Annotated in this window: 64 protein-coding genes and 1 pseudogene (1 of these 65 running past the window's edge); 29 read left to right on the forward strand and 36 right to left on the reverse strand. The window is 71.9% G+C overall.

The genetic code is table 11. From position 1 onward, the window contains the following. Positions 1 to 132: 132 nt before the first annotated feature. Positions 133 to 750 (forward strand): HAD family hydrolase, encoded by a 618-nt coding sequence (locus ACIQZN_RS17010; RefSeq protein WP_403993755.1) that lies wholly within the window; start codon positions 133 to 135, stop codon positions 748 to 750. A gap of 31 nt (positions 751 to 781) precedes the next feature. On the opposite strand, the gene ACIQZN_RS17015 is transcribed toward ACIQZN_RS17010, so the two are convergent. After that, positions 782 to 1,096: a hypothetical protein gene (locus ACIQZN_RS17015; protein ID WP_403993758.1), complete on the reverse strand. Its 315-nt coding sequence runs from the start codon at positions 1,094 to 1,096 to the stop codon at positions 782 to 784. A gap of 129 nt (positions 1,097 to 1,225) precedes the next feature. On the opposite strand from ACIQZN_RS17015, the gene ACIQZN_RS17020 reads away from it, so the two are divergent. Together ACIQZN_RS17020 and ACIQZN_RS17025 are read left to right on the forward strand one after the other, a co-directional pair. Then, positions 1,226 to 1,861: a Type 1 glutamine amidotransferase-like domain-containing protein gene (locus ACIQZN_RS17020; protein ID WP_403993761.1), complete on the forward strand. Its 636-nt coding sequence runs from the start codon at positions 1,226 to 1,228 to the stop codon at positions 1,859 to 1,861. A gap of 75 nt (positions 1,862 to 1,936) precedes the next feature. Then, the gene (locus ACIQZN_RS17025) at positions 1,937 to 2,308 is read left to right on the forward strand and encodes a hypothetical protein (protein WP_403993764.1); all 372 of its coding nucleotides are present in this window, start codon (positions 1,937 to 1,939) and stop codon (positions 2,306 to 2,308) included. A 59-nt stretch (positions 2,309 to 2,367) separates the two neighbouring features. On the opposite strand, the gene ACIQZN_RS17030 is transcribed toward ACIQZN_RS17025, so the two are convergent. Together ACIQZN_RS17030 and ACIQZN_RS17035 are read right to left on the reverse strand one after the other, a co-directional pair. Continuing rightward, positions 2,368 to 3,096: a DUF2625 family protein gene (locus ACIQZN_RS17030; RefSeq protein WP_403993767.1), complete on the reverse strand. Its 729-nt coding sequence runs from the start codon at positions 3,094 to 3,096 to the stop codon at positions 2,368 to 2,370. A gap of 42 nt (positions 3,097 to 3,138) precedes the next feature. Further along, complete coding sequence (locus tag ACIQZN_RS17035) at positions 3,139 to 4,110, reverse strand: SDR family NAD(P)-dependent oxidoreductase (RefSeq protein WP_403993770.1); 972 nt, start codon at positions 4,108 to 4,110, stop codon at positions 3,139 to 3,141. 55 nt (positions 4,111 to 4,165) lie between these two features. On the opposite strand from ACIQZN_RS17035, the gene ACIQZN_RS17040 reads away from it, so the two are divergent. Then, positions 4,166 to 4,579 (forward strand): MerR family transcriptional regulator, encoded by a 414-nt coding sequence (locus tag ACIQZN_RS17040; protein ID WP_403993773.1) that lies wholly within the window; start codon positions 4,166 to 4,168, stop codon positions 4,577 to 4,579. A 47-nt stretch (positions 4,580 to 4,626) separates the two neighbouring features. Then, the gene (locus tag ACIQZN_RS17045; protein ID WP_403993776.1) at positions 4,627 to 4,881 is read left to right on the forward strand and encodes a hypothetical protein; all 255 of its coding nucleotides are present in this window, start codon (positions 4,627 to 4,629) and stop codon (positions 4,879 to 4,881) included. Positions 4,882 to 4,885: 4 nt separating this feature from the next. On the opposite strand, the gene ACIQZN_RS17050 is transcribed toward ACIQZN_RS17045, so the two are convergent. Beyond that, positions 4,886 to 5,626 (reverse strand): phosphotransferase family protein, encoded by a 741-nt coding sequence (locus tag ACIQZN_RS17050; protein WP_403993779.1) that lies wholly within the window; start codon positions 5,624 to 5,626, stop codon positions 4,886 to 4,888. Positions 5,627 to 5,775: 149 nt separating this feature from the next. Between ACIQZN_RS17050 and ACIQZN_RS17055 the strand changes: the two genes are divergently transcribed. After that, positions 5,776 to 6,636, forward strand: coding sequence for a hypothetical protein (locus tag ACIQZN_RS17055; protein WP_403993782.1), 861 nt, complete (start codon positions 5,776 to 5,778; stop codon positions 6,634 to 6,636). Positions 6,637 to 6,645: 9 nt separating this feature from the next. On the opposite strand, the gene ACIQZN_RS17060 is transcribed toward ACIQZN_RS17055, so the two are convergent. After that, a complete protein-coding gene (locus ACIQZN_RS17060) occupies positions 6,646 to 7,161 on the reverse strand; it encodes a hypothetical protein (RefSeq protein ID WP_403993785.1) in 516 nt (171 codons plus the stop codon). 212 nt (positions 7,162 to 7,373) lie between these two features. Between ACIQZN_RS17060 and ACIQZN_RS17065 the strand changes: the two genes are divergently transcribed. Together ACIQZN_RS17065 and ACIQZN_RS17070 are read left to right on the forward strand one after the other, a co-directional pair. Then, positions 7,374 to 7,541: a hypothetical protein gene (locus tag ACIQZN_RS17065; RefSeq protein ID WP_403993788.1), complete on the forward strand. Its 168-nt coding sequence runs from the start codon at positions 7,374 to 7,376 to the stop codon at positions 7,539 to 7,541. Positions 7,542 to 7,605: 64 nt separating this feature from the next. Then, a complete protein-coding gene (locus ACIQZN_RS17070; RefSeq protein ID WP_403994468.1) occupies positions 7,606 to 8,787 on the forward strand; it encodes a lanthionine synthetase LanC family protein in 1,182 nt (393 codons plus the stop codon). Between the two features lie 79 nt (positions 8,788 to 8,866). Here ACIQZN_RS17070 and ACIQZN_RS17075 read toward each other — a convergent pair whose 3' ends face one another. From ACIQZN_RS17075 to ACIQZN_RS17090, 4 genes are all read right to left on the reverse strand, one after another. Further along, entirely contained in the window at positions 8,867 to 9,067 is a 201-nt protein-coding gene (locus tag ACIQZN_RS17075; RefSeq protein WP_403994470.1) for a DUF6000 family protein, read from the reverse strand. Further along, on the reverse strand, positions 9,046 to 9,192 hold the full coding sequence (locus ACIQZN_RS17080; RefSeq protein ID WP_403993791.1) for a DUF6000 family protein: 147 nt from the start codon (positions 9,190 to 9,192) through the stop codon (positions 9,046 to 9,048). The genes ACIQZN_RS17075 and ACIQZN_RS17080 overlap by 22 nt, the downstream gene beginning before the upstream one ends. A gap of 217 nt (positions 9,193 to 9,409) precedes the next feature. Then, a complete protein-coding gene (locus tag ACIQZN_RS17085) occupies positions 9,410 to 10,282 on the reverse strand; it encodes a DMT family transporter (protein ID WP_403993794.1) in 873 nt (290 codons plus the stop codon). Between the two features lie 284 nt (positions 10,283 to 10,566). Continuing rightward, positions 10,567 to 11,163, reverse strand: coding sequence for a CGNR zinc finger domain-containing protein (locus tag ACIQZN_RS17090; RefSeq protein ID WP_403993797.1), 597 nt, complete (start codon positions 11,161 to 11,163; stop codon positions 10,567 to 10,569). Between the two features lie 126 nt (positions 11,164 to 11,289). Between ACIQZN_RS17090 and ACIQZN_RS17095 the strand changes: the two genes are divergently transcribed. Together ACIQZN_RS17095 and ACIQZN_RS17100 are read left to right on the forward strand one after the other, a co-directional pair. Then, positions 11,290 to 12,030 (forward strand): metallophosphoesterase, encoded by a 741-nt coding sequence (locus tag ACIQZN_RS17095; RefSeq protein WP_403993800.1) that lies wholly within the window; start codon positions 11,290 to 11,292, stop codon positions 12,028 to 12,030. 5 nt (positions 12,031 to 12,035) lie between these two features. Further along, the gene (locus ACIQZN_RS17100) at positions 12,036 to 12,644 is read left to right on the forward strand and encodes a LysE family translocator (RefSeq protein ID WP_403993803.1); all 609 of its coding nucleotides are present in this window, start codon (positions 12,036 to 12,038) and stop codon (positions 12,642 to 12,644) included. Between the two features lie 24 nt (positions 12,645 to 12,668). On the opposite strand, the gene ACIQZN_RS17105 is transcribed toward ACIQZN_RS17100, so the two are convergent. The 11 genes from ACIQZN_RS17105 to ACIQZN_RS17155 all read right to left on the reverse strand — a co-directional run bounded on the left by ACIQZN_RS17105 (position 12,669) and on the right by ACIQZN_RS17155 (position 26,109). Beyond that, the gene (locus ACIQZN_RS17105) at positions 12,669 to 13,394 is read right to left on the reverse strand and encodes a dienelactone hydrolase family protein (protein ID WP_403993806.1); all 726 of its coding nucleotides are present in this window, start codon (positions 13,392 to 13,394) and stop codon (positions 12,669 to 12,671) included. 80 nt (positions 13,395 to 13,474) lie between these two features. Then, positions 13,475 to 14,299 carry an aminoglycoside phosphotransferase gene (locus ACIQZN_RS17110; protein WP_403994473.1) on the reverse strand — a complete coding sequence of 275 codons (825 nt, stop codon included), beginning with the start codon at positions 14,297 to 14,299 and terminating at the stop codon, positions 13,475 to 13,477. A gap of 191 nt (positions 14,300 to 14,490) precedes the next feature. Next, on the reverse strand, positions 14,491 to 15,072 hold the full coding sequence (locus ACIQZN_RS17115; RefSeq protein WP_403993809.1) for a Uma2 family endonuclease: 582 nt from the start codon (positions 15,070 to 15,072) through the stop codon (positions 14,491 to 14,493). Between the two features lie 63 nt (positions 15,073 to 15,135). Beyond that, positions 15,136 to 15,672 (reverse strand): signal peptidase II, encoded by a 537-nt coding sequence (lspA, locus tag ACIQZN_RS17120; RefSeq protein ID WP_403993812.1) that lies wholly within the window; start codon positions 15,670 to 15,672, stop codon positions 15,136 to 15,138. 77 nt (positions 15,673 to 15,749) lie between these two features. Then, positions 15,750 to 17,336 (reverse strand): AMP-binding protein, encoded by a 1,587-nt coding sequence (locus tag ACIQZN_RS17125; protein WP_403993815.1) that lies wholly within the window; start codon positions 17,334 to 17,336, stop codon positions 15,750 to 15,752. A 67-nt stretch (positions 17,337 to 17,403) separates the two neighbouring features. After that, a complete protein-coding gene (locus ACIQZN_RS17130) occupies positions 17,404 to 18,570 on the reverse strand; it encodes an acyl-CoA dehydrogenase family protein (protein WP_403993818.1) in 1,167 nt (388 codons plus the stop codon). Continuing rightward, positions 18,567 to 20,540, reverse strand: a complete 1,974-nt coding sequence (locus tag ACIQZN_RS17135; RefSeq protein WP_403993821.1) for an acetyl/propionyl/methylcrotonyl-CoA carboxylase subunit alpha — start codon at positions 20,538 to 20,540, stop codon at positions 18,567 to 18,569. Before ACIQZN_RS17135 ends, ACIQZN_RS17130 begins: the two co-directional genes overlap by 4 nt. Before the next feature lie 11 nt (positions 20,541 to 20,551). Further along, entirely contained in the window at positions 20,552 to 22,150 is a 1,599-nt protein-coding gene (locus ACIQZN_RS17140) for an acyl-CoA carboxylase subunit beta (RefSeq protein ID WP_403993824.1), read from the reverse strand. Continuing rightward, positions 22,147 to 23,853, reverse strand: coding sequence for an acyclic terpene utilization AtuA family protein (locus tag ACIQZN_RS17145; RefSeq protein WP_403993827.1), 1,707 nt, complete (start codon positions 23,851 to 23,853; stop codon positions 22,147 to 22,149). Before ACIQZN_RS17145 ends, ACIQZN_RS17140 begins: the two co-directional genes overlap by 4 nt. Further along, a complete protein-coding gene (locus tag ACIQZN_RS17150) occupies positions 23,850 to 24,644 on the reverse strand; it encodes a TIGR03084 family metal-binding protein (RefSeq protein ID WP_403993830.1) in 795 nt (264 codons plus the stop codon). The genes ACIQZN_RS17145 and ACIQZN_RS17150 overlap by 4 nt, the downstream gene beginning before the upstream one ends. Before the next feature lie 61 nt (positions 24,645 to 24,705). Further along, complete coding sequence (locus tag ACIQZN_RS17155) at positions 24,706 to 26,109, reverse strand: MFS transporter (protein ID WP_403994476.1); 1,404 nt, start codon at positions 26,107 to 26,109, stop codon at positions 24,706 to 24,708. A 153-nt stretch (positions 26,110 to 26,262) separates the two neighbouring features. On the opposite strand from ACIQZN_RS17155, the gene ACIQZN_RS17160 reads away from it, so the two are divergent. Beyond that, positions 26,263 to 26,664: a winged helix-turn-helix transcriptional regulator gene (locus tag ACIQZN_RS17160; RefSeq protein ID WP_403993833.1), complete on the forward strand. Its 402-nt coding sequence runs from the start codon at positions 26,263 to 26,265 to the stop codon at positions 26,662 to 26,664. Between the two features lie 26 nt (positions 26,665 to 26,690). On the opposite strand, the gene ACIQZN_RS17165 is transcribed toward ACIQZN_RS17160, so the two are convergent. Continuing rightward, entirely contained in the window at positions 26,691 to 27,653 is a 963-nt protein-coding gene (locus ACIQZN_RS17165) for an EamA family transporter (RefSeq protein WP_403993836.1), read from the reverse strand. A 250-nt stretch (positions 27,654 to 27,903) separates the two neighbouring features. Here ACIQZN_RS17165 and ACIQZN_RS17170 point away from each other — a divergent pair, with 250 nt between their 5' ends. The 7 genes from ACIQZN_RS17170 (at position 27,904) to serC (ending at position 34,482) form a co-directional block, all read left to right on the forward strand. Continuing rightward, the gene (locus ACIQZN_RS17170) at positions 27,904 to 29,361 is read left to right on the forward strand and encodes a sensor histidine kinase (protein WP_403993840.1); all 1,458 of its coding nucleotides are present in this window, start codon (positions 27,904 to 27,906) and stop codon (positions 29,359 to 29,361) included. Beyond that, positions 29,358 to 29,795: a roadblock/LC7 domain-containing protein gene (locus ACIQZN_RS17175; RefSeq protein ID WP_403993843.1), complete on the forward strand. Its 438-nt coding sequence runs from the start codon at positions 29,358 to 29,360 to the stop codon at positions 29,793 to 29,795. The genes ACIQZN_RS17170 and ACIQZN_RS17175 overlap by 4 nt, the downstream gene beginning before the upstream one ends. Then, positions 29,792 to 30,157: a DUF742 domain-containing protein gene (locus ACIQZN_RS17180; protein WP_403993846.1), complete on the forward strand. Its 366-nt coding sequence runs from the start codon at positions 29,792 to 29,794 to the stop codon at positions 30,155 to 30,157. The genes ACIQZN_RS17175 and ACIQZN_RS17180 overlap by 4 nt, the downstream gene beginning before the upstream one ends. After that, complete coding sequence (locus tag ACIQZN_RS17185; RefSeq protein ID WP_403993849.1) at positions 30,138 to 30,785, forward strand: GTP-binding protein; 648 nt, start codon at positions 30,138 to 30,140, stop codon at positions 30,783 to 30,785. The genes ACIQZN_RS17180 and ACIQZN_RS17185 overlap by 20 nt, the downstream gene beginning before the upstream one ends. Next, positions 30,782 to 32,017 carry a cytochrome P450 gene (locus ACIQZN_RS17190; RefSeq protein WP_403993852.1) on the forward strand — a complete coding sequence of 412 codons (1,236 nt, stop codon included), beginning with the start codon at positions 30,782 to 30,784 and terminating at the stop codon, positions 32,015 to 32,017. The genes ACIQZN_RS17185 and ACIQZN_RS17190 overlap by 4 nt, the downstream gene beginning before the upstream one ends. Continuing rightward, the gene (locus tag ACIQZN_RS17195) at positions 32,014 to 33,246 is read left to right on the forward strand and encodes a cytochrome P450 (protein ID WP_403993854.1); all 1,233 of its coding nucleotides are present in this window, start codon (positions 32,014 to 32,016) and stop codon (positions 33,244 to 33,246) included. Before ACIQZN_RS17190 ends, ACIQZN_RS17195 begins: the two co-directional genes overlap by 4 nt. A 117-nt stretch (positions 33,247 to 33,363) precedes the next feature. After that, the gene (gene serC / locus ACIQZN_RS17200) at positions 33,364 to 34,482 is read left to right on the forward strand and encodes a phosphoserine transaminase (protein ID WP_403993857.1); all 1,119 of its coding nucleotides are present in this window, start codon (positions 33,364 to 33,366) and stop codon (positions 34,480 to 34,482) included. Between the two features lie 90 nt (positions 34,483 to 34,572). Here the strand turns inward: serC and ACIQZN_RS17205 are convergent, their stop codons facing one another. Then, positions 34,573 to 35,067, reverse strand: coding sequence for a GNAT family N-acetyltransferase (locus tag ACIQZN_RS17205; protein ID WP_403993860.1), 495 nt, complete (start codon positions 35,065 to 35,067; stop codon positions 34,573 to 34,575). 82 nt (positions 35,068 to 35,149) lie between these two features. Between ACIQZN_RS17205 and ACIQZN_RS17210 the strand changes: the two genes are divergently transcribed. After that, complete coding sequence (locus tag ACIQZN_RS17210; protein ID WP_403993863.1) at positions 35,150 to 35,545, forward strand: PPOX class F420-dependent oxidoreductase; 396 nt, start codon at positions 35,150 to 35,152, stop codon at positions 35,543 to 35,545. A gap of 4 nt (positions 35,546 to 35,549) precedes the next feature. On the opposite strand, the gene ACIQZN_RS17215 is transcribed toward ACIQZN_RS17210, so the two are convergent. Next, the gene (locus ACIQZN_RS17215) at positions 35,550 to 36,539 is read right to left on the reverse strand and encodes a WD40 repeat domain-containing protein (protein WP_403993866.1); all 990 of its coding nucleotides are present in this window, start codon (positions 36,537 to 36,539) and stop codon (positions 35,550 to 35,552) included. A 58-nt stretch (positions 36,540 to 36,597) separates the two neighbouring features. On the opposite strand from ACIQZN_RS17215, the gene ACIQZN_RS17220 reads away from it, so the two are divergent. Both ACIQZN_RS17220 and ACIQZN_RS17225 read left to right on the forward strand, forming a co-directional pair. Beyond that, positions 36,598 to 37,305, forward strand: coding sequence for a GDSL-type esterase/lipase family protein (locus ACIQZN_RS17220; RefSeq protein WP_403993869.1), 708 nt, complete (start codon positions 36,598 to 36,600; stop codon positions 37,303 to 37,305). A gap of 213 nt (positions 37,306 to 37,518) precedes the next feature. Then, complete coding sequence (locus ACIQZN_RS17225; protein WP_403993872.1) at positions 37,519 to 37,950, forward strand: hypothetical protein; 432 nt, start codon at positions 37,519 to 37,521, stop codon at positions 37,948 to 37,950. Between the two features lie 36 nt (positions 37,951 to 37,986). On the opposite strand, the gene ACIQZN_RS17230 is transcribed toward ACIQZN_RS17225, so the two are convergent. After that, on the reverse strand, positions 37,987 to 40,050 hold the full coding sequence (locus tag ACIQZN_RS17230; RefSeq protein WP_403993875.1) for a WD40 repeat domain-containing serine/threonine protein kinase: 2,064 nt from the start codon (positions 40,048 to 40,050) through the stop codon (positions 37,987 to 37,989). A gap of 649 nt (positions 40,051 to 40,699) precedes the next feature. On the opposite strand from ACIQZN_RS17230, the pseudogene ACIQZN_RS17235 reads away from it, so the two are divergent. Continuing rightward, a pseudogene (locus tag ACIQZN_RS17235) lies at positions 40,700 to 41,125 on the forward strand (alpha/beta hydrolase); the annotation flags it as partial. A 36-nt stretch (positions 41,126 to 41,161) separates the two neighbouring features. Here the strand turns inward: ACIQZN_RS17235 and ACIQZN_RS17240 are convergent. After that, complete coding sequence (locus tag ACIQZN_RS17240; protein ID WP_403993878.1) at positions 41,162 to 41,416, reverse strand: Txe/YoeB family addiction module toxin; 255 nt, start codon at positions 41,414 to 41,416, stop codon at positions 41,162 to 41,164. Then, positions 41,413 to 41,694, reverse strand: a complete 282-nt coding sequence (locus ACIQZN_RS17245; protein WP_403993881.1) for a type II toxin-antitoxin system Phd/YefM family antitoxin — start codon at positions 41,692 to 41,694, stop codon at positions 41,413 to 41,415. Before ACIQZN_RS17245 ends, ACIQZN_RS17240 begins: the two co-directional genes overlap by 4 nt. Positions 41,695 to 41,806: 112 nt before the next feature. Here ACIQZN_RS17245 and ACIQZN_RS17250 point away from each other — a divergent pair, with 112 nt between their 5' ends. Beyond that, positions 41,807 to 42,376, forward strand: coding sequence for a hypothetical protein (locus tag ACIQZN_RS17250; protein WP_403993884.1), 570 nt, complete (start codon positions 41,807 to 41,809; stop codon positions 42,374 to 42,376). A gap of 24 nt (positions 42,377 to 42,400) precedes the next feature. On the opposite strand, the gene ACIQZN_RS17255 is transcribed toward ACIQZN_RS17250, so the two are convergent. From ACIQZN_RS17255 to ACIQZN_RS17270, 4 genes are all read right to left on the reverse strand, one after another. Further along, entirely contained in the window at positions 42,401 to 42,988 is a 588-nt protein-coding gene (locus ACIQZN_RS17255; protein WP_403994478.1) for a helix-turn-helix domain-containing protein, read from the reverse strand. Positions 42,989 to 43,032: 44 nt separating this feature from the next. Beyond that, complete coding sequence (locus tag ACIQZN_RS17260) at positions 43,033 to 43,683, reverse strand: TetR/AcrR family transcriptional regulator (protein WP_403993887.1); 651 nt, start codon at positions 43,681 to 43,683, stop codon at positions 43,033 to 43,035. A 96-nt stretch (positions 43,684 to 43,779) separates the two neighbouring features. After that, positions 43,780 to 44,631, reverse strand: coding sequence for a hypothetical protein (locus ACIQZN_RS17265; RefSeq protein ID WP_403993889.1), 852 nt, complete (start codon positions 44,629 to 44,631; stop codon positions 43,780 to 43,782). Positions 44,632 to 44,839: 208 nt separating this feature from the next. Next, positions 44,840 to 45,238, reverse strand: coding sequence for a hypothetical protein (locus ACIQZN_RS17270; RefSeq protein ID WP_403994481.1), 399 nt, complete (start codon positions 45,236 to 45,238; stop codon positions 44,840 to 44,842). Positions 45,239 to 45,382: 144 nt separating this feature from the next. Between ACIQZN_RS17270 and ACIQZN_RS17275 the strand changes: the two genes are divergently transcribed. Both ACIQZN_RS17275 and ACIQZN_RS17280 read left to right on the forward strand, forming a co-directional pair. Next, on the forward strand, positions 45,383 to 46,159 hold the full coding sequence (locus tag ACIQZN_RS17275) for a helix-turn-helix domain-containing protein (RefSeq protein WP_403994484.1): 777 nt from the start codon (positions 45,383 to 45,385) through the stop codon (positions 46,157 to 46,159). After that, on the forward strand, positions 46,156 to 46,395 hold the full coding sequence (locus tag ACIQZN_RS17280) for a DUF397 domain-containing protein (protein ID WP_403993892.1): 240 nt from the start codon (positions 46,156 to 46,158) through the stop codon (positions 46,393 to 46,395). The genes ACIQZN_RS17275 and ACIQZN_RS17280 overlap by 4 nt, the downstream gene beginning before the upstream one ends. A gap of 45 nt (positions 46,396 to 46,440) precedes the next feature. On the opposite strand, the gene ACIQZN_RS17285 is transcribed toward ACIQZN_RS17280, so the two are convergent. After that, entirely contained in the window at positions 46,441 to 47,166 is a 726-nt protein-coding gene (locus ACIQZN_RS17285) for a hypothetical protein (protein WP_403993895.1), read from the reverse strand. A gap of 89 nt (positions 47,167 to 47,255) precedes the next feature. Then, positions 47,256 to 48,050 (reverse strand): carboxymuconolactone decarboxylase family protein, encoded by a 795-nt coding sequence (locus ACIQZN_RS17290; RefSeq protein WP_403993898.1) that lies wholly within the window; start codon positions 48,048 to 48,050, stop codon positions 47,256 to 47,258. 94 nt (positions 48,051 to 48,144) lie between these two features. Here ACIQZN_RS17290 and catA point away from each other — a divergent pair, with 94 nt between their 5' ends. The 3 genes from catA (at position 48,145) to ACIQZN_RS17305 (ending at position 49,726) form a co-directional block, all read left to right on the forward strand. Further along, positions 48,145 to 48,795, forward strand: a complete 651-nt coding sequence (gene catA, locus ACIQZN_RS17295; protein WP_403993901.1) for a type A chloramphenicol O-acetyltransferase — start codon at positions 48,145 to 48,147, stop codon at positions 48,793 to 48,795. Between the two features lie 130 nt (positions 48,796 to 48,925). Next, positions 48,926 to 49,387 (forward strand): helix-turn-helix domain-containing protein, encoded by a 462-nt coding sequence (locus tag ACIQZN_RS17300; protein ID WP_403993904.1) that lies wholly within the window; start codon positions 48,926 to 48,928, stop codon positions 49,385 to 49,387. Positions 49,388 to 49,390: 3 nt separating this feature from the next. Beyond that, positions 49,391 to 49,726, forward strand: a complete 336-nt coding sequence (locus ACIQZN_RS17305; RefSeq protein WP_403993907.1) for a hypothetical protein — start codon at positions 49,391 to 49,393, stop codon at positions 49,724 to 49,726. A gap of 70 nt (positions 49,727 to 49,796) precedes the next feature. Here the strand turns inward: ACIQZN_RS17305 and ACIQZN_RS17310 are convergent, their stop codons facing one another. Next, entirely contained in the window at positions 49,797 to 50,639 is an 843-nt protein-coding gene (locus ACIQZN_RS17310) for an oxidoreductase (RefSeq protein WP_403993910.1), read from the reverse strand. A 78-nt stretch (positions 50,640 to 50,717) separates the two neighbouring features. Here ACIQZN_RS17310 and ACIQZN_RS17315 point away from each other — a divergent pair, with 78 nt between their 5' ends. Continuing rightward, positions 50,718 to 51,371, forward strand: coding sequence for a DNA-binding response regulator (locus ACIQZN_RS17315; protein ID WP_403993913.1), 654 nt, complete (start codon positions 50,718 to 50,720; stop codon positions 51,369 to 51,371). Between the two features lie 53 nt (positions 51,372 to 51,424). Here ACIQZN_RS17315 and ACIQZN_RS17320 read toward each other — a convergent pair whose 3' ends face one another. The 3 genes from ACIQZN_RS17320 to ACIQZN_RS17330 all read right to left on the reverse strand — a co-directional run. Then, the gene (locus ACIQZN_RS17320) at positions 51,425 to 51,775 is read right to left on the reverse strand and encodes a hypothetical protein (RefSeq protein ID WP_403993916.1); all 351 of its coding nucleotides are present in this window, start codon (positions 51,773 to 51,775) and stop codon (positions 51,425 to 51,427) included. Between the two features lie 127 nt (positions 51,776 to 51,902). Next, the gene (locus ACIQZN_RS17325) at positions 51,903 to 52,292 is read right to left on the reverse strand and encodes a VOC family protein (protein WP_403993918.1); all 390 of its coding nucleotides are present in this window, start codon (positions 52,290 to 52,292) and stop codon (positions 51,903 to 51,905) included. Continuing rightward, positions 52,289 to 52,583, reverse strand: partial view of a VOC family protein gene (locus tag ACIQZN_RS17330; protein WP_403993921.1) — the end only. It continues 401 nt past the right edge of the window; the window shows 295 of its 696 coding nt (coding positions 402–696); its start codon lies beyond the right edge, outside the window; its stop codon occupies positions 52,289 to 52,291. Before ACIQZN_RS17330 ends, ACIQZN_RS17325 begins: the two co-directional genes overlap by 4 nt.

A 52,583-nucleotide genomic window follows, 5' to 3' on the forward strand; every position in this document is an offset into this window, starting at 1 on the left:
TCTCCAGGCTCGAAAGAGGACTCAGCAGGAACGACGACCTCACTCACGCCTACCGTGAATGGCTCCAAGCCGCTTGACAGCAATAGGAGCATCAGTGGGCCCGGTGCGGGGCCGCGTGGCAGGATCGGGGGCGTGACCAACTCCCCCTTCGACGCGGTGCTCTGCGACTTCGACGGCGTCCTGCGCCTGTGGGATCCGGACGGCATGACCGCCCTCGATCACCGGTCGGGACTGCCCGAGGGCACCCTCGCGGCCGCCGCCTTCCGGCCCGCCCTGCTGGACGAGGCCGTCACCGGCCGGATCAGCGACGAGCAGTGGCGGGAGCGTGTGGCGGAAGCCGTGGCCGGGAGCTGCGGGTCGGCCGCCCGCGCCCGGGAACTCGTCGGCGGTTGGTCGGCGTTGACCGGGCGCGTCGACACCGGGCTCCTGGAACTGCTGGCGTCCCTCCGGGCCCGGACACCCGTGGTCCTCGTCTCCAACGCCACGACCCGGCTGGAGGCCGATCTCGCCGCGCTGGGCCTGACGGACGCCTTCGACGCGGTGATCAACACCGCCCGCATCGGAGTCGCCAAGCCGGACCGCCGGGTCTTCGAGGCCGCCGCCCGCGCCGTGGGCGCGGAACTCCGCCGCTGCCTGTTCGTCGACGACACCGCCGGCCATGTGGCGGCGGCGCGCACCGCCGGCCTGACCGGCCACCACTACCGCGGTGTCGGGGAATTGCGCGGCGCGCTGGCGTCGCTGGGCCTCTGACCGGGCCCGCGCGCCAGAGGGACGCCCACCGTCACGCCACCGGCACGCTCCAGTGCTCCGCGACCCAGCTCTCCAGGGTGACCGGTGCGGCCACCGCGCGGCGCAGGTCGTCCACCTCGGCGCGGAAGCCCACCTCGTTGAACCAGGCGAACATCGCGCCCATCTCCTCGCTGTGTGCCCGGAGTTCACCGACAGGCAGGGAGACGAAGCCCACCGGCCGCCCGGCGGCGCGGGCGAAGACCTCGGCGATCTGGGGCCCGGTGAGCTCGTCGCCGGCCATCTCCACGATGCGGCCGAGGTCGGCCGCAGGGACATGGGTGTCCCTCCCGCGTAAGAGGCCCGCCATCGGTGCGGCGGACCGGCCTATCCAGACGGTGGCCCCTCAAGCGCGGTTGAGGTCAAGCGCCCGTCGTACGATGCCCGCACCCCGGCCCCCGCGGCGCCACCGACCAGCCCTCGTCCCCCGGAGGCCGACGTGCGACTCCTGCTCAGCTCCTGGTACCTGAAGCCGGGCGCCGACCGCCCGGCGGTCCTGCCGCCGCCGACCGGCACCGCCCGCGCGGGAATCGTGCTGAACGCGCTGGACGCGTACGGGCCTTCACGGAACCGGAACCTGCCGCGCGAGATACGTACCTGGGAGTCCTTCGGGTACGCCTGCGAGGAACTCGACCTGCGCGACCACTTCTCCGCCCCGGACGGGCTCGCCGCCCGGCTGGCCGCGCTCGACCTGGTCTGGGTGCTCGGCGGCAACGCCTTCGTCCTCGCCCGCGCGATGACGCGGACCCGCTTCGCGGACGCCCTGCGGGCACAGCGTCATCGGCCCGACTTCGTGTACGGCGGCTTCTCCGCCGGGGCCTGCGTCACCGGCCCCGACCTGCGCGGCATCGACCTGATCGACGACCCGGACGTCCACCCCGACGGCTACCCGTCCGGCATCGAGCCGTCCTGCCTCGGCCTGGTGCCCTTCCGGATCGTCCCGCACTGGCGCTCCGACCACCCCGAGGCGCCCGGCGCGGACCGGGCCGCCGCCCACCTGACCGGGGCGGGCCTCCCGCACCGCTGCCTCAGCGACGGGGAGACCCTCGGCATCGACCCCCTGCCCCTGAGCTGACGAGCCCCCGGCTCATCCCCCGTACCGCGAGGCCAACGCCCGGACCGCTTCGTCTGGCTGCGCGCGTTCCCCGACATGGCACACCGCCGCCGCGCGCTGGCGGCGTTCTACGACGGCCCGGTCTGGCGGCGGCACCGCGACGCGGCCAACGCCACGATGGCGGACAGCGACGACGTCCTCCTCCTGCGCGGGCCCGGCCGCACCCCGCCCCCGGACGCCACGGAGATCCGGGCGACGATCTGCCACCCTCCGGACCCGGCGGCCTTCGACACGTACGCCGCCCGCCACTTGACGCCGACCCACGCGCTCCACCGCACCGAGCACGCCGTGAACGACTTCCCCCGCCTGCCCGTCCGCACCGGCGAGGACGTGCGCGTCTGGTTCGGCCCGTCCGCTCCCCCGCCATGGCCGTACGTGCGGCTGCGCCTGGAACCGGTGGGGGCCTGACGGCACCGGCTTACGGGCGTACGGGACCGGCCCGGGCCCCCGACCGCTCCCGGACCGCCTCACACCACCCCGAGGAACCCCGGATCGCCGCCGTCCAGTTGCCGACAGGCGTCGCGTGCCACGCCCAGGAGTTCCGCCATCGGCACCGCCCGCCGGCTCGTCGCCGCCAGGTCCTCGCGGGCCTCGGCCGACCACAGGGGCGGGTGGAAGGACAGGCCCCGGTGCCCGTCCAGCGCGGCGGTCTCCGCCTGCCAGCCGTCCCACCGCAGCCCCTGGTAGAAGTCCCGCAGGCCCCCGGCGAGGATCCAGGTCAGCCAGGCCGAGTGGCCGGCGCCCAGGGCCAGCCAGCCGAGGGCGTCGGGCGCGAAGTAGATCATCTCGCCGGGGCCGCCGGGCCGCCCGGCCGCGCCGGGGTCGCCCCCGTTGACGGCGAAGACGCCGCCCAGCACGTCGTGCGCGACCACCAGCCCGGCCCCCGGCCGCCACGCCGGACCGGCGTCCGCCGGCATCGCGTTGACGGCGGCGAGACCGGGCACCCCGTGCGCCGCGCCGGGCGCCGGGCTGCCGAAGACCCGCAGCCACCCGCCGTCCACGAGGAGCCCGCCGCAGTTCAGCGCCAGCCCGCCCAGGTTCGACCGGGCGGAGACCTGAAGCTGCCACAAGGTCGCCCGCCCCGCCCCGGGGTCGCCGGGCAGCACCTCGACGGGCGCTCCCGCGCGGGCCACCTCTTCGAGGAACAACGGCCAGGCGGGGTCTTCGACATCGGTCAGCTCATCGAGTGCGCGCATCCACGCATCGTGGCAAAGCGGTCCGGCGCCCCGCCCGCCGGGTCAGCGGCCGATCGGCGCCGCCCCCGTCGCCGCCACCGACACCTCCCACAGCCGGGCCGCCGCCTCCGGATCGACGGCGTACGCGCGCACGCCGCCGCTCTCGGGCGATTCGGGGTCGTAGACGCGGGCGACCTCGCAGTCCTCCAGGTAGAGGCCGCCCCGGTCGGCCAGGAGCGGTGAGGTGGCCGCCCACAGGCCGGTGGCGGCGCCCTGGGGCGGGGTCTTGAAGCCCTTCCCGATCACCTTGCCGTCCTCGTCCACCCATCCGCGCTCGACCTGCTCCTGGAGCGTCATGTCCCTCTGCAACCCGGTGATGATCGCCCCCGGGTGGAGCGCGAAGGCCCGCACGCCGTCGCCCCGGCCGAGCGCGTCCAGGTGCACGGCGAAGAGCACGTTGGCCGTCTTGGCCTGCCCGTACGCCTGCCACTTGTCGTATCCGGTACGGAAGTGCGGATCGTGCCGGCGGATGTCCGTGATGTCGTGTCCGGCGGAGCTGTAGACGACGACGCGCGCCCCGTCACCGGCGGCGAGGAGCGGGTACAGCTCGCAGGTGAGGGCGAAGTGCCCGAAGTGGTTCGCCGCGAACTGGCTCTCCCACCCGGGCCCGACGCGCCGCTCCGGGGTGGCCATGACCCCGGCGGTGGCGAAGAGCAGGTCGATCGTGGGCAGCGTCTCGCGGATGTGCGCCGCCGCCGCCCGTACGGTCCCGAGGTCGGCCAGGTCCATGGCGACGACCTCGACGTCACCGCCCACCCCGTCGAGCGCGGCGCGGGCGACCTCGGGCCGCCGCGCCGGAACGACGACGCGCGCCCCGGCGCCGACGAGCGCGCGGGTCGTTTCGAGCCCGAGCCCGGAGTAGCCCCCGGTCACGACGGCGTTCCGGCCGGAGAGGTCGAGCCCGGCGGTGACGTCCTGGGCGGTGCTGGCGGCGGAGAAGGGCGAGCCGATGGGCTGCTGTTCGGTGCTGGTCATGGAGACGACGCTACGATCTAGACCTCGCTCTAGATCAAGTCCTACGCTTCACGGCATGGCGACCATCACCGACACCCTGAGCATCGGCGAGGTGTCCGACCGTACCGGCCTCAGCGTCCACGCCCTCCGCTACTACGAACGCGAGGGCCTGCTCGTGGGCCCCGTGCACCGCACCTCCGGCGGCCGGCGCCGCTACAGCACGCTGGACGTCGACTGGCTGCTGATCTGCGTGAAGCTGCGCGAATCCGGAATGCCCCTGGCCGACCTGAAACGGTTCGCCGACCTCGTACGCCAGGGCCCCGGCAACGAGGCCGAGCGCTTCCACCTCCTGGACACCCACCGCCAACGCGTCGACGCCCAGATCGCGGCCCTGGAGGAGTGCCGCTCGGTCATCACCTGGAAGGTCGGCATCTACGCGGACCACTTGGCACGGGGCGAGGCGAACGGCCTATGGGACCCGACGAGTTGAGTCTGCCGAGGGGGCGACGGCTCGCCGGGCGGCCTACCCTGGGCGCTATGACGCCCTCGGACTGGACCAGGCTCACCGAAGCGCGCGGAGTGCGGCGTCTCGCGGTGGTCTGCGGGCACATCATCAGGCGGCCGCTCCTGCTCGTCGCTGTAGGAGGGGCGGGCTTCCTCGTCAGCCGGTTCGGCAACCCCCTGCTCTACGGCGTGCTGCCGGTGCTCGGAGCCGTCCTGATCAGCATCAGCATGGGCCGGTTCCGCCCGGCCGATCCGGCGGACCCGGACGACCCCGGCCCCCAGGCGTAAGCCGTCACCTCGCCGCCCTCAGCACATCCAGCTCGCACCCAGGTGCCGCCGGGTCGAAGCCGTGCTGGACCAGCCAGCGGTACGCGGTGAGGCTGCGCAGCGACCACCAGGCGCGCACGATGTCCAGGTCGACGTCGGTGCCGTACCCGGCGACGAGGTCGCCCAGGCGCTCCTCGTGCCCCAGCGTCAGCGTGGCGAGGTCGAAGAGCGCGTCCCCCCGCGCCGCCTCGGACCAGTCGATGATGCCGGTCACCTCGTCGTCCTCGCCAATGAACACATGGGTGATCTGCAGGTCGCCGTGCACGAACACCGGCTCCCACGGCCGCAGCGCCGCCTCCGCGATCCGGCGGTTGCGGGTGACCAGCTCGGCGGGCAGGACCTCGTGGGCCAGGAGCCAGTCACACTCCCGCTCCAGCTCGGCCGCCAGGCCGTCCGCGCTCCGCCCGGGCCACGGCGGCAACGGCGCCTCGTGCAGCGCCCGGATCGCCGCCCCCGCCGCGGCCCACGCCTCCGGGGACGCGGGCGAGGGCTCCCCGAGGCGGCCGAGCGCGGTGCCCCGGACGGCGGCGAGCGCCAGCACGGACGGCTTGTGCCACAACACCTCCGGCGTCGGGACCGGTGCCAACGCCAGCGCCTCGGCCTCCACGGCGATCCGCGCCCGGTCCGCGTCCACCTTCAGGAACATGTCCCCGACGCGCAGCGTCGTCCGCTCGGAATGGGCTACGACGACCTCGACCTCATCCATGCCGCCCAGTCTCCCGGGGTTTACCGGAGGACCCCAACTCCCTTTACGTACAACGTTGTACGCGTGCCCTTCCCGTAACGGCCGACCCGCCCCACAATGGCGTGGGCGCGCTCCCACGATCCCGTCTCCCCCACCCGAAAGGGCGCAGGATGAGCCTCGCGACCGTACGTACCCCCCACCCCGCCCGCTCGCGACTCCGGGCCCTGCTCGTGGCCGCCGCGCTGCTGCCCGCGCTGCTGGCCGGCGCCGGTCCGGCGTCTGCGGCGCCCCCTGTGACGACGGCGGCGGCGGCCGTCCAGAGCCCCGTGCCCCAGGCCGTGGTGAACCGCTTCCGGCTCGACACCGGGTGGTACGCGAAGTACGTGGAGGGCCCCCGGGACGTCAACACCGGCGCCTCCGTCGCGGTCCTGGGCTCCGCGCAGGTCGCCGACTCCACCCTGCTCAAGGCGGCCCGCCAGCTGGAGGCCCTGGTCCGCACCTGGCCGTACTACCCGGTCGGCGAGCTGGACCGCCGCAACCTCCGCGTGGTGATCACCGCCCGGAACGAGCGGATGAGTTCGGTCCCCGAGGTGCGCGCGGCGTTCGGGACCTCGCTCGACGACCGTTACTGGGCGGGGATGGGCGCCACCGACTACCTGCCGGTCTCGGTGGGCACCGAGGCCAACCTCGCGGACAACCAGGGCCGGGAGAACGTCTTCGTGCACGAATTCGGCCACTCGGTGGCCGACATGGGCATCCGGCACATCGACCCGGCCTTCACCGGCGAGCTGCAGAGCGCGTACGACCAGGCCCGCGCGTCCGGCCGCTGGGCCAACACCTACGCCATCAGCAACACGAGCGAGTACTGGGCCGAGGGCATCCAGAGCTACTTCGACGTCAATTACGAGGGCCGGCCCGGCGGCGACGGAGTGCACAACGAGATCAACACCCGCACTGAGCTGTCGCGTTACGACGCCCCGCTGTTCCGGCTGCTCGACCGCGTCTACCGGGGCGCGGCCCTGCCCTCGTAACGGGAGAACTCACCGCCTGTCCAGCTGCAACGGCGGGTTCGGGTCGGTGTCGTCGCTCATGAAGTCCTTCATGCCCTGCCACAGCGACCGGGCCCGGTGCACCGTGACGCCCCGGGCGTCGACCAAGACCTCGGCGCGCTCGCCGAAGCCGACCGGGAGCGGCGGGAGGCCGAGCGCGGTCAGGGTGCGGATCAGGAGCTCCGACGGGTCGCCCGGGTCGCGCAGCAGCCGCGCGACGTCGCGGGCGTCGCCCTGGCCCGCCGCCGCGACGAGCAGTTCCGCGTCCTGGCGCGCGGTCTCCTGGGAGGGCGTCGAACCGACCCCCGCCCACCGGTGGGCGGCCGTCCGGCCCTTGGCGACGACGGACAGGACGCACGCGTCGTCCCCCTCGCGCCGGGCGACCACCGTGGTCAGCCCGGCGGAGTCGAACGCGGTCTCCGCCACCGCCGCAAGACCGTCGAGCCGCAGCACCGTCGCCCGTCGCCCGTGCTTGCCCGGCGTCTCCTCCGAGGGGGCCGACTCCATCAGCGTCCACCGCCCGGCCGGCGCGAGCCGGACGGTCGCCCCGCACAGCAGCAGCTCCTGCGAGACGCGCTGCGGCGGGCCCGGGCACGAACGCGATCTCGTGCGGGGCCTCCGCCCGCGCCTTCGCGGAGGACGGCAGGGGCACGGCGGGGGCGGGGACGGTGCCGTTACGGGGGACGGAGGCGGCGAGCCCGGCCCCGGCAGCGGCCGGCGTGCGTGCCGCCGCCCAGCCGCCCCGCGTCGAGGCCCTGTTCCGCAGCCAGGACACCTTCGCGGAGGACCTGTTCGACGACCTGCTGGACGCACTGGGCTTCCCGGAAGCCCCCGCGTCGTCGTCCGCCGAAGACGGCCGAGGAGGCCCGGACGCTGTGGAAGCCTAGGGCGATGACTACTGGTGCACCGCGTGACGCGGAATCGCTTGCCGTCGGGGCCCTTGAGTGGCTGATGAAGGCTGCCCGGGACGTCGACCACGGTCTGGCCTGGCCGGTCACCCCCGCCGCCGACCAGGTCACGCCGACTCTGTACAGCGGGACTTCAGGGGTGCTGCCGACTCTCCTCGACGCATGGCGGTACTTCGCCGACGACCGCTACGCGGACGCCGCGTCGCGTGGTGCCCTCAGCGTCGCCGCAGCGGTCGACGGCTGGGAGAACAGCGGGCTGTACACGGGCGTGGCCGGGATGGCTGTCGCGCTGCGGGGTGTGCACCGGACGCTCGGCGACGCCGCGGCAGGGGCTGCCGCCGACCGTGCTCTGGACGTGCTGCGGTCCCGCTTCGACGGCGCGGGGTGGAACGATTACTACGAACTCATCGTCGGCAATGCCGGCATCGCGCTCGCCGCGCTGGAATGCGGCGATCTCGACCTGGCCCAACGGGCCGTCGCCCGCTACGCGCGCACTGCCGAAACCACCACCGCCGGTGTCCAGTGGGAGATCCGGGCCGGGTCCGTCCCGCGTCTGCACCACATATCGCACGGAACCCTTGGCATCGTCTACGCACTCGCCGCCGTGGGGCGCGCCGCGAAACGCCCCGACCTGCTCGACCTCGCACTGGCCGGGGCCGCTGACGTGGTCTCCCGCGACGAGGCAGGCCCGGACGGCTTTCTCGTCCCGCACTCCGACCCGCAGCAGGAACACGAGAAGATCGAGCGTCACAGCTACGGCTGGTGCCACGGCACGGCCGGGGACGCCCAGGTGTTCCGCCTGCTGAGCCACGTCCGGGCCGACGACTCCGGCTGGCCCGCCCTCATCGACCGCTGCTGGCGCACCCTGGTCGACTCGGGCGTTCCACGACGCATCCGTCCCGGCTTCTGGGACAACAACGGCCGCTGCTGCGGCACCGCCGGTGTCCTCGCCCTCGCCTGTGACCGCCAGGTCGAACGCGGCGACGGCAGCGACTTCGCCGATGCCCTCGTCGCCGACCTCGCGGCCCGCGCGAGGACCGACAACGACGGCTTCTGCTGGTCCAACTTCGAACACCGTGAGACGCCTGGTGACCTCGCGCCCACGACCGGCTGGGCCATGGGCAACGCGGGCATCATTCGTGAACTCCTTCGCCATGCCCGCATCACGACACACCGCGACCCGAGGTACGCGGTCCCCTTCCCGGATCACCCGTCCACCGGCTGAAGGTCCCCCTCACGGCCCGGTCCGGACAGGCCTCGGCGACCCGGTCCCACACCCCCTTCGCGGCGATCCGGCCACCGGCCTACCGGCGTCCGTCTTCAGCCTCGCCGCATTCCTCGACCCACGCGCAGAGCCGGCGCATGACGCTCAGGAACTGGGGGGTGGGGTCCGGGCGGCCCCGCATGTGGGGCGCGTCCTGGAGCCACCGCTGCCACAGCCCCTCCGGCTGCCGGAGGCGGTCGGCCCGTCCACCTCCGAGGTTCAGGTCGACGTACGCATGAATCGGCCGCGTTCAGGATCCTCCAGACGCAGCAGGCCGCCGCCGAGCTTCAGATAGCGCCGCTGGGGCGTGACGTAGCGGCGAACCAGGGCCGGCAACTCGGGGCCGCCGTGAGGATTGCGTATCACGCCGCCGATTCTGCCCCGCCCCCGCGCAGGGGAGACCGCGCGGGTCAGCCGCCGTGGAGGCCCCACGCGTCGAGGCCACCGTAGACGAGCGCTTCGAGGCCGACGGGGGTGTCGTCCGCCTTCGCGGAGGACCTCTTCACGTCGCTCCTGGACGAGCTCGGCTTCCCGGAGGCCCCCGTCTCCTGACCAAGGATCTGGCCGGCACGCCGGTCCCAGCTCAGGATGTGTCGCGCGCCAGGACGACGACGGCTGCCAGAAGCAGGATCGACCCGAGTGCCAGGGACAGGCTGATCCGTTCACCGAGCAGGGCGGCCAGGAAGGCGGCGGTGGCGGGCTCCAGGAGCACGAGCACGGATGCGGTGGTACTGCGGACCGTGGTCAGCCCGGAAAAGTACCAGCGGTAGGCGAGCAGGGTCGGGACGACGCCGAGGAAGATGAGCCAACTGGCGGAAACGGCGGCATGTTCAGCACGGGGCCAGGCCCCCTGGGCCAGCGCGAAGGGCGCCAGACACAGTGCGCCCGCAGTCCACGTGGCCGCGTCCGCGGTCGCTTGCCCGGTGCGGCGGGCGTGCAGGGTGACGGCGCTGTAACCGACGGCGGAGAGCAGAGCCACCGCGATGCCCACCGCCGGACGGGGCCCGGACACCGGGCGCGCGACCAGGAGAAGCAGACCGAGCAGTGCGATCGCGATCGCGGCAGTGCCGCGCCTGGTGAGCCGTTCGTCCAGAAAGACGAAGGCTCCGATACTGACCAGGACCGGGCTCGCGCCGAGGGTGATCATCGTGCCGAGGGCGAGCCCAGCGCCTTGGACGGCGCCGAAGTAGGCCGTCTGATAGGCCGCCAGTGCGACTCCGGTGAGTACGGTGGCGCGTCGGCACGACGTGGGCCGGAAGTCGACAGGTCGGCGCGGGTGTTGGGCGGTCAGCACGGCCGCCGCGATGGCGAAGCGCCAGAACGACACCGCGACGGGGCCGAGGCCGCTGGTGCGGAACAGTTCGTGTGCTGCGGCACCGCCTGCGCCCCAGGCGATGGCGGCGGCGGAAACGGAGAGCAGACCACGCCGTAGCGGCGTGAGGGCATGCGTGATCATCTGGTGTGTCTCCACGATGGATGGCCGGAGGAGGTCCGCTTGGCGGGCGGGCGGCATCCATCGCCCCAGCAGCTGTGCTGCCGGGGTCGGGACTGGTCTGCGCGCTGCCCGCTAGCGGGCGGGCGGCGGCGAGATCGTGAAGCGCATGGGGGAACCCTAGTGCGGCCGTTTCGGCGGCTGCGACTGCTTTTCAGGGTGGACGAGGCGGACGGACCACCGGCTCCGCAGCGTGGACCAACCCACCCGGAAGCCTGGCGGCGAGGCTCTGCGGTTGTCCGGCGCCGTCAGGACGGAGCGCCCCCGCCCTCCCCCCGCTGCCGCCGGTAGTGGCGAGCGGCCCTCGCGCGGTTGCCGCAGGACGGTTTGCACCACTCCTGGCGGCCGTGGCTCTTGACGAAGTAGCGCACGCAGCGGGGCGCGGTGCAGGAGCGGAGCTGCGTACGCTGCGGGCCGCTGAGGAAGTTGATCGCGTCGCGGGCCAGGGCGGCGAGCAGCCGGACGGACGGGTCGGTCTCCGCGGACAGCAGCCGGACGGCCGGAACTCCCTCTCCCGGCCAGTCGAGTTGAGGCGCCACCGGCTCCCGCGTGGCGGCCGCGTTGAGGCGGGCCGTCGCCTCCTCGGCGGGCATCAGGCGGTGGGCGTCCGCCGGGCTGGGGGGCGCGGGGCTGACCGCTCGGGCGAACAGGGCACGGACCGCCTGCCGGAGCTCGACGAGGTCGAGCCTGAGGCGCTCGTCCGCGACGGGTTCGGCGGCCGGCACCTCACTCCGCTCCTGGATCCAGCGCGTCGTCCCCTCCACCGTGGCGAGGTCGTCCGCGACGCCGCCATCCCCGTCGTGGCGGATCGTGCTCGCGAGTTCCAACGCCGGCCAGCGCTCCACAAGTCGTCCCTTCCCTCTCGGTCCCCGGTCACCGACCACTTGAACACACCTCTGCGCACACCCTAAAGTCCCTAACGGCAAAACAGAAAACTTCCGTTAGGCACCGCCATGGGAGGCGACTCCGGCATGACCCTGCTCGCACAGATCAGCGACCTGCACCTGGACGGCAGCGCGCGGGCGACCCGCCGCGCCACCCGCGTCATGGACTACCTGCGCACCCTGCCCCGACCGGTCGACGCGCTCCTGGTCACCGGGGACATCGCCGACCACGGCACGGAGGCGGAGTACGAGGAGGCGGCCCGCATCCTGGCCGCCCCCTTCCCCGTACTCATGTGCCCCGGCAACCACGACGCGCGCCCGGCGTACCGCAAGGCCCTCCTCGGAGAGGCGCCCGGCGAGGGCCCCGTCAACCGGGCCCACCACATCGCCGGCACCGCGATCCTGATGTGCGATGCGACCATCCCCGGCCGCGACGAGGGCCGCCTCGACGCCGAAACGCTGACCTGGATCGACACCACGCTGACCGCGCTGCCGCGGGACACCCCCGCGCTGATCGCCTTCCACCAGCCGCCGGTCGAGCTCCACCACCCGCTGCCCGACTCCTGCAGGCTCGAAGAGCCGGGCGCCCTGGCCGACTTGCTCGCCGCACACCCGCAGGTCGCCGCGGTCCTCACCGGCCACGCCCACACCGCCGCCGCGTCCACCTTCGCGGGGCGGCCGTTGATCGTCGGCCCGGCGGTCACCTGGACCCTGCGCCTGCCGTGGGAGGGCGACGAGGTCGCGGATCTGGAACAGCCGCCCGGCCTCGCGTTCCACATCCTGTCCGACGACGGCCGCCTGACCACCCACTACCGGGTCGTGCTCTGATCCCCGTGGCCCACCCCGTCGCGGTCGCCGGGTTCCTGGTCGCGATCCTGCCGCTGATCGCGACGCCCGGGGCCAGCCTGGCCCTGCTGATCCAGTACGTCACCGAGGGCGGCCGCCGCCGCGCGCTTCCGGTCGTCCTCGGTACGGTCACGGGCCTGTACGTCCACGCCGCGCTCGCCGCGGCCGGCCTGTCGGCCCTGGTCATGCACTCCAGCGTGGCCTTCACGGCGATCAGGCTCACCGGAGCGGTCTACCTGATCGGCCTCGGCCTGTGGACCTGGCACACCGCGACCCCGGCCCCGCGCCGCCGCCCGAGGCGTCGTACGGACTCCGTATACGCCCAGGCGTTCCTGGCCAACGTCCTCAACCCGAAGGCGGCCGCGATCTACCTGACCCTGGCCCCCCAGTTCCTCACACCCCACGACCCCCTACCCGCCCAACTCCTCACCCTGGCCACGGCCCAGGCCCTCCTGCTCACCCTCTGGCTGACCGCCTGGACCTTCCTCATCCTCCGAGCGACCCGCATCCTCCAGACCCCCCGATTCAAACGAAGGGCCGCCCGGGCCACATCGGCGATCCTGATCGCACTCGGGGTCCGGGCGGCGGTGGCGTGACCCCGATGCCCGAGCGCGGCCGGATCACTCCCTCACCGGCAGGCACTCGGCCAGCAGGTCCACGACATCGCACCAGGCTCGCTGCGCGTGCCGTGGGTGGTGGCCGACGCCGGGGGGCGCGGCGTGGTCGACCGGTGGGTGGTGGAACGCGTGCAGGGCGCCGCCGTAGACAACGAAGCGCCAGTCGACGCCCGCCGACTGCATATCGGCCGTGAACGCGTCCCGTTGCGCGGGCCCCATGATCGGGTCCTCCGACCCGACCCCGGCCCACACCGGGCAGCGGATGCGCGCGGTCTCGCCCGGTCGGCCGGTGCCCAGTCCGTTGACGGTCCCGATCACCCGCAGGTCGACGCCGTCGCGCCCGAGTTCCAGCGCGATCATGCCGCCGGTGCCGTAGCCGATGGCGGCGATCCGGTCGGGATCGGCCCTGGGTTCGGCGCGCAGTACGTCGAGCGCCGCGTGGCCGATGCCGCGCATCCGGTCGGGGTCGTCGAGCAGCGGCATGCAGCGGGCCAGCATCTCCCCGGGTTCGCCCAGGTACCGCCCGCCGTGGAGGTCGAAGGCCAGGGTTACGTAGCCGAGTTCGGCAAGGGCCTCCGCCCGGCGCCGCTCGACGTCGCTGAGGCCCATGCCCTCCGGCCCGAGCAGCACGGCGGGCCGGCGGCCGGTGCCGGCCGGGAGCGCGAGGTGGCCGACCATCGTCAGACCGTCGGCCGGGTACGTGACCGTGCGCGTGGTAACCGTCGTCATGGGACGGACCGTAGTGCGCGCCGAGCACGGCCGGGCCGGCGTTCACCGCAGGCGGAAGCCGTGAGCTGCTCGGGCGCGCTCTAGAGCAGCCGCCTCACCACGACCTCGGCCGCCCTCGCAAGGCGCTCCGCCTCACCCGGATGAGCCCGCCCCAGCGGCCCCGCATTCTCGCTGTGCGCGACGAGCCTGAAGATCAGTGCGCGGATCAGCATCTGCGGCCAGTCGGGATGGTCGCCGCCGGCCGTCAACAGCTCGGGCGGAAGGTCGAACCACAGCAGCCCGTCCGCGATCACGACCGCCTCGGCGAACAACGGCGGCCGCCAGTACGGGGAGAAGTCGATCACGACGGGCGCCTGATCCGGAGCGAACAGGACATTGCCCGTGAGGTCACCGTGGATGAGCTGAGCGGCGTCCTGCGCAACGGGGCGCCTCAGGTCCAGCAAGTTCGAGAACGGTACGGCGAGGTCATCGATCACGTCGATGTCCTGCTCGCCCCACGCGACCCGGTCGGCCACCGCCCACGGGTGCGTCTGCCGACCGAGGAACTCGGGCCGGGGCGCTCGCCGCAGGGCCTCGTGGAACGCGCGACCGGCACTGAGCACACCAACCCAGTGCCCCTCCGGTCCGGACTGACCGGTCAGGAACTCACTGGCGGTCCACCCGTCCACGACGCACCGCCCGTCGACGGCCCGCAAGGGCAGCGGAACGCGGAAGCCGCTTTCCGACGCGAGCCCTTCGAACAGGCAGGTCGCCCACTCGGCCTCGTCGTCAGGGCCCTCGGCGGGCTTGAACACGTACGCCCCGACGAGGACGCTCCGACCCTGCCCACCGGCCAGCGGGACGGCGAAGCCCTTCACCCCAAAAGCATCGAGGACCGCAGGGGAGGGCACGGCGCTGCTCGGCATGTCAGTCACGCCGGGCATCATGCCGAGGTCATCGCGCCCTGCGCACCTTGTTTATGCCCGAGTCCGAGAGACGCACCAGCCGCGTCGGCGGTCTCTTCGGAACACCCCCGGTGAACAGGGCTGGGTCCGGTTCCCCGCGTACTCGCCGGGGGTCACGATGGGGATGCCGTCGGCCGGCCGCTCGTGCCGGCTCAGCCGCGACGTGGTGGGGTGAGCTTCTCCAGGTCGAGGTTGATCTCGAAGGGCACCGGCCGGCTGAGCGAGCCCCTGAAGATGCCGACGGGTACGTAGGTGGCGGTCGGCCCGTCCAGTTCGTAGATGTGGACGACGGGTGCTCCGTCCTCGTCCTCGATGCGCCAGTAGTGCGGGATGCCGGCCTCCGCGTACTTCCGCAGCTTCACCGTGCGGTCCCGGTGTGCGGACTCGGGGGAGACCACCTCTACCGCGAGTCGTACTTCCTCCGGCGCGAACCAGGTGCGGTCACCATCGAAGTCCGCCGTCGTCACCAGCAGATCCGGCTCGGGCCGATTGCGCTGATCGAGTCTGATGGTCATCTCCCGTCCGACCCTCACATCGGCCGGTGCCTGCTCCATGAGAGCCACGGTGAGCATCGTGACGAGATGGCCGTGCCACCACCGCTGCGGGGACATCATGAAGACGAGGGCTCCGTCGATCAGCTCGGTGTGGCGCGGTGCTTCCGGGAGGCGGTCCAGATCCTCCGCGTACCAGCCTTCCGCGCGGGGCGGGCGCATCCAGTCGGGCAGTGCGGTCATGCCTCAACCGTAGCGACTCGGCCAGGCCGGGACCACGAGGCCGCGCGCCGAACACGGTCCGCGCTACAACGCTTCCGGCGCCCGCCGCCCCGGGGTGCCCTCGGCAGTGGTCGCGATCGTCGGCACCCCCCGGAACGACAGCACCACGGCCAGCGCGCAGCCGCCGGTGATCGCCCAGTCGGCCAGGTTCATCACGCTGAAGTCCCGGACGGCGATGAAGTCGACCACCGCGCCCTGGAGGTCGCCCGGGGCGCGGAAGAGTCGGTCGGTCAGGTTGCCGAGGGCGCCGCCGAGGAGCAGGCCGAGGGCGACCGCCCACGGGGTGCTCGCCAGGCGGCGTGAGTAGCGGATCACGACGACGACCACGGCCGTGGCGACCAGGGTGAAGACGATCGTCGTCGCCGCACCCATGCCGAAGGCGGCGCCGGGGTTGCGCTGGACCCGCAGCACGAGCCAGTCCCCGAGCACGGACACGGTCGTACGGCCTTCGAGCTTCGCGACCACCGCCAGCTTGGTCCCGAGGTCCACGGCGTACGCGAGGGCGGCGACCGCCCACAGCAGGTAGGCGCGCCTGCGCACACTCGTCGTCACGTCCGGCATGCTCGCCCTCCTGGCCCTCGTCGCACCACGGACGGCAGGCTCCCGGCAGGGAACGTATCCCGCTCAGGGGCTCCCCGTCACCGTCCGCCCGCCCGGTCCCGCAGCTCACGCCGCAGGATCTTCCCCGACGCCGCCCGGGGCACCGTCTCGATGAATTCGACCTGGCGCACCTTCTTGTACGGGGCCACCCGCTCCGCCACCCAGGCCATCAGCCCCTCCGCCGTGACCGCCGCCCCCGCGCCCCGCACCACGTAGGCCTTCGGGATTTCGTTGCCGTCGGGGTCCTGGATGCCGATCACCGCCGCGTCCGCCACCGCCTCGTGGCCGAGCAGCAGCGCCTCCAGCTCCGCGGGGGCGACCTGGTAGCCCTTGTACTTGATGAGCTCCTTCACGCGGTCGACCACGAAGAGCCAGCCCGCCTCGTCCACCCGGCCGACGTCGCCGGTGTGCACCCAGCCGTCCGGGTCGATCATCGCGGCGGTGGCGTCGGGGCGGCCCAGGTAGCCCTTCATGACCTGGGGGCCCCGGATCAGGATCTCGCCGGGCTCCCCGGGCGGGGCGTCGGCGGACGGGTCGTCCAGGGACACGATCCGCATCTCCGTGCTCGGGAGCAGCGTGCCGACCGCCCCCGGCGGCGGGTTCTCGGCGGCGAGCGGGACGACGTGGGTGCCCGGGGACAGCTCCGTCATGCCGTACGCCTGGCGGACCGGCGGCAGGCCCAGGCGGCGGGAGCACGCGGCGGCCAGGTCCGCGTCGAGCGGGGCGGCGGCGCTGACGATGTACTCCAGCGAGGACAGGTCGTAGCGGTCGACCACCGGGTGCTTCGCGAGGGCCAGGACGATCGGCGGAGCCACGTACAGGCCGTTGATGCGGTGCGTCTCGATCGCCGCCAGGAACTGCGCGAGGTCGAAGCGCGGGAGGACGACGACCGTCGCGCCCAGCCGCAGCGGGGCGTTCATCAGGGCCGTGAGGCCGTAGATGTGGAAGAACGGGAGGACCGCGAGAATGCGGTGACCCTCCCCCAACGGCACGAACGGGGCCAGCTGTTCCAGGTTCGTCGCCATCGACCGGTGCGTCAGCATCACCCCCTTCGGGGCGCCCGTCGTCCCCGAGGAGTACGGGAGGGCCGCGACGTCCTCCGCCGGGTCCACGGTCACCATCGGTTCCGGGGCGGTCGTGGTGAGCATGTCCAGGAGCGAGGTGTGGCCCTCCGCGTGGTCGCAGACGAACACCTCCTCGATGCCGCCCACGAGTTCGGCCGCCCGGCGCGCGACCGCGAGCAGCGGGGACACCGTGACGATCCAGCGCGCGGAGGAGTCGCGGAGCTGCTTCGCGAACTCCTCCGCCGTCGCCAGCGGGTGCACCGTCGTGACCGTGGCGCCCGCCCGCGTCGCGGCGTAGAAGACGGCCGGGTACGCGATGGTGTTGGGGCTGTGCAGGGCGAGCACGTCCCCCTTGACCAGGCCGGCGGCGGCGAGACCGGCGGCGATCCTACGGTGGAAGGCGTCGAGCTGCGCGTAGGTGAGGCGGCTGGACTCGTTGGCGCCGTCGATCAGGGCGACGGTCTCGCCGAACCGCTCGGTGGCGTGCCCGAGCACCGCGTCGTGGATGGCGGCGTCGAGCGGCTGGACATCGGGGTAATCGCTGCGGAACACGTGCGCCATGCTGGGTCGGTCCCTTCGATGCGGTGGGGGGCGGCCTCTGGCTTGTGTACGGGCAACTGTGCGCCCGTCAGTACGACTTGGGGAGACCCAGCGTCTGGTGGGATACGTAGTTCAGGATCATTTCCCGGCTGACGGGAGCGATCCGCGCCACCCGCGCCCCCGTGATCAGCGACGCCAGCCCGTACTCGCGGGTGAGCCCGTTGCCGCCCAGCGTGTGCACCGCCTGGTCCACCGCCCGCACGCACGCCTCGCCCGCCGCGTACTTCGCCATGTTCGCCGCCTCGCCCGCGCCGACGTCGTCGCCCGCGTCGTAGAGCCGGGCGGCCTTCTGCATCATCAGGCGGGCCAGTTCGAGTTCGATGTGGGCCTGGGCCAGCGGGTGGGCGATGGCCTGGTGGGCGCCGATGGGCTCCTTCCAGACCTGGCGCGTCTTCGCGTACTCGACCGCCCGGCCGAGCGCGTAACGCCCCATGCCGATACCGAAGGCCGCGGTCATGATGCGCTCCGGGTTGAGCCCGGCGAAGAGCTGGAGCAGCCCCGCATCCTCGTCCCCTACCAGTGCGTCCGCCGGCAACCGCACGTCGTCCAGGACCAGTTCGAACTGCTTCTCCGGCGCGTGGACCTCCATGTCGATCCGGTTCCGCTGGAAGCCGGGCGTCTCGCGCGGGACGATGAACAGGCAGGCCTTGAGCTTGCCGGTCCTCGCGTCCTCGGTGCGGCCGACGATCAGCGTGGCGTCCGCGATGTCCACACCGGACACGAACACCTTGCGGCCGGTGAGGACCCAGTCCCCGCCGTCCCGGCGCGCCGTGGTCGTGATGCGGTGCGAGTTGGAGCCGGCGTCCGGCTCGGTGATGCCGAAGGCCATGGTGAGGGAGCCGTCGGCGAGGCCGGGGAGCCACTGCCGCTTCTGCTCCTCCGTGCCGAAGCGGGATATCACCGTGCCGCAGATCGCGGGCGACACGATCATCATCAGGAGCGGTGAGCCGGAGGCACCCAACTCCTCCAGCACGATGGACAGTTCCGCCATCCCGGCGCCGCCGCCCCCGTACTCCTCGGGGAGGTTCACGCCGAGGAAGCCCGCCTTCGCGGCGTCGGCCCACAGCTCGCGGGGGTGGCCGCCCTCGCTGACGAGGGACTGCATGTACTCGCGCCCGTACCGCTTCCCGAGGGCGGCGACGGCGGCGCGCAGGGCCTGGTGCTCTTCGGTTTCGAGGACGGTGCTCGTGCTCATGCGTGCTCCTCAGCAGGGTCTGCGGATTCCGTGACTACGGCGAGCAGGGCGCCGACCTCCACCTGGAGGCCGGGCGCGGCGTGCAGGGCGGTGAGGGTGCCGGAGGCGGGGGCGAGGATGCGGTGCTCCATCTTCATCGCCTCCAGCCAGATCAGCGGCTGCCCGGCCTCCACGGCGGCCCCCTCCGCGAGGCCGTCCGCGAGGCGGACCACCGTGCCGGGCATGGGAGCGAGCAGCGAGCCGGGCTCGGTGCGGTCGGCCGGGTCGGTGAAGCGGGGCAGGGCGGTGAAGGTGTACGCGCCGGAGGCGGTGTCCACGTACGCCCTGGTGTCGCTCCGGAACACCTCGAAGTGCCGGGTGACACCGCCGTGTTCGAGGGCGGCCCGGACGCGGCCCGCCGACACCACGCGGACGCCGTCGGTGCCGATGCCGCCGACGGTCAGGCCGCCGTCGCGGGTGGGCCGGTAGGTGACCTCGTGCTCACCCCCGTCCGGTTCGCTGCGGTAGCGCCGGAGCTGGGGCTGCGAGGGGAGGTTGCGCCAGGCGCCGAAGCGGACGAAGCCGCCCCTGGTGGTGGAGGTGGCGTTACGGGCCGCCTCGACCACGGCGGCGGCGGTGGCCGCGAGCCGGGCGGACGTCTCGTCCGGGGCAGGGGTCAGCTCCGACAGGTGCCGGTCGTAGAACCCGGTGTCCAGGTGCCCGCCCACGAAGTCCGGGTGCCGCAACGACCGGACGAGGAGGTCCCGGTTGGTCACCGGCCCGTGGATGCGCGCCCGCTCCAGCGCGCGGGCGAGCAGCCGCACCGCCTCGGCCCTGGTCGGCGCCCGGGCGATCACCTTGGCGATCATCGGGTCGTAGTGCACGCCGATCGTGTCGCCGCCCTTGTAGCCGGTGTCCAGGCGAAGTCCGGGCTCCTTCGGCACATAGAGCGAGAGCAGTGCTCCGGTCTGCGGCTGCCAGTCTCGCGCCGGGTCCTCCGCGTACAGCCGGGCCTCCACCGCATGCCCGGACGGTGACGGGGGCTCGGCGCACGGCAGCGGCTCGCCCTCCGCGATCCGGAGCTGAAGCGCGACGAGGTCGAGCCCGAACACCTCCTCGGTCACCGGGTGCTCCACCTGAAGGCGCGTGTTCATCTCCAGGAAGTACGGCCGCCCGTCCGAGGCGACCAGGAACTCCACGGTCCCGGCCCCCCGGTACCCCACGGCCCGGGCAGCCGCCACCGCCGCCTCGTGCAGCCGCCCCCGCAGCTCCTCCGGCAGACCCGGAGCCGGCGCCTCCTCGATGACCTTCTGGTGCCGCCGCTGGAGCGAGCAGTCCCGGGTCCCCAGCGCCCACACCCCGCCGTGCTCGTCCGCCATCACCTGGACCTCGACGTGCCGGCCGCGCTCCACGTACGGCTCGGCGAACACCTCCCCGTCCCCGAACGCGGACAGCGCCTCGGCCCCGGCGGCAGTCAACTCCCCGGGCAGATCGACAAGTTCCCGCACGATCCGCATCCCGCGCCCACCGCCGCCCGATGCCGCCTTCAACAGCAGCGGCAGGTCTTCGGCCGTCGCGGCGGACGGGTCCACCGGCGCGAGGAGCGGCACCCCGGCGGCGGCCATCAGCTCCTTGGCGCGGGTCTTCGACGCCATCAGCTCGATCGCCTTCACGGGCGGCCCGATCCACCGCAGCCCGGCGTCCTGCACGGTGGCGGCGAAGCCCGCGTTCTCGGAGAGGAACCCGTATCCGGGGTGCACGGCGTCCGCCCCGGCCGCGAGCGCGGCGGCCACGACGAGATCGCCGCGCAGATACGTATCGGCGGGGGCCGCGCCCGGCAGCCGTACGGCGGTGTCGGCCTCCCGGACGTGCAGCGCACCGGCGTCCGCGTCGGAGTACACGGCGACGGTGGCGATGCCGAGGTCGCGGCAGGTGCGGAAGATCCGGCAGGCGATCTCGCCCCGGTTCGCGACGAGCAGACTCTTGATCACGTGGAGCTCCCTCACATCCGGAAGATTCCGAAGCCGCCCCGGGTGCCCTCGACCGGTGCGGTGTGGATGGCGGACAGGCACAGGCCGAGGACGGTCCGGGTGTCGCGCGGGTCGATGACCCCGTCGTCGTACAGCCGCCCGGACAGGAACATCGGCAGTGACTCGGATTCGATCTGCTGCTCGACCATCGCGCGCAGGGCGGCGTCCGCCTCGTCGTCGTACGGGCGGCCCTTCGCGGCGGCCGAGGCGCGGGCGACGATGGAGAGCACCCCGGCGAGCTGCTGCGGGCCCATGACGGCGGACTTGCTGCCGGGCCACGCGAAGAGGAAGCGCGGGTCGTACGCCCTGCCGCACATGCCGTAGTGCCCGGCGCCGTAGGAGGCGCCCATCAGGACCGACAGGTGCGGGACCTTGGAGTTCGAGACGGCGTTGATCATCATCGCGCCGTGCTTGATGATGCCGCCCTGCTCGTACTCCTTGCCGACCATGTAGCCGGTGGTGTTGTGCAGGAAGAGCAGCGGGATGTCGCGCTGGTTGGCGAGCTGGATGAACTGCGCGGCCTTCTGCGACTCCTCGCTGAAAAGGACGCCTTGCGCGTTGGCGAGGATGCCGACCGGGTAGCCGTGCAGCCGCGCCCACCCGGTGACCAGGCTCGTCCCGTACAGCGGTTTGAACGCGTCGAAGTCCGAGCCGTCGACCAGCCGGGCGATCACCTCGCTCGGGTCGAACGGCACCTTCAGGTCGCCGGGCACGATGCCGATCAGCTCGTCCTCGTCGTACTTGGGCGGCTCGGCGGGCCCCGGATCGGCTTGCGCCTTGCGCCAGTTGAGGCGGGCGACGATCCGGCGGGCCTGGCGGAGCGCGTCGTGCTCGTCCACGGCGAAGTGGTCGGCGAGCCCGGACGTACGGGCGTGCATCGCGGCCCCGCCGAGCGATTCGTCGTCGCTCTCCTCACCGGTCGCCATCTTGACGAGGGGCGGTCCGCCCAGGAAGACCTTCGAGCGTTCCTGGATCATCACGGTGTGGTCGGACATGCCGGGGACGTACGCGCCTCCGGCGGTCGAATTGCCGAAGACCACGGCGACGGTGGGGATTCCGGCGGCGGAGAGCCGCGTGAGGTCGCGGAAGAGCGCGCCGCCGGGGATGAATATCTCTTTCTGGGACGGGAGATCGGCGCCCCCGGACTCGACCAGGCTGATGCACGGCAGCCGGTTGGCGAAGGCGATCTCGTTCGCCCGCAGCGCCTTCTTCAGCGTCCATGGATTCGACGCCCCGCCGCGTACGGTCGGGTCGTTGGCGGTGATCAGGCACTCCACGCCCTCCACCACCCCGATCCCGGTGACGAGCGAGGCGCCGACCGCGTATTCGCTGCCCCAGGCGGCCAGCGGTGACAGCTCCAGGAACGGCGTGTCCGGGTCGATCAGCAGCTCGATGCGCTCGCGGGCGAGCAGCTTGCCGCGCTTGCGGTGCCGCTCGACGTACTTCTCGCCGCCGCCCTCCAGCGCCTTGGCGTGCGCGGCCTCCAGCTCGGCCAGCTTGTCGAGCATGGCGGCCCGGTTGGCCGCGTAGTCGGGGCTCGCGGTGTCGAGCCCGGTGGGCAGGACGGTCATGCGGGCACCTCCAGAAGGATCACGGGTATCTCCAGATGGCGGGCGCGCAGCCACTCCCCCAGCGCCTTGGCCTGCGGGTCGAAGCGGTGCTGCGCGGCGACGCCTTCGCCGAGCAGCCCGTGCACGGTGAAGTTCAACGCCCGCAGGTTCGGCAGGACATGGCGTACGACGGTGAGTTCGCCGGTCTCCGGGAGGAGTTCCCGGAAGCGGTCGACGGTCAGCTCGTGCGCGAGCCACCGCCACGCGGTCTCGTCCCGGACCCACACCCCGACGTTGGCGTCCCCGCCCTTGTCCCCGCTCCGGGCCCCGGCGACGCGGCCGAGGGGAGCGCGCACCACAGGCCCGGGCTCCAACGGCCTTGGCAAGGGCGGCTGTTCGACGCCCCAAAGCTCCAGCGTCCGAACCGGACGATCAATCGTGCGGCGCGTCCCGTCCGGCAGTACGGCCACGTGCTCCACGTCCCCCGCCGGTACGTACCGCGCCTCGAACACCCCGTACGGCGCGCCCTTCCCGGGCGGGGCGGTGACATGGAAACCGGGGTAGCTGCCGAGGGCCAGCTCGATCGCCGCGCCGGACAACGCCCGTCCCACGGGCTCCTGTTCGGGGTCCCGGACGACCAGTCGGAGCAGGGCGCTCGCGGTCTCCTCGGTGTCGGCGTCGGCCCTGTCCGTACGGGCCAGCTCCCAGCGGACCTCCTGCGGCCGGCGTCCGGCGCGCGCGAAGGCGTCCGCGAACTGGTCCTGGACGAGAGACGCCTTGGCCTCGATGTCGAGACCGGTGAGCACGAAGACGACCTCGTTGCGCCAGCCGCCGAGCCGGGTCAGCCCGGCCTTCAGCGTGGGCGGCGGGGCCTCGCCGCGTACGCCGGAGACCGCGACCCGGTCCGGGCCGTCCTGCGTCAGCCGTACGGTGTCGAGCCGGGCGGTGACGTCGGGGCCCGCGTACCGGGCTCCGGCGGTCTCGTACAGGAGTTGGGCGGTGACCGTGCCGAGGTCCACGACGCCCCCGGTGCCGTCGTGCTTGGTGATGACGGAGCTGCCGTCCGCGTGGATCTCCGCGACCGGGAAGCCGGGGCGGCGGATGTCGCGGTCGCGGAAGAAGGCGTAGTTGCCGCCCGTGGCCTGCGTACCGCACTCCAGGACGTGCCCGGCGACGACGGCCCCGGCGAGCGCGTCGTGGTCCTCGGGGCCCCAGCCGAAGTGGGCGGCGGCTGGGCCGGTGACGAGGGCGGCGTCCGTCACCCGGCCGGTGACGACGACCTCGGCACCGGCCCGCAGGCAAGCCGCGATGCCTGCCCCACCAAGGTACGCGTTGGCCGTGAGAAAGCCTTCCGGTACGGGGATGTTGTCGCCCTCCACATGGGCGACGCGCACCGGCACGCCCACCTTCTCGGCCAGCTCCCGGATCGCGGCGGCGAGTCCGGCCGGGTTGAGCCCGCCCGCGTTGGCGACGATCCGCACCCCGCGCTCCTGGGCGAGCCCGAGCCCGTCCTCCAACTGCCGGAGGAACGTGGAGGCGTAGCCGCGCGAGGGGTCCTTCAGGCGGCTGCGGCCGAGGATGAGCATGGTCAGCTCGGCGAGATAGTCGCCGGTGAGGACGTCGAGCGGGCCGCCGGTGAGCATCTCGCGCAGGGCGTCGAAGCGGTCGCCGTAGAACCCGGAGGCGTTGCCGATGCGGAGGGGCATCCCCGGGCCCCGGGTCATCGCTCCCCCTTAGGCGCCCGGCCCGCCCCCGCCGGCCCCGCGAACGCCTGGGCGATCGACAGCCAGGCGTCCGCGTCCGCCCCCTCCGCGCGCACCGCCAGGTCGTCGCGGTGGGCGCGCTGCGTGACGAGCAGGCAGAAGTCGTACAGCGGCCCGGTGACCCGCTGGGCGGCGCCCTCGGGGCCGTACGTGATCAACTCGCCGCCCGGCGCCACCAGTTCCACCCGGAACTCCTCGGCGGGCGGCTGCTTCCCCCGTACGAAGTAGGCGTAGTCCCGGGCCCGGACGCCGATGCGGGCCACGTGGCGCAGCCGGGCGGTGGGGGTGCGGGTGGCCCCGAGGGCGTCGGCGATGTCCTGGCCGTGCGCCCAGGTCTCCATCAGCCGCCCGGTCGCCATGGAGGCGACGCTCATCGGCGGCCCGTACCAGGGGAACTTCGACCCGGCGGGCGCCGCGCGCAGGGCCTCCTGCAGGCGCTCGCGGCCCTCGCGCCAGCGGACGAGCAGCGCGTCCGGCGGATACGCGGCGACGACCTCGTCGGCGGCGCGGTCCACGAAGCCCTCGGGGTCCTCCATGGCCTTCGCCACCTCGTCCCCGAAGCGGTCGGGGTCGGTGACGGAGATCAGCGCGACGTCGTCCGTCCAGCTCAGGTGGGCGATCTGGTGGGCGAGGGTCCACCCCTCGGCCGGGGTCTCCCCCGCCCACTGTCTCGCGGTCGCCCCGGCGACGAGCAGATCGAGCTCCAGGCTCTCGCTGCGCAGATCGTCCAGCACGGCTGAGGCATCGGACACGGTGCGCTCCCCTCGGGGCGTGACGGCGTGCCCGGGAGCCTGCCAGCGGAACGCAAAACAATCAAGCATGCTTGCATGATTTTTTTACGCTGACCGGCTCCGCCTCCCGGGAGGCGACCCGCGGCGCGGCCGCGTTCCGCAGCAGCGTCGCCGCCAGCACCAGCGCTACGGTGACGAGCCCCGCACCCACGCGGAAGGCGAGCTGGTAGCCGGAGGTCAGGGCCTCCACCGTGCTCGTACCGCCGCCGGTCAGCGCGTCCGTGTGCGAGGTGGCGAGGGTGCTGAGGACGGCCAGGCCGAAGGCGCTGCCGATCTGCTGCATGGTGTTGAACATGCCGGACGCGATGCCCGAGTCCTCCGGCGTCGCCCCGGACATCGCCAGCGTGGCGAGCGACGGCATGGCGAGGCCGAAGCCGATGCCCAGCGGCAGCAGGGCCGGGAGGACGTCCGCCGCGTAACTCCCGTCCGCCGGTACGCGCCCCAGCACCGCGAGCCCCGCCGCGATGAGCGCGAGCCCCGGCAGCAGGACCGTGCGCGGGCCGAAGCGGGCGATCAGAGCGGGCGCGAGGCCGAGGGACAGGGCGCCGATGGCGACCGAGACCGGGAAGAGACCGAGGCCGGTGTGGATCTCGTCGTACCCGAGCACCTTCTGCACGTACAGCACGCACAGGAACTGGAAGCTGAACATCCCGGCCACCATCAGCGCCTGGATCCCCATCGCCCCCGCGACCACCCGCGACCGGAACACGCGCAGCGGAAGCAGCGGGTGGGCCGCCCTCGCCTGGCGTACAACGAACCCGCCGAGCAGGGCGAGGGCGGCGGCACCGAGGCCCAGCGTGTGCGCCGAGGCCCAGCCGTGCTCGGCGGTCCCGACGATCGTGTAGACGCCGAGCATCAGCGCGGAGGTGACCAGGAGCGCGCCCAGGGCATCGGTCCCCCGGCCCAGGCCGGACCCGCGTTCGGGCGCCAGGACGCGTCCGGCGGCGAGCACGGCGGCGGCGCCGATCGGCACGTTGATGACGAAGATCCAGTGCCAGCTGAGGGCCTGCGTGAGGACGCCGCCCGCGAGGAGGCCGAGCGAGCCTCCGGCGGACTGGACGAAGCTGTAGACGCCGATCGCCTTCGCCCGCTCCCTCGCCTCCGGGAACAGGGTCACCACCATGCCGAGCGTGCCGGCCGAGGTCACCGCGCCGCCCACGCCCTGGACGAACCGGGAGGCGAGCAGCATCGCCGGGTCCTGCGCGAGCCCGCACAGCAGCGAGGCCGCCGTGAAGAGGGCGAGACCGGCGACGAAGACGCGCTTGCGTCCGACGAGGTCGCCGAGGCGTCCGGAGAGCAGCAGCAGGCCGCCGAAGGGGACGAGGTAGATGTTGACCACCCAGGCCAGGGCCGACGGCGAGAAGCCGAGGTCCCGCTGGATGGCGGGGAGCGCCACGTTGACGACGGTGCCGTCGAGGATGACCATCAGCTGGCCCGCGCAGAGGACGGCGAGGGCGCGCCAACGGGAGTGCGGGGCGGCTGTTGCGGTTCGGAACACGGCGACTACCTCCAAAGGTGCACGTCTTGTTACAGGCGTCATCCTCTGTAACCATGAGCCGTTGCGTAAGGAGGCACTTTCATGTCACGCAGTCACACCGATGTGTCCGACCAGGTCATCAACGAGGCGTGCCCGCTCACCGAGGTCCTCGACCGTGTGGCCGGCAAGTGGAGCATCGGGATCCTGGTCGCGGCGGCGCACGGTCCGGTCCGGTTCACCGAGCTGGAGCGGACCATCACGGGCATCAGCCGCCGCATGCTCACCCTGAACCTGCGCAAGCTGGAGCGCGACGGGCTGCTGATCCGGACCGTCTATCCGACGGTGCCGCCCAAGGTGGAGTACAGCCTCACGCCGATGGCCCGTGAGCTGCACGCGACGCTCACCGGGCTCGTCGGCTGGGCGGAGCGCCACCGGGCGGACATCACGGCGGCCCGCGCCGCGTTCGACGCGGGGAGCGCAGCGGGCGCCGCGAAGGCTTCCTAGACGCGAAGGCGTCCTGGACCGGCCGGCTACCGCTTCGCGAGCCCCCGCACCTGACTCCGTACCGCCCCCATGCTCGCCCCGATGACCAGTGCGATGGCGAGGGCGTCCGTGGCGGACAGGGCCTGGTGGAGGATGAGGAATCCGGCCATGGCGGCGATCGCCGGTTCCAGGCTCATCAGGATGGCGAAGGTGGGCGCGGGCAGGCGGCGCAGGGCGATGAGTTCCAGGGTGTACGGGAGTACGGAGCTGAGCAGCGCGACGGCCGCGCCGAGCCCGAGCGTCGTGGGGACGAGGAGCTTGGAGCCCGCGTCCATGATGCCGAGGGGCAGCGAGAGGAGCGCGGCGACCACCATCGCCAGGGCGAGGCCGTCGGCCTGCGGGAAGCGGCGGCCGGTGCGGGCGCTGAAGACGATGTACGCCGCCCACATCGCCCCGGCCCCCAGTGCGTAGGCCGCGCCCACCGGGTCGAGCCGGTCGAAGCCTCCGCCGCTGAGCAGGACGACGCCGCCGAGGGCGAGGCCCGCCCAGACGACGTTGACCAGGCGGCGCGAGGCGATCACGGACAGGGCGAGCGGGCCGAGCACTTCGAGGGTGACGGCGGCGCCGAGCGGGATGCGGTCGGCGGCCTGGTAGAACAGCGTGTTCATGCCGCCCATGGCGATGCCGAAGGCGACGACGGTGCCCCAGTCGGCGCGCGAGTGGCCGCGCAGTTTCGGGCGGCAGACGACGAGCAGGACGAGCGCGGCGGCGGCCAGCCGCAGCGTGACGACGCCGAGCGCCCCGGCCCGGGGCATCAGCAGCACCGCGATGGCGGCGCCGAACTGCACGGAGAGCCCGCCCGCGACGACCAGCGCGACCGGGGCGAGCGCGGCCCGCCGCCCGCCGGGCCGCTCAGGACCGCCGAGCGCCGGCGATGCGACCGCCTCCGGCACGGCGACGGCGGCGGCTGCGGCCGGTTCTGCGGCGGTGGTGGTGGGCCGGTCATTCACTGGGGCCTGTCCTTCTGAGTCCTGAATCGTGCGGTATTTCCACTCCCCCCAGGCTAACGGTCAGAAATTGACAAGTTGAAATCAGAAACAGAACAGTTTTCACCACAAGTTCTTCCCAACCAGTTCCCCAATTCTCATATAGTGACGGGGACTTACTCGCGAATCAGCTGTTCCAGTTGTCCCGCTTGTCTCTGGTGCCACGCTCGTCCGAACCGCCCCGTCCGCCGCCGTCCGCCCCAAGGACTCCGCTTTGCGCCCCTCTAACCGGCCGACCGCACTGGCCTTTCCGGTCACGGTGGCCTTCACCGCAGCCCTGAGCGTGTGGGCGACCTTCGCCGCTCCCGAATCGGCCAGGACCGCGGTGGCCTGGGGCTCCGGCGGGGCCTCCCTGCTGCTCGTGGCCGCCGTCACCACCGCCGTCCACGCCCGGGCCACGGTGCGCCGGCTCCGCGAGACGCACGCCGCCGAAAGCGGCCGGTTCACGGCGGAGGTCTCGCGCATGGTGTCGGCCTCCGCGGCCGAGGCCCAGAAGTTCACCGCGGAGAACGCCCGCTTCAAGGCGGCCGCCGCCGCGGAGACGGCGAAGGTCAAGGAGGAGGCCGAGGCCGGCACCGCCCGCCTCACCGCCGAGAACGCCCGGCTGAAGGCCCGCGCCTCACGCGCCGAGACCGAGCGCTCCGCGGCCCTCACCGCCTGCGCCAACGCGGCCGGCCGGATGCAGGCCCTGGCCACGAGCATGCTCGCCGACCTCCGCGAGATGGAGCACCGGCACACCTCCGAGGACGTCCTCGCCGACCTCCTCCACCTCGACCACCGCACCGCCCAGGCCGGCCGCCTCGCCGACTCCATCGCCGTGCTCACCGGCGCCCGCTCCGGCCGGCGCTGGGCCAAGCCCATCGTCATGGAGTCCGTGCTGCGCGGCGCGATGGGCCGGATCAGCGGCTACCAGCGCGTCCGGCTCCACTCCACCAGCGACGTCGCCGTCGCCGGCCACGCCGCCGAGGGCGTCATGCACGCCCTGGCCGAACTCCTCGACAACGCGGCGAACTTCTCGCCGCCCACCGCCGAGGTCCATGTGTACGTGGAGGAGGTCCCGGCCGGGATCGTCGTCACCGTCGAGGACAGCGGCCTCGTCATGAGCGAGGTGCAGCTGCGCCGGGCGGAGCGCGCGGTCTCCGCCGAGGACGCCGACCTCACCGACCTGACCGGCACCCGCCTCGGGCTCGCCGTCGTCGGCCGGCTGGCCCGCAAGCACGGGCTGACCGTCTCCTTCCGGCCCTCCGCGCGCGGCGGCACGGGCGCGCTGATCATGCTCCCGCAGGAGATCATCACCCGGACCACCGCGGTCCGGACCGCCCCGGAACCCGCGCCCGCGACCGCCCCCGCCGCGAACGAGCCCGAGCCCGTCCACACCCTGGGCACGGACCCCGCCGCCCGGCCCGCCGCCCCCGAGCCCATGCGCTCCGACTCCGCGTCGGACACCACCGGCAACCTCCCGAAGTTCGGCGAGAGCGGCCTGCCCAAGCGTTCGCGCGGGCGCACCCTGGCCGCCGCCGAGGCCAGGACCCGGGCCACCGCCCCCGAGCCCGCGCGGGAGACCGGCGCGGCCGACGAGGCACCCGACCCCAAGGCCCGGGCGGCCCGCTTCAGCAGCTTCCGCAACGCAGTACGGCCCGACTCCCCACCCCCGGAGGACAGCTCCCGATGACCGCGACCACCGACGAGAAGCTCAACTGGCTGCTGGAGGGGCTCCTCGAACGGACCCCCGGCGCCCGGCACGCCCTCGTGCTGTCGAGGGACGGCCTCAAGCTGTGCCGTACGCCCGAGCTCTCCGTCGACCAGGCCGACCAGCTCGCCGCGATCTCCGCCGGCATCCAGAGCCTCTCCCACGGCGCGTCCGTGGAGTTCGGCAACGGCAAGGGCGGCGTCCGCTCCGCCATGGCCGAGTTCTACGGCGGCATCCTCTTCATCGTGGAGGCGGGCGCCGGCGCCCACCTCGCGGTCGTCGCCGCCGAGAGCGCGGACGTGGGCCTCGTCGGCCACAACATGAGCGAGCTGGTCGAGCAGCTGGGCGAGCATCTCGTCGCCCCGCCGCGCGAGGCCATCGACGCGGTCGCCGCCGCCCGGGGCACGGCCGTATGACGCCCCGCCCCCGTCCCGGCAGGGACGAAGCGCCGGACCGGCTCTACACCCTGACGGGCGGCCGCACCCGGTCCGACTCCGCCGCCTTCGACCTGGTCACGCTGGTCGTCGCCGAGTGCGAGCCGGCCCCCGGCATGCAGTCCGAGCACGTGGCGATCCTGCGGATGTGCGAGCGGCCCACCGCGGTCGTGGAGATCGCCGCCGACCTCGACCTGCCCGTCAGCATCGTGCGCATCCTGCTCTGCGATCTGCTCGACACCGGCCGGATCAGCGCCCGCCATCCGCGTACCGCACGCGTATCGGACCGGCTTCCCGACCCCGACATCCTGGAGCAGGTGCTCGTTGGACTCCGCAACCTCTGACCGCGCCGCCCTGAGAGCGACGGCCGACAACGGACTGAAGATAGTCGTGGTCGGCGGCTTCGGGGTCGGCAAGACCACCATGGTCCGATCCGTGAGCGAGATCCGTCCGCTCAACACGGAGGAGACGATGACCCGTGCGGGCGAGGCGGTCGACCACCTCGACGGCGTCGGGTCCAAGACGTCCACCACGGTCGCCTTCGACTTCGGCCGGATCAGCCTGGACGAACGCTCGGTGCTCTACCTGTTCGGCGCGCCCGGCCAGGAGCGCTTCTGGTTCCTGTGGGACCGGCTGTTCTCCGGCACCCTGGGCGCCGTCGTCCTCGTCGACACCCGGCGCCTGGCCGATTCCTGGTACGCGATCGACCGGCTTGAGCACCACGGCACGCCGTTCATCGTCGCCTGCAACGACTTCGGCGGCCCGCTCCACACCGAGCAGCAGATCCGGGAGGCGCTCGACATCTCGCCGGACGTCCCGCTCGTGGAGTGCGACGCGCGCGACCGGTCCTCCAGCAAGTACGTGCTGATCACCCTGGTCGAGCATCTGCACCGGCTCTCGGCGGCCCGTACGGAGGAGACCCCCGTACCCGCCGAGGACACCCCCGCACTGACCCCGGAGCCCACCCCGTGACCGAGTGCCCCCACGCGTCCGGTGCCGTGCCGCTGTCCGGACCCCGCTTCCAGGGCGAACCGGCGGCGGTCTACCGGGAGCTGCGGCGCGACCACGGACCGGTCGCCCCGATCGTGCTGCCCGGTGACGTGCCGGCCTGGCTCGTCCTCGGCTACCGCGAGCTGCACCAGGTCACCGGGGACCCGGCCCTCTTCACCCGCGACTCGCAGCTGTGGAACCAGTGGGACGCGATCCCCGACGACTGGCCGCTGATGCCGATGATCAGCCGGACCCAGCCGTCGATCCTCTACACGGTCGGCGAGCGCCACAGCCGCCGGGCGGCCGTGATCTGCGAGGCGCTGGAGGCCACGAACCCCTTCGAGCTCAAGAAGGGCACCGAGGAGTTCGCGGACGAACTGATCGACGCGTTCTGCGCGGCCGGTTCGACGGACCTCATCGCCGAGTACGCGATGCTCCTCCCCGTACGGGTCGTGGCGAAGCTCTTCGGCTTCGCGGACGACTCGGGCCCCGCCCTCGTCACCGCGATGAACGACATGATCAACGGCGGGCCCACCGCGCAGGCCGGCCAGCGGCACATCGCCGGCTCGGTGTACGCGCTGCTGGCCGAGCGGCGGAGCGATCCCGGCGACGACATCGCCTCCCGGATGCTCGCCAACACCGCCGGCTTCACCGAGGAGGACGTGGCCCGGGACCTCATGGTGATGATGGCGGCCGCGCACCAGCCGACCGCCGACTGGATCGGCAACTCGCTGCGGCTCATGCTCACCGACGACCGCTTCGCCGCCTCGCTCTCCGGCGGCCGGCACAGCGTCGCCGAGGCGATGAACGAGGTGCTGTGGGAGGACACCCCCAGCCAGAACATCGCCGGACGCTGGGCCGCCCGCGACACCCACCTCGGCGGCCGCCACATCAAGGCCGGCGACCTGCTCGTCCTCTCCCTCGCCGGGGCCAACGCCGACCCCCAGGTCCGTACGGACGGCTCCACGCTCACCGGCGGCAACAACGCGTTCTTCTCCTTCAGCCACGGCGAGCACCGCTGCCCGTTCCCGGCGCAGGAGACCGCCGAGGTCATCGCCCGTACGGCCATCGAGGTCATCCTCGACCGGCTGCCCGACGTCGACCTCGCCGTCCCCGCCGAGCGGCTGACCCGGCGCCCCTCCCCCTGGCTGCGCGGCCTGACCGACCTGCCCGTGACCTTCACGCCCACCCCCGCTCTCGGAGGCCCCCGATGACCGCACCCACCGCAGAAGAAACCGACCGCATCGTCCTGGACCCCTTCGTCACCGACCTCGCGGGCGAGAGCGCGCGGCTGCACGCGGCGGGTCCGCTCGCCCGGGTCGAGCTGCCGGGCGGGGTGCCCGTCTACACCGTCACGCACTACGCGGAGGCGAAGGCGCTGCTCACCGACAGCCGCCTGGTCAAGGACATCAACGTGTGGGGCGCCTGGCAGCGCGGCGAGATCCCGCTCGACTGGCCGCTCATCGGCCTCGTCAACCCGGGCCGCACCATGCTCACCGCCGACGGCGCCGAGCACCGCCGGCTGCGCGGCCTGGTCGCGCAGGCGCTCACCGTGCGCCGGGTGGAGCGGCTGCGCGAGGGCATCGAGGCCCGCACGAAGGTGCTGCTCGACCGCCTGGAGGAGCACGCGGCGGGCGAAACGGTCGACCTGAAGGCGGAGTTCGCCTACCCGCTGCCGATGAACGTGATCCGCGAGCTGATGGGCATCGACTCGGCGGACCTGCCGCGGATGAAGGAACTGTTCGACAAGTTCTTCTCCAACCTGACGCCCCGCGCCGAGGTCCCCCGGATGATGGCGGACATCCACACCCTGTTCTCGCGCATCCTGGACGAGAAGAAGGAGTCCCCGGGCGACGACCTGACCGGGGCGCTGCTCCTGGCGTCCGAGGACGGGGACCACCTCACCGACGACGAGATCCTCAACACCCTGAAGCTGATCATCGCGGCGGGCCACGAGACGACGATCAGCCTCATCGTGAACGCGGTGGTCGCGCTGGAGACCCACCCCGAGCAGCGGCGGGCGGTGCTGGCCGGCGAGGTGGGCTGGGACGGGGTGATCGAGGAGACGCTGCGCTGGTCGGCGCCGACCTCGCACATCCTGATCCGGTTCGCCACGGAGGACATCGAGGTGGGCGGCCGGGTGCTGCCGAAGGGCGAGGGCGTCATGACGTCGTTCGCGGCCATCGCGCACGACGAGGGGCAGTGGGGGGAGTCGGCCACGGAGTTCGACGTGACCCGCTCCCCGAACCGCCACATCTCCTTCGGGCACGGCCCGCACGTCTGCCCGGGCGCCGCGCTGTCCCGCCTGGAGGCGTCGGTGGCGCTGCCCGCGCTGTACGCCCGCTTCCCGGAGCTCTCCCTGGCGGTCCCGGCGTCCGAGCTGCGCAACAAGCCGATCGTCACGCAGAACGACCTGTACGAACTCCCGGTCACGCTGCGCTGACGCCGTACGCGCGGAGGAACGTACGGATGTTCCTCCGACGACCACGGGTCGGACTGTCTGTCTCATCCGACGGACAGGGGTACGTAGCCGCCGCACCGAGGTACTACGCTCCGACCCGTGGCCGACATCCAGATTCCCGCTGACATCAAGCCCGCAGACGGGCGCTTCGGCGCCGGTCCCTCCAAGGTGCGGACCGAGGCGCTCGACGCGCTGGCCGCCACCGGCACGTCTCTGCTCGGTACGTCCCACCGCCAGGCTCCGGTGAAGAACCTGGTCGGCGCGGTGCGCGAGGGCGTACGCGACCTCTTCTCCCTCCCCGAGGGATACGAGGTGATCCTGGGCAACGGCGGCTCCACCGCCTTCTGGGACATCGCGACGCACGGTCTGATCGAGTCGAAGTCCCAGCACCTCAACTTCGGTGAGTTCTCCTCGAAGTTCGCGAAGGCCGCCAAGCTGGCCCCGTGGCTGGCGGACCCGACCGTCATCGCCTCCGACCCGGGCACGCACCCGGACCCGAAGGCCGAGGCGGGCGTCGACGTCTACGCCTTCACGCACAACGAGACCTCCACCGGTGTCGCCGCGCCGATCAAGCGCGTCGCGGGCGCCGACGAGGGCGCGCTGGTCCTGGTGGACGCCACCTCCGGCGCGGGCGGCCTCCCGGTCGACATCGCCGAGACGGACGTCTACTACTTCGCCCCGCAGAAGTCCTTCGCCTCCGACGGCGGCCTCTGGATCGGCGTCTTCTCGCCGGCCGCCCTGGAGCGCGCGGCCCGTATCCACGCCTCGGGCCGGCACATCCCGGAGTTCTTCTCGCTGCCCACGGCGATCGACAACTCGCTGAAGAACCAGACGTACAACACCCCGGCGCTCGCCACGCTCTTCCTGCTGAACGAGCAGCTGACGTGGATGAACACCCAGGGCGGCCTGGACTTCACGACCGGCCGCACGGCCGCCTCCTCCGGCCACCTGTACGGCTGGGCCGAGGAGTCCAAGTACGCAACCCCGTTCGTCACCGACCCGGCCAAGCGCTCCCAGGTCATCGGCACGATCGACTTCGCGGACGAGATCGACGCCACCGCCGTCGCCAAGGCCCTCCGCGCCAACGGCATCGTCGACACCGAGCCGTACCGCAAGCTCGGCCGCAACCAGCTCCGCGTGGCGATGTTCCCGGCGATCGACCCGTCGGACGTCCAGGCCCTGACGGCGTGCATCGACTACGTGATCGAGAAGCTGTAGCCCGTACGCGTCCGAAACGGCCCTGCGCACCGCGAGGTGTACGGGGCCGTTTCTGCTGCGCCAAGCCCCGTACGTCGGACGCCTGACGCGCTAGAGGCCCAGCCCCCACCGCTCCTCGCCGTCCTCCCACTCCCCGGTCCGCGCCAGACCCGCCCCGGCGGCCACCGACGCCGACGCGGCGTGTTCGGGGTGGATGTGGGCGATCACGGTCCGCACGCCCGACCCACGCAGATGCTCGACCAGGCCCCGGGCCGCTTCTCCGGCGTACCCCCGGCCCTGCCACGGGACGCCCACCACCCAGGCGATCTCGGCGCGGTCGCCGCGTACCGTCGCCTGCACGTACCCCACGAGGGCGTCGCCGGAGCGCAGCACCCAGTTCCACCACAGCTCGCCGGGGTCCGGCGACCCGGCGGTCTGCCGTGCGTACCGCGCCCGCAGGGCCTCGGCGGTCTCCGGCTCGCCCCCGGTGAAGGTGTGCAGGGCCGGGTCGGCGAGGACGGCGGCCATCTCGTCCGCGTACTCCACCCGCAGGGGCAGCGCGTCCAGGCGGGGCGTGGCGAAGGGCTCGGGGGCGCGGGGGCTCATGGTCCGGGGACCTTACGCGAATCGGCGGCGGCGCGTCCGCTGCCCGGATGAGCCCCGGCCCGTACCGGCGGACCATGGAGGTATGGATACGGTCCCGCAGCTCAAGCCCTTCGTGAAGCAGTACACCGTCCTGCTGAGCACGCGACGGCAGGACGGGACGCACGCCGACACCCCGGTGCACATCGCCGTCGAGGGCGACCACGCCTACATCCGGACGTTCTCCTCGGCGTGGAAGGTGGAACGCATGCGCAACCACCCGGTGGTGCGGATCGGCCCGTGCACCGTACGCGGCCACCCCACGGGCCCCCAGATCGAGGCCCACGCACGCCTTCTCCCGGCGGGCTCGAAGGAGAACACGCACGCGTCGCGGATGCTGTCCCGCAAGTACCCGGCGTCGCAGGGGGTGTTTGTCCCGCTCACCCACCGGCTGAAACGGGACCGGACGCTGCATTACGAGATCCGGCCGATGGAGTCCTGAGCGCTCAGCCCTTGCGGCGGCGCCTGCCCAGGAAGAGCACGAGCGCGAACGCGGCAAGCACGATGCCGCCGGTCAGCGTCGTGCCCTTCACCGGCACCCCGTCCCCGCCGTCGGCCGTGTCCTTCGTCCCCCCGCCCCGGTGCGCGGCCCCGCCGCCGCCTCCGTCCCCGGTCTTCTTCAGGTCCACCCGTACGACACTGCTCCGCTTGCCCTCGGAGCCGTACATCAGGGCGGAGCCGTCCGCCGTGTACGTCACGGACTCGGACTGCGGGAGCAGCGGCGACTCGACGTCGTAGTCCTTGCCGAGGCGGCCGTCGGCGAAGGTGTAGCCGCGGGCGCTGAAGTAGGAGCGCAGGACGAGCTCCTTGCCGTCCGGTGAGAAGGCCCCGTCCGTCACCCAGGGGACCTCGCCGACCCGCCGGAAGACGTTGTCGCCGCCGGTGGTGAGCTTCGCGGGCCCCTCGTACAGGCCGCCGCCGTCCTCGTTCTTCGAGGCGATGTAGACGCGCCCGGTCCTGGGGTGGACCATCAGCGCCTCCGCGTTGCGCGGCCCGTCGGCGTACTTCACGTCGAACTGGGTGGCCCGGACGGTCGCGTCCTTCAGGGTCTTCGGCTCGGGGAAGCGGTAGATCCAGACGTGGTCCCAGCTGCCGTTGAGGTTGTCGCCGATGTCGCCGACGTAGACGTTCCCGTCCGGCCCGATCGAGATGGCCTCGACGTCGCGGGGGGCGCCGACGCCCTTCATGGTGATCGTCGCGACGGTCTTTCCCGTACGCGAGTCGACCGCGAAGACGTACGGACCGTCGTCGCTGTCGTTGTGCGTCCAGTAGATCCCCGGGTGGAGGCGGCTCGCGGCGAGGCCGCTGGACTCGGTGATCCGGGGGTCCTCGATGGTGAAGCTCCGGTCGGCCCCGTCGTCGGCGAGCGCGGGGGCGGCGGCGAGGGCGAGGAGGACGGCAGCGCCCAGGAAGGACGTCATTCGGTACGAACGCATGGCACAAGTGTCCATCGTCACCTACCGGCGCGTAGCCGGGATCCGCCATGATGACGCCATGCGTTTCATGTGTGTCGGCGATTCCATGACCATCGGGCGCGCCGGCGACTTCACCTGGCGCTACCGCATGTGGCAGCACCTGGAGGCGGCACCGGACGGCCCCCACGAGCTGGTGGGCCCGCGCACGGGCCTGTACGACGCGGATACGGGCACGGCCTCGTCCTCCGCGTACGCCGCCGACGCCTTCCCACCGCCCGCCCGCCGCCACCTCGCGGGCTGGGGCGAGGGCTGGCTCCACATGGCCCCGCTGATAGCGGACGCGGTGACCGCACACCGCCCGGACGTCCTCCTGGTCTCCCTCGGCCTGATAGACCTCGGCTTCTACACGGACAGCGCCCAGACCGCGGAGAACGCCGCCGCGTTCCTGGCGGCGGCCCGCGAGGCGAACCCGCACATCCGCGTGGTGCTGCTCCCGGTGATCCCGAACATCCGCGCGGAGACGGACGCGCCGTTCGCGGCGGAGTGCGCGCACTTCAACACCCTCCTGGCGAAGACAGCGGCGGACCTGGCCGCCCCGGGCTCCCCCCTCCTCCTGGCGTCCCACCCCCCGGCGTACGACATCCACACCTCCACGTACGACGGCACCCACCCCAACCCCACGGGCGAACACCACCTGGCAGCGGCCTTCGCGGACGCGATGCACGAGGCGTGGGGGGTGGGCGGGCGGTACGCGGCCGCGGCAACGGCTACTTCAGGAACCTGCTGAGGTCGTCAATCGTGCCGGACGCGAGGGAGCGGTGCAGCGCGTGCGACGTCATGGTGCGACTCTGACATGCGGGCGTGAGAATGTGCACGAGGTCACCGTTCCAGGCCCTGACCCAAGATCGACGCCCCCGCCCGGAACACAACGTGCTCCAGACACTGGTGAGACCGACGACAACGGCAGATGCGGCGGATCCACCGGGAAGGGACAAGTGACGTGGCCGAACTCGATGCCGACGATCCCGACCGGCTGGCAGGCGACAGGTTTCGGCGGTGGAGTGAACGCTACGCCGAGGAGGAGCCCCTGCTGCCGAGTCCGGGATGGTGGCCATGGCCGCTCCAGGAGGTCAGCCACAGGGACGGCGATCCCGATACGGGCATGGTCGCCGTGGACTTGCTGCCGCAGCGTGATCGGGTGGATCCGGAGGCCGTCCTGGTGCGGCAACCCCGCGAAGAGCCGCCCTTCGACTACGGCTGGCCCGGAGCCGCTTGGCACCCGGAGGACGATCCCGAGCTGATCGTGCGAGCCCAGCAATGGGACGACGGCCCCTGGCACTGGATCCTCTTCGTGCAGGGCGACCCGCTCCCGGCCGAGGCCCTGAGACGTGTCCGGGAGGCCATCGAGTGGCGCCCCGGCTGGGCACTTTGACAGGCTAGGAGGAGTCCTGCATCAAGGGAGAAACGCTCAAGGCGCGGCCCCCGAAGGGACCTTCCACAGGCGTACGCCGTTGACCGCGTCGGGGTCGGCCGAGGCGCCGTCCAAAGAGTCCTCGTCCGACTCGTCCACGCCCCCCGCCGTGGTGCCCGCGAGGTACCGGCCGTCCGGGCTGAAGGACAGCTCACGGATCTCGTCGTCGCCGTAGCCCGTGTCGTCGTCGGTCAGGAGGGCACTCGGCTTGCGGTCGGCCAGGTTCCACAGCAGCACCCCGCCGTCGGCGGTGACGGCGAGGCTGCGGCCGTCCGGGCTGAACGCCAGGTCCCGGGGTTCGGCGAGGCGGTTGGCGACGGTGGCCTTGAGGCGGCCGGTGGCCACGTCCCACAGCCGCACGTCGGCCTGAGGCCCGCCGGTGGCGAGGGTCTTGCCGTCGGGGCTGAAGGCGACGGCGTCGGTGACGTCCTCAAGGGCGAGGTCGTGGCGGGGGTCGCCCTGGCCGTAGGGCTCCGGATCGATCCGGGTCAGGTCCCAGAGCTTGGCCGGTTCGTTGTTCGGGTAGCTGCGCTTCTCGGACGCGTCACCGACGGTGGCAAGGGTCTTGCCGTCGGGGCTGAACGCCACATCCGTCGTGAGCACCTCCTGCGTGAAGTGGGCGCGCGCTTTCTCACTGCGGCTGTGGACGTCCCACAGCTCGGTCCCGATGACGTTGCCGAGGGCGATCCGCTGGCCGTCGGGGCTGAGGGCGATGGCGTAGGTGTGTTCTTCGATGCGGCGGATCTCCCGCCGCCCCGCCACGTCCCAGACACCGATCAGGTTGTTGTAGGTCCGCGCGGCCAGGGTCTTCCCGTCAGCGCTGAACACCACGTTGAGGACGCTCATCGGCTCCCCCGTCCGGTCCTTCTCCACGAGCGTCGTACGCACCTTCCGCGTGGTGACGTCCCACAGCCTGACCTTGCCGTCATCGCCGCCGGTGGCGAGCGTCGTACTGTCCCGGCCGAACGCGACGCCGCTGGTCCCCCTGGCGAAGATCGCGGTCGCCGCGACCACGGGGTACGGACGCCTTTTCGGCTGGGGTTCATGAGACGAGGGAAGCAGCACCACGATCAGGATGACGGCCATGGCGAGGACACCGACGACGCCGAGCAGGACGGCGTACGGCGGCATGGACGGGGCCGCCGGTCCCGCGTCCGGCGCCGGGCCGCGCGCCGGCGCCGTGGCGGTGGGAGCGTCCGGCCCGGTCGTGGGAGGCGCGGACACGACGGTGGGCGTGCGGCCGCCACCGGGCCCCTCCGGCTCCGCCCCTCCGCAGAGCCGGACCACCTCGGCGGGCGTCGGCCGCCGAGCCGGGTCCTTCTCCAGGCAACGGGCCACGACGCGCCGCACCGGCTCGGGGCAGCCGGCGAGGTCGGGCGCCTCTTCGAGGATCCGGTACGCCACTCCGTGGTCACTGCCGCCGCCGAAGGCGAGCCGTCCGGTGGCGGCGAAATACGCGACGAGGCCGAGCGCGAAGACGTCACCTGCCTCGGTGACCTGCTGCCCCCGGATGTACTCGGGTGCCATGTAGGCCGGCGTTCCGGCGCGCATGCCCGTGGCGGTGACGGCGGTAACGTCCGCCGCGCGGGCGATCCCGAAGTCGATGACCTTGGGCCCGTCCGCGGTGAGGACGATGTTGGAGGGCTTCAGGTCGCGGTGGATCACTCCGGCGGCGTGGATGGTCTCCAGCGCCTCGGCGACCCTGGCCGTCAGCGCGAGGACCTCCTCGCCCGGCAGCGGTCCCCGTTCGCCAACGGCCTGTTGGAGGGAGGGCCCGGGCGCGTAGGCCGTGGCGAGCCAGGGTTCCCCGGCGTCCAGGTCCGCCGCCACGACGGGCACGGTGTAGAGCCCCTGAACGCGCCGGGCAGCCGCGACCTCCAACGCGAAGCGTTTACGGAATTCTGGGTCGGCGGCGTACGCACGGTGAACGACCTTGACGGCCACGGCACTTCCGGCCGGTGTTCGCCCCAGGTACACACGGCCCATCCCGCCCTCGCCGAGCAGCCCTTCCAGCCGATACGGACCGATCGCCGCGGGTATGCCACCGGCCGGGTCTGTCATGACGCTCCAAGCCTCCGCTCGACTGCGGCCCGCACCGGTCGACCTCGCGAGCCTGGCCCGGATCATTTCACGGCCCGCCGCCTCACGCTCCACGTACACGAGGGCTGCACGTGCACCCGCTCCAGTCCGCGTTGGTGCACGTGTGTCTACGGCGCAACCGTTTCACGGTGCCGGGTCCGTGCGTCGAAGGCCGGGGAAGGCGGCCGGGGTTGCCCAGCCGCGCAGTACGGCGTCGATCGTTGACCGGAACGCGGTCTCGGTCGATCGCCGCGACAAGCGGCCGCACCGGATCGCGGTCGCCGGTCCGGGTCGACGGGACGAAGGACTGCGCTCCACCGAACAACACCGTGTAGAGGTGCCGGTGTTCGCGTCCCCAATGGCGATACGCCGCAGCCAGCGCGTACAGATCCTGAAGGGCGGCCTCCGAGCGAGGAACAGCCGTCAGGTCCTGGAACAGCCCGGCGACCGCCTGGTCGCGGACCTCGCGGATCAGTCCGTGTCGGCCGCCTGCTGGCGGCAACCGCCGCGGTGGTCGTGCCGGTCGCCTTATTTCTGGCGCTGATCGTCGCCACCGACGGCGCGGGCTCGGGATTCGTCGCATGGTCCGTGACCGTCGGCCTCGCGGTCCTCGCCGCGATGTGGCGGGGCCGCCGCCGATCTCGGCAGCGACACCGCGTCCGCCTACTGCGCGCGAGACGCGCACCGCATCCCGGTCGAGGACACGGCGCGCAACTTCTCCTTCAGCGCAGCCGCCAGCCTCCGCATCCAGCAAACGGTCAAGGACTCGCCCTCCATCGCCGGTCGGCTGAGGCGCTCCCGGACACCCGCGATGCTGATGATCGCCGAGTGCTCCTCCCAGGTCCGGCAATGGGAGACGGCCGTCCTCGCGAACAACCCCGCCATCCAGCGCACCCAGTACATGCCCGGCGTCGGCCACCACATGTGGAACGGCCTGGACGACAACGACCAACGAGCAGCAGCCGTCATCACCGCATTCCTCCAGGACAAGCCCGCACCGCTGCCCGACTACCCGACCCGAGCCGACATCCCGACCTTCCTCCATGACCACAAGTAAGCGGGCTGCCCCGGGGCGGCGCGGTCGCCTCCGCCGTCAGTAGTGATAGCGGGCCGCGAGGACGACGATCTCCTTCGCCGTGACCAGGTAGACGAGCCGGTGCTCGTCATCGATGCGGCGCGACCACGCCCCGGGCAGGTGGTACTTCAACGGCTCCGGCTTGCCGATGCCCGTGAACGGGTCGCGCCTGACGTCCTCGATGAGCTTGTTGATCCGCGCGAGCATCTTGCGGTCGTTCTTGAGCCAGGACGTGTAGTCCTCCCAGCCCTGGTCCTCGAAGACAAGCCTCACTCGACACCCGCAGCCGGATCCGCAGCCTCCGGATCGATCAGCTCACGCTCCGACACGTCGACGTGAGCCAGTGCGTTCTCGTAGGCCTTGAGCAGCCGTCGCGCATTCGCCGGAGAACGCAGCAGGTACGAGCCCTCGCGCAGGGCCGCGTAGTCCTCGGCGGAGACGAGCACCGCGTTGCCGTGCTTGGAGACGATCTCGATGGCCTCGTGATCGTCGTTGACCTTCTTGATCAGCGGAAAGAGAGCCTTGCGGGCTTCACTCGCGGTTATGGACATGGCTCAGCCTTCCCTTCGAGAGTGGTACTCGATAACGTACCACTCTCGGCACCCTCGGGGAGAGGTCCCCGCATCGGGGCCCCGGTATTCGCGGACGGGAAAGGAATCCGGCATGGAGGAGCTGCGGGGCGGCTACAGGGTGCTCTTCTGGGTGGTGTCGGTGCTGTGCGGGGTCGATCTCCTGTGCATGGCCTCGACCTGGCTGCCCGGTGCGTACACCGTGCCGCAGTGGCTCGTGACGGGCTTGTTCCTCTCGGTGTTCCCGGCCCTCGCGGTCGCGATCGTCTGCGGCCTCGTCAGCGGGGCCGCGACCCAGCTGATGGGCTCCCGCAATGCCGGGCAGCTCGGCAGTTACGTCCGGCTGCTGCCACGCGCCCTCAAGCTCGCCTACGCGGGCGTCATCTGCCTGGCCGCGCTCGGCTTCGCGACCGGTGGTGGTACGGCCGAGGACGCGAAAGCAGACGCGTCGGGCTACTACTACACCTACTGGGACAAGACCGCGGACCCTCAGCACAGCGTCCGGGTCGCGCTCACCGAGTCCGCGTACTACGAGGCGCTGAAGGCGGATCTCCGGATCTCCGGCGCCACATCGGCCGTGCTCCTCGCGTCCAGCAGCTTCCTCGTCCTCGCCTCCGCGTCGGCGTCCGCGGGCCGCGCCCGGACGGCTCCGGGAATCCCGTAACGCGTTCCGGCCCCCGGGGACCCCTCACCCCGTCGGCTTCGCGCGTACGTGCATCCGCTCCCCCTGGGGTCCGAACAGGCTCAGGAACTCCACCGGGTCGGGCCCCGCCGCCCCCCACCAGTGCGGGGTGTGGGTGTCGAACTCGGCCGCCTCGCCCGCCGTGAGGACCAGGTCGTGGTCGCCCAGGACCAGGCGGAGGCGGCCCGACAGGACGTACAGCCACTCGTAGCCCTCGTGGACCCGTTGCTCGACGGGGCCGGTCGGGCCCGTCGCACCCGGCATGACCTGCTTGTACGCGTTCACGCCGCCCAGATGCCGGGTCAGCGGGACGAAGGTCATCCCGTGGCGCTTGAAGGGGCGGAAGGTGACGCGCGGATCCCCCGTGTCCGGCGCGCCGACCAGTTCGTCGAGCTGGACGCCGTACGCCTTCGCCAACGGCAGCAGTAGCTCAAGCGTCGGTTTGCGGCCGCCCGACTCCAGGCGGGAGAGCGTGCTGAGCGAGATGCCCGTCGTCTCGCTCAGCTGCGTCAGCGTCGTCCCGCGCTCGGTGCGCAGCGCGCGCAGGCGGGGGCCGACGCCCGTCAGGACGGCGGCCAGGTCCTCGTCACCCATCGGGTCTGCCATGGTTCCATTTGCCGACCCGGCAACGCACCTTGTCAAACGGGGTCGCCCTCCGCCGGACCGATCATCGCCATCGACAGCCGGGTGAACTCGCTGGTCAGCCACGACGGCGGCACCTGCCGGGGCCTCCGCCCGTGATGCGCGAGCAGCTCGTCCACGGACCGGGTCAGCACCTTCACCACCACCGCGAGGTCGCCGTCCACCCCGTGTCCCCGCGTCCGGGCCCGCTCGGACTCCGCCGTCAGGAACTCCACCCACACCGAGCGCCACATCGTGAGGTGCTCCTCCATGGCCCGGCTCACGCCCAGCACCTCCACGAAGGCCACCCGGGCCGCCTGCGGGTCCCGCGTCACGGCCCGGACGTACGCCTCGAAGAGCCTGCGGACGCGCTCCTCGGTCGGGCAGGTCTCCATGCCCTCCGCCGCCAGCTCCGCCTGCGCGGCCTGCATCCCGGCCATCGCGACCTCGTCGTAGAGGTCGGTCAGCAGCGCCTCCCGCGAGGCGAACTCGCGGTGGAAGTCGCGCACTTCCACCTGAGCCTCCGCGCACAGGTCCTCGACGGACGTGTAGGCATAGCCGTACACCGCGAACAACGTCCGCCCCGCCGCCATGAGTTGCGCACGCACCCGCGCGGGGTCGCGCACCGCTCGTACGCCGTCCCAAAGCTCCACCACGGTATCCACCACGGGTCCTCCTCAGTCCGTACCGGCCCCCGAGCCACCACTGTCCCCGCCCCGCCGCGTCCACGGCAAAGACCGCCACACCACGAACGGACGTGCGCCTCACGTCGCTGCGGCGTCCACTGCCAGGATCGTCGCGACCCGTTCCCGCCAGGGCTGCTGGCGCGGTGGGTACTTCGCGAAGTGCGCTTCCTCGGCCACCTGCTGGGCGCAGGGGCCGCACAGCGTCTCGTCCGCCCTGGGCCGGAACACATGCTCCGGCCCGTCCCCCTCGCACGTCACGTGCGGCCTGACCGTCGCCACCGGCGCGACCGGCGGGGGTGCCTCCGGCAGCTTGTGTACGAGGCGGTGGCGTACGAAGCCGTAGGCCGACCGCACTCCTTCCGCCGGGAGGGAGTTCACCAGCGCCTGCCGCAGCTCCGACGCCCTCACGCCCCGCCGCAGCCAGTCCGCCGCCGTCTCGGACAGGCTGCGCGCCTCGCGTACGCCGAGGTGCAGTTGCGGGTTCGCGTGCCGCAGCGAGAGCAACACGCGTTCCGCCTCGGCGACTTCCGGGGCGGCCGCCGCAACCGGCTCCGCCGCCGACTCTGCCGCAGGCGCTTCGGTGGGTGGGTGGGGGGTGTTCTTCTCCCGTTCTTCTTCAACCTCTGGTTGGGGAGTGCCGACCATCCGAGTGCCCGCCTGACCGCCCGCCGGTGACCGATCAGCCGGTTTGGCCTGCGCCTTCGCGCCCCTGAGCCCCCGCGCCTCCTCGTCCGTGAGCGGCACGTTGGAGAACAGTTGATCCGTCATCCACAGCCCGCCCTGGCCCTGCCACCGCCACTCGTGGACGTAACCGGCTTCCCTCAGCTGGGACTTGGCCCGCTGATACGCCCGGCCCTTGATCCCGATCCTCTTCGCGTGATCGCTCAGCGCCTCGCTCGCGCGGGACTCGGGCAAACCCTGCACATACATGATCAGAACCTTTGCGTCACTGCTCAGATTCGAATGACGCACGACATCGTGCGCGGCCTTCACATAGGCGCGGGAGGGCGAGATAGCATGCCAGAGCATCTTCGGTGGACCTCGTGAATCCATCAGGGGTGAAGGCCCTCGGACCCGGTGTTGTGAGCACCCCCGAGGGCCGCCCCGTGCGCGGTGCGCACGGAGCGTAACGACGCCGTCACCGTACAGCAGAAATTCCGTCCGACACCACCTTGGTTACCAGCTCGAACAGAAGTGCTGTATCCACGAACGGATCCTCGGTCGTCGGCTCCGAACGCCAGTCCAGCGGGTACGTGAGCCCACGTAGCGCGGGCACCCCGATGAAGTCCGAGCCCTTGCGCACGAGCGCGTCCACGCCCGCCGGCCAGCGGTACGCACTCGCCGTGCCGGGCTCGACCAGGAAGTACATGCTCCGCATCCCGATCCGCGAGCGGATGATCGGACCTGCCTGGAAGTCCGTGAACTGCATGATCTCGTAAGAGACTTGCTCGCCCAGCACGCCGGAGATCCGGACCGCGTCGAAGTGGATGCCGGCGTGACGCAGGGCGTGGCCGCTGGCGGGGATCCAGTTGGGCACCTGGTTCGGTGAATTTTTCTGTTCCATACGGTAAGCGTCGGCGTCCGCACTTAACGTGACCAGGGACACAGGCCGTCTGTGCACTCTTGTGAACTTGGAGGTGGCTCTGTGCACTCCAGTAATACCGGCGACGGTAACGCCGCGATGTTCGGGGCGCTGTTACGGCACTACCGCGAGCTGGCGGGGCTCTCACAGGAGGCGTTAGGCGGCAAGGTCGGCTTCTCCAAGTCGCAGGTAGCGATGGTAGAACGGGGCCACAGGCCGCCGAGAGGGGACTTCGTTCCGAAGGCGGATGCGGCGACGGGGGCGAACGGTGCGCTGATCGCTGAGGCGCTGAAGTTGAAGTTCAGCCACTTGGCTTCTTGGTTCGCCCCGGTCGCCGAGGAGGAAGCCAAGTGCGTCGCGCGGTACCAGTACGAATCCAGCACCGTGCCTGGACTGCTCCAGACCGAAGCACACGCGCACGCAGCGCACAGGGCGGCGTGTCCACCGCTCGACGACGACGAGATCGAGCGTCTGGTGGCCGGACGGCTGGCGCGACAGACCCTGCTGACACGCAGGCCACCGGTGGACGTCAGCTTCGTCCTCGAAATGAGCGCGCTCACTCGCCCCATCGGCGGACGGGAGGTGCACCGGGCACAACTCCAACACTTGCTCGAAGTAAGCGAATTGCGGAACGTGCACATCCAGGTGATGTCACCCCGCCGGGAGACGCACGTTGGCCTGAACGGCCCCTTCGTCCTGCTGGAAACCGAGCACCGACAACGGCTGGCGTACCTGGAAGTGCAGGGGCGCAACTTCGTTGTCAGCGACCACCCCCAGCTGGGAAGCTTGTTCGCCCTCTATGGGATGCTGCGGACGCAGGCTGACGGGCTGGAAGAATCGCGCGAGTTGATCACGCAGACGATGAAGGACCTATGAGTACTGACCTGAAGTGGTTCAAGAGCAGCTACAGCGGCACGAACGGCGGCGACTGCATCGAAGTCGCACTCTCCTGGTCCAAGTCCAGCTACAGCGGCACCAACGGTGGCAACTGCGTCGAGGTCGCCACCTGCCCCCACACCGTCCACATCCGCGACTCCAAGGACATCACCGTCCCGGCCCTCTCCCTCTCCCCCGACGCCTGGGACACGTTCATCCGCCACACCGCCGCGTAACGCGGCGCAGCGCGCCCCGGCCCATGGTCCGGGGCCGTTGCCCTCTCACTTGTGGGCGCGCCTGGCGCGCTCGTCGGGAGGCAGCTTCATCGCGTCCGCGACAGCGGGATCAGGTGGCGTCGACTTGAGCGCTGAGACCAGTTCTTCGGGCTCCTTGCCGAAGAACGGCCCACGCGCGTCGGCCGGCTTGGTGTCGCCGTCCGCCTGCTGCACACTCGGGATGACGTCGCCCTTGCCCAGGATTCCCTCCTGGTAGGGAATGATGGAATTCGGGCTCAGCGTCGACCAGCCGGCATTCTGCACCGTCTTGGTCTTGCTGAAGTAGAGGATGGGCAGAACGTACTGCTTGCCTACTTCCAGCATGGGTTCGCCCTCCATGCGGACGGCGTCGCGCCGGTCACCGTGGAACTGCCAACCGTCGATGTCCGTATCGAAGGTTGACGGCGCGTTCGACGCTTCGTTCCGCGACCACAGCACCTTGTCGATCCGGAGACTGATCACCCGCGGGATGTAGCCCTCGTCCGCCTCGGTCTCTTCCGGCGTCGGGGCGAGTTCACGCTGACCGGTCACCGTGGCGACCACGAGGTGATCACCGTAGGTGACCCAATCCGTGAGTGTGTCACTAGGCAGCAGCTGATCACCGTGGGAGATGATCACCGAGGATCGAGCCGACTTCTGGTCGTCCCCGTCGGCCTGAACAACCAGTAACGTCACCAATGCGCCGACAACGATGGCTGATCCAGTTGCAGCCGCCAAAACCTTGGAACGCATGCGATACCCCCCGGATTGCGCGTGCTCGCGGCGGAAAATTAGCAGTCTGCTGAACTGACGTCCAGAGATTCATCTGCCGTCCCGAGGCGTCACTCGTCCCGCGCCGCGAAGACCTCACGCGCGGCCGTGAGCCCGTTGAGCGCGGCCGGGAAACCGGCGTAACCGGCCATCTGCGTGATGACCTCCACGGCCTCCTCCCGCGTGCCGCCCACGTTGAGCAGGCCGTGGAGGTGTACGCGGAGCTGCGGGCCGACTGTGCCGAGGGCGGTGCAGAGGGCGACGGTGACGAGTTCGCGGGTCGGGAGGTCGAGGCCCGTACGGGAGTAGATGTCGCCGAAGGAGAATTCCAGCACGTAGCGGGCGAGGTCGGGCGCGATGTCCTTGAGGGAGTCGATGACCTGCTGGCCCGCGTGCCCGTCGATGTCGGCGAGGGCCTGCTGACCGCGTGCGAGCCGGTCGCCGCCCGAGGCGTCGGGGACGGGGACGAACGGGGCGTCGTCGGGGCGGGACTCGAAGACCTCGCGGGCGGCGGTGAGGCCGTTGAGGGCGGCGGGGAAACCGGCGTACACGCAGACGTGGATCAGCACCTCCACGATCTCCTGACGCGTGCAGCCGACGTTGAGCGCGCCGCCGATGTGGAAGCGGAGCTGCGGCGCGGCGTTGCCCATCGCGGCGAGGGCGGCGACGGTGCTCAACTGGCGCTGGCGACGGGTGAGTCCGGGGCGGGTGTAGATGTCGCCGAAGCCGAATTCCACGATGTAGCGGCCCATGTGCGGGGCGATGTCGGCGAGGCCGTCGATGACGGCGTCCTGGGCGCCGTTCGCCACCTCGCTGAGGGCCGCGTAACCACGCTCGTACCGGTCGTTCTGCTGTTCGGTGCTCATGCGGATGACGGTAGGAGTTCGAGTGCACTCCAACGCAAGCGCGCCCCGCGAAAACGGGTGGGGCGGGGGCGCGGGTGGCTGCGATGATGCCCGGATGGACGTGCCGAACCCGATCGATCCGGACACCTGGCCGCGCCGGGAGCACTTCGCACATTACCGGCGGCGGGTGCCGTGCACGTACTCGATGACGGTGGAGGTCGACGTCACCGCGCTGACGGCCGCGCTGCGGCGCTCACCGCGCAAGTCGTACCTGGCGCAGGTATGGGCGCTGGCCACGGTGGTCAACCGGCACGAGGAATTCCGCCTGTGCCTGACGGACTCGGGCGACCCGGCGGTGTGGCCGGTGGTGCACCCGGCGTTCACGGTGTTCAACGCGGACCGGGAGACGTTCGCGTGCGTGTGGGCGCCGTACGACGCGGACTTCGGGGCGTTCCACGAGGCGGCGGCCCCGCTGCTGTCCGAGCACGCGGGCGCGACCTCCCTCTTCCCCCAGGGCCCGCCCCCACCGAACACCTTCGACGTATCCAGCCTCCCCTGGCGCGCCTTCACCGGCTTCAACCTCAACATCCGCGACGGCTACGACCACTTGGCCCCGATCTTCACCCTGGGCCGCTACGTGTCACGCGACGACCACGTCCTCCTGCCCCTGGCGGTGCAGGTCCACCACGCGGCGGCGGACGGGTTCCATACGGCGCGGCTGGTGAACGAGCTGGAGACGCTGCTGGCGGAGCCGGACTGGCTGTAGGGCGCGGCGCCGTCATGCGGTAACGGGCCGCCACGACTGCGTACATTTATTGCAGATGTTGCAGATATTGCGGATACTGAAGGAGCCACAAGAAGCGACGCCCATCCGCCACGAAATTTAGGGGCGCACCGTGACGAAGACAGATATCAGGCCCGTGAAACTCCCGCCCGAGAAGACCGCCGCGGCAAACCTGGCCCTCACTCGCGTCCGCGGCTACCTCACCGAGCACCCCGACCTCGGGCAGATCACCGTCAAGCCCCTCGATGACGGCGAGCGCGAGCCGCTCACCCTGCCCCGTGAAGCCGTCGAGCTCCTCGCCGGCCTCCTCGCCCACCTGGGGGCGGGCCGAGGCGTGTCCATCGTCCCCAGCACCGCCGAGCTCACCACTCAGCAGGCGGCGGACATCCTCAACGTCTCCCGGCCCTTCCTCATCGGCCTCCTGGAGGCGGGCGAGATCGAATGTCGCATGGTCGGAACGCACCGCAGGATCACGGCGTCGTCGCTCATGGAGTACAAGCAGGCCGACGACCGGCGTCGCCGTGAAGCGGCGGACGAGCTCGCTCAGCTCGGCCAGGAGATGGGACTGATGTAGCCGATGGCCTTCGTCGCCTTGTACGACGCCAATGTGCTCTACCCGAACATCCTCCGCGACGTGCTCATCCGCGTCGCGGGGGCCGGCCTCGTACAGGCGAAGTGGACGGAGACCATCCTCGACGAGACGTTTCGCAACGTGCGGGCCAACCGCCCGGACCTGGCCCCCGAAACCCTCGACAGGACACGGCGACTGATGAAGGCCGCCGTGCGGGACTGTCTCGTCAAGGGGTACGAACCGCTCATCGACATGGTCGAGCTCCCGGACAAGGACGACCGCCAGAGATCCAGCGCATCGCCGACAGTTGGAAGAATCCGCCGGGCACGGTCGCCGACGTGATCGAGCGCCTGGACAGGAACCGTCTCGTCTCGTCCGCCGCAGCCCTGAGGGCGCTCGTCTGACTCCGGCGTCAGCCCCGCAGCTCCGCCACGTCCTCCTCGGTCAGGACCAGGTCGCGGGCGGCCATGTTCTCCTCCAGGTGGGCGAGGTTTCCCGTGCCGGGGATGGCGAGCAGGGTCGGGGACGAGGCCAGGAGCAGGGCGAGCTGGACCTGGGTGGTCGTCGCGCCCAGGCGGGTCGCGACCTTTTCCAGGCGGGTCGTGTCCAGGGGGGTGAAGCCGCCGCCGAGGAGGAAGAACGGGACGTACGCGATGCCCGCGGCCTCGCACTCCGCGAGGAGGGCCAGGTCGTCCGCGTACGGGTTCTGGACGCAGACCACGGGGGCGATGGCGCGGGCCTCCGCGAGCTGGGCGGCGTCGATGTTGCTGACGCCCAGGTGGCGGATCAGGCCCTCCTCGCGGAGGGCGGCCAGGGCCGCGAAGCGTTCGGCGACGGACTCGCCGCCGGGGCCGCTCATGCCGCCCACCCGGAGGTTGACGACGTCGAGCCGGTCGACGCCGAGGGCGGTCAGGTCCGCCTCGACCAGGGCGCGCAGCTGGTCGGGGGTCGCCTGGACGCTCGGGTGGCCGTCGGGGCCGGGCAGGGGGCCGACCTTCGTCGCGATGACCAGGTCGCCGGGGTAGGGGGCGAGCGCCTCCCGGATGAGGTCGTTGGCGCGGACGTCGCCCCGGGCGTAGAACGCGGCGGTGTCGATGTGGTTCACGCCCAGCTCGATGGCCCGGCGGAGGACCGCGATGCCGTTCTCCGGGGTGCGGGTGGGGCCGTCGAACGTGCTCATGGGCAGGCGCATCGCGCCGAAGCCGAGACGGTTGACGGTGAGGTCGCCGCCGAGGGCGAACGTGGTGGTCGTCATGGATTCATGCTCTCCGGAGGGCCGGGCACGGCCCAGCGCGTGGCAGGTTGCTGCCAGCCGTACTGCCAGACTGGCGGTATGCGGAACGAACAGATCTTCTCGGTCCACGGCGACGCGGAGCTGCTGACACGCGCCGGACACCTCCTCGAATCCGCCCGCACCGAGTTCCTGTGCGCCGCCCGCACCCTCGCGAGCTGGCCCCGGCCGGCGACCTGGACGACCCCGGGCCCCGGCTTCACGACCCGGAAGCTGCTCACCCCGGCGGCCCTGGCGGACGAGGCGACCCGCGAGCACCTGCGCCTCGTGCTGGACGGCGGCGCCCAGGTGCGCATCACGGACGCGGAGCTCCCGCACGAGACGATCATCATCGACCGCCGCGTCATGATCCTGGCCGGCCGCGAGTCGCCCACCGGTCGCGAATACTCCGTGACGACCGCGAAGACCATGATCGACGGCGTGCACTCCCTGTTCGACGCGATGTGGGACCGGTCGGCGGACTACGACGCGTACCTCGCCACGGACACCCCGCAGCTGACCCCGGACTCCCGCCGGATCCTGGAAGCCCTCAGCACGGGCCGCACCGACGACTCGGCCGCCCGCCACCTCGGCCTCTCCCTCCGCACGTACCGCCGCCGCGTGGCGGACCTGATGGTCACGCTCCAGGCGGCGTCCCGCTTCCAGGCGGGGCTGCGGGCGGGGAAGCTGGGGCTGCCGGGGGGCGGGGGGCGGTGAACGCCGGGCGCCCCCTCGCGCCGGAGCGCGGAGGGGGTGTCGGGGGGCGTGGGTCAGGAGAGGCAGCCCGCGCTGGTCGGGCCCATCGAGGTGATCGTGTGCGTCACCGTGATGGACTCGCCCGGGGACAGGGTGAAGTTGTACTCGGCGGCGACGCAGTACAGCTTCGACGTGTCGTTCGAGATGGTGGTGACCTCGGTGGGCCGCAGGAACGTGTAGTCGCTCCCGTCGGCGACGTACACCGTCGGCTCGTAGATGTCGTTCGTGGTCATGCAGACGTACCCGTCGATGTGGCACGGGGTGGCGTCGGCCTGCGCCGCGGTCGCCGCGCCCGAGCCGAAGGCGGTGAGGCCGGCCAGGGTGGCGGCGACCAGGGCTCCGCGCATGACGTTGTGTCGCAACATAAGGACGCTCCTTTGCAGTTGGGCGCGGAGGGTGGACCGCGCTCTCCGAACTCCGCCGTTTCGCATGGGGGTTGCCGCGAACCGGCGCGCGATCGGAAGCTAGGGAACGGCCGTTACAGCGGCGTTACTACGGTGCCAGCGTGCGCACCACGCAGAATTCGTTGCCCTCCGGATCCGCCAGGACCACCCAGCTGCGGTCCTCGCCCTGGCCCAGGTCGACGCGGCTGGCGCCGAGGGCGAGGAGGCGGGTGACCTCGGCCTCCGTGGAGCGGTCGATCGGGCTCACGTCCAGGTGGAGGCGGTTCTTGACCGCCTTGGTCTCCGGGACCCGCTGGAAGTACATCGTCGGCGGCATCTGGCGGGCCCGGATGTCCTCCACGGTCGGGTCCCAGGAGCTGATCTCGACCATGGTGTCCGATCGGTCGAGCACCGTGAAGCCCAGGACCTCGCACCAGAAGGCCGCCAGGCGCTCCGGGTCGTGGCAGTCGACGCTCAACTCGGTGAACCTGCTGGTCATTCCGCAGCCTTCCGTAGCGTGAATTCATTGCCGTCCGGGTCCAGGAACACCCCGTCCGGTCCGCGCCGCGCCCCCAGTTCGATGAGGCGGGCGGTCTCCGCCTCCCCGTCCGCGCCCGGCGGGAGCGTCAGCTCGAAGTACAGGCGGTTCACGTCCGGCTTCTCGTTGACCGGCGGGCCGCCCCAGGTGAGCTTCGTGCCGCCCTCCGGGGACTGGACCGCCGTCTCCTCGTCCTGGTCCCAGACCAGCGGCCAGTCCAGGGCCGCGCTCCAGAAGTAGCCGACCGCCTGG

This window comes from Streptomyces sp. NPDC097595 (assembly GCF_044761525.1).
GTDB lineage: Bacteria > Actinomycetota > Actinomycetes > Streptomycetales > Streptomycetaceae > Streptomyces > Streptomyces drozdowiczii_A.

Excerpts from the sequence above, each read along its gene's own strand:
- lspA (WP_403993812.1), bottom strand. The coding sequence starts at position 15,672 with ATGCCGGACGTGACGACGAGTGTGCGCAGGCGCGCCTACCTGCTGTGG.
- ACIQZN_RS17305 (WP_403993907.1), top strand. The coding sequence starts at position 49,391 with ATGGCCTTCGTCGCCTTGTACGACGCCAATGTGCTCTACCCGAACATC.
- ACIQZN_RS17125 (WP_403993815.1), bottom strand. The coding sequence starts at position 17,336 with ATGGCGCACGTGTTCCGCAGCGATTACCCCGATGTCCAGCCGCTCGAC.
- ACIQZN_RS17195 (WP_403993854.1), top strand. The coding sequence starts at position 32,014 with ATGACCGCACCCACCGCAGAAGAAACCGACCGCATCGTCCTGGACCCC.
- ACIQZN_RS17110 (WP_403994473.1), bottom strand. The coding sequence starts at position 14,299 with ATGCCGAGCAGCGCCGTGCCCTCCCCTGCGGTCCTCGATGCTTTTGGG.
- catA (WP_403993901.1), top strand. The coding sequence starts at position 48,145 with ATGGACGTGCCGAACCCGATCGATCCGGACACCTGGCCGCGCCGGGAG.
- ACIQZN_RS17095 (WP_403993800.1), top strand. The coding sequence starts at position 11,290 with ATGACCCTGCTCGCACAGATCAGCGACCTGCACCTGGACGGCAGCGCG.
- ACIQZN_RS17180 (WP_403993846.1), top strand. The coding sequence starts at position 29,792 with ATGACGCCCCGCCCCCGTCCCGGCAGGGACGAAGCGCCGGACCGGCTC.
- ACIQZN_RS17115 (WP_403993809.1), bottom strand. The coding sequence starts at position 15,072 with ATGACCGCACTGCCCGACTGGATGCGCCCGCCCCGCGCGGAAGGCTGG.
- ACIQZN_RS17030 (WP_403993767.1), bottom strand. The coding sequence starts at position 3,096 with ATGCGCGCACTCGATGAGCTGACCGATGTCGAAGACCCCGCCTGGCCG.
- ACIQZN_RS17210 (WP_403993863.1), top strand. The coding sequence starts at position 35,150 with ATGGATACGGTCCCGCAGCTCAAGCCCTTCGTGAAGCAGTACACCGTC.
- ACIQZN_RS17160 (WP_403993833.1), top strand. The coding sequence starts at position 26,263 with ATGTCACGCAGTCACACCGATGTGTCCGACCAGGTCATCAACGAGGCG.
- ACIQZN_RS17290 (WP_403993898.1), bottom strand. The coding sequence starts at position 48,050 with ATGAGCACCGAACAGCAGAACGACCGGTACGAGCGTGGTTACGCGGCC.
- ACIQZN_RS17085 (WP_403993794.1), bottom strand. The coding sequence starts at position 10,282 with ATGATCACGCATGCCCTCACGCCGCTACGGCGTGGTCTGCTCTCCGTT.
- ACIQZN_RS17040 (WP_403993773.1), top strand. The coding sequence starts at position 4,166 with ATGGCGACCATCACCGACACCCTGAGCATCGGCGAGGTGTCCGACCGT.
- ACIQZN_RS17035 (WP_403993770.1), bottom strand. The coding sequence starts at position 4,110 with ATGACCAGCACCGAACAGCAGCCCATCGGCTCGCCCTTCTCCGCCGCC.
- ACIQZN_RS17055 (WP_403993782.1), top strand. The coding sequence starts at position 5,776 with ATGAGCCTCGCGACCGTACGTACCCCCCACCCCGCCCGCTCGCGACTC.
- ACIQZN_RS17070 (WP_403994468.1), top strand. The coding sequence starts at position 7,606 with ATGAAGGCTGCCCGGGACGTCGACCACGGTCTGGCCTGGCCGGTCACC.
- ACIQZN_RS17145 (WP_403993827.1), bottom strand. The coding sequence starts at position 23,853 with ATGACCCGGGGCCCGGGGATGCCCCTCCGCATCGGCAACGCCTCCGGG.
- ACIQZN_RS17130 (WP_403993818.1), bottom strand. The coding sequence starts at position 18,570 with ATGAGCACGAGCACCGTCCTCGAAACCGAAGAGCACCAGGCCCTGCGC.
- ACIQZN_RS17245 (WP_403993881.1), bottom strand. The coding sequence starts at position 41,694 with ATGTCCATAACCGCGAGTGAAGCCCGCAAGGCTCTCTTTCCGCTGATC.
- ACIQZN_RS17250 (WP_403993884.1), top strand. The coding sequence starts at position 41,807 with ATGGAGGAGCTGCGGGGCGGCTACAGGGTGCTCTTCTGGGTGGTGTCG.
- ACIQZN_RS17215 (WP_403993866.1), bottom strand. The coding sequence starts at position 36,539 with ATGCGTTCGTACCGAATGACGTCCTTCCTGGGCGCTGCCGTCCTCCTC.
- ACIQZN_RS17025 (WP_403993764.1), top strand. The coding sequence starts at position 1,937 with ATGGCACACCGCCGCCGCGCGCTGGCGGCGTTCTACGACGGCCCGGTC.
- ACIQZN_RS17205 (WP_403993860.1), bottom strand. The coding sequence starts at position 35,067 with ATGAGCCCCCGCGCCCCCGAGCCCTTCGCCACGCCCCGCCTGGACGCG.
- ACIQZN_RS17255 (WP_403994478.1), bottom strand. The coding sequence starts at position 42,988 with ATGGGTGACGAGGACCTGGCCGCCGTCCTGACGGGCGTCGGCCCCCGC.
- ACIQZN_RS17220 (WP_403993869.1), top strand. The coding sequence starts at position 36,598 with ATGCGTTTCATGTGTGTCGGCGATTCCATGACCATCGGGCGCGCCGGC.
- ACIQZN_RS17310 (WP_403993910.1), bottom strand. The coding sequence starts at position 50,639 with ATGACGACCACCACGTTCGCCCTCGGCGGCGACCTCACCGTCAACCGT.
- ACIQZN_RS17155 (WP_403994476.1), bottom strand. The coding sequence starts at position 26,109 with ATGGTCATCCTCGACGGCACCGTCGTCAACGTGGCGCTCCCCGCCATC.
- ACIQZN_RS17315 (WP_403993913.1), top strand. The coding sequence starts at position 50,718 with ATGCGGAACGAACAGATCTTCTCGGTCCACGGCGACGCGGAGCTGCTG.
- ACIQZN_RS17015 (WP_403993758.1), bottom strand. The coding sequence starts at position 1,096 with ATGGCGGGCCTCTTACGCGGGAGGGACACCCATGTCCCTGCGGCCGAC.
- ACIQZN_RS17060 (WP_403993785.1), bottom strand. The coding sequence starts at position 7,161 with ATGGAGTCGGCCCCCTCGGAGGAGACGCCGGGCAAGCACGGGCGACGG.
- ACIQZN_RS17105 (WP_403993806.1), bottom strand. The coding sequence starts at position 13,394 with ATGACGACGGTTACCACGCGCACGGTCACGTACCCGGCCGACGGTCTG.
- ACIQZN_RS17175 (WP_403993843.1), top strand. The coding sequence starts at position 29,358 with ATGACCGCGACCACCGACGAGAAGCTCAACTGGCTGCTGGAGGGGCTC.
- ACIQZN_RS17230 (WP_403993875.1), bottom strand. The coding sequence starts at position 40,050 with ATGACAGACCCGGCCGGTGGCATACCCGCGGCGATCGGTCCGTATCGG.
- ACIQZN_RS17320 (WP_403993916.1), bottom strand. The coding sequence starts at position 51,775 with ATGTTGCGACACAACGTCATGCGCGGAGCCCTGGTCGCCGCCACCCTG.
- ACIQZN_RS17265 (WP_403993889.1), bottom strand. The coding sequence starts at position 44,631 with ATGTATGTGCAGGGTTTGCCCGAGTCCCGCGCGAGCGAGGCGCTGAGC.
- ACIQZN_RS17140 (WP_403993824.1), bottom strand. The coding sequence starts at position 22,150 with ATGACCGTCCTGCCCACCGGGCTCGACACCGCGAGCCCCGACTACGCG.
- ACIQZN_RS17280 (WP_403993892.1), top strand. The coding sequence starts at position 46,156 with ATGAGTACTGACCTGAAGTGGTTCAAGAGCAGCTACAGCGGCACGAAC.
- ACIQZN_RS17275 (WP_403994484.1), top strand. The coding sequence starts at position 45,383 with ATGTTCGGGGCGCTGTTACGGCACTACCGCGAGCTGGCGGGGCTCTCA.
- ACIQZN_RS17325 (WP_403993918.1), bottom strand. The coding sequence starts at position 52,292 with ATGACCAGCAGGTTCACCGAGTTGAGCGTCGACTGCCACGACCCGGAG.
- ACIQZN_RS17050 (WP_403993779.1), bottom strand. The coding sequence starts at position 5,626 with ATGGATGAGGTCGAGGTCGTCGTAGCCCATTCCGAGCGGACGACGCTG.
- ACIQZN_RS17045 (WP_403993776.1), top strand. The coding sequence starts at position 4,627 with ATGACGCCCTCGGACTGGACCAGGCTCACCGAAGCGCGCGGAGTGCGG.
- ACIQZN_RS17285 (WP_403993895.1), bottom strand. The coding sequence starts at position 47,166 with ATGCGTTCCAAGGTTTTGGCGGCTGCAACTGGATCAGCCATCGTTGTC.